The sequence below is a fragment of the Pseudomonas folii genome (genome assembly GCF_014357575.1).
In the GTDB taxonomy this organism is placed as follows: Bacteria; Pseudomonadota; Gammaproteobacteria; order Pseudomonadales; family Pseudomonadaceae; genus Aquipseudomonas; species Aquipseudomonas folii.
This window is the reverse complement of record NZ_JACONW010000001.1, coordinates 1-57,671: the sequence shown is the minus strand read 5'-3', so window position 1 is coordinate 57,671 and position 57,671 is coordinate 1. Positions and strand designations below refer to the sequence as shown.

At 57.2% G+C, this 57,671-nt stretch carries 48 protein-coding genes; 21 read left to right on the top strand and 27 right to left on the bottom strand.

Annotated features, from left to right (window positions below; genetic code table 11):
• Nucleotides 1–57: 57 nt before the first annotated feature.
• Entirely contained in the window at nt 58–741 is a 684-nt protein-coding gene (gene lolD, locus H8S59_RS00240) for a lipoprotein-releasing ABC transporter ATP-binding protein LolD (protein WP_176469878.1), read from the bottom strand.
• Nucleotides 742–748: 7 nt separating this feature from the next.
• Nucleotides 749–1,999 carry a lipoprotein-releasing ABC transporter permease subunit gene (locus H8S59_RS00235; RefSeq protein ID WP_187520029.1) on the bottom strand — a complete coding sequence of 417 codons (1,251 nt, stop codon included), beginning with the start codon at nt 1,997–1,999 and terminating at the stop codon, nt 749–751.
• Nucleotides 2,000–2,124: 125 nt separating this feature from the next.
• On the opposite strand from H8S59_RS00235, the gene H8S59_RS00230 reads away from it, so the two are divergent.
• Nucleotides 2,125–2,706 (top strand): PilZ domain-containing protein, encoded by a 582-nt coding sequence (locus H8S59_RS00230; protein ID WP_095095430.1) that lies wholly within the window; start codon nt 2,125–2,127, stop codon nt 2,704–2,706.
• A 168-nt stretch (nt 2,707–2,874) separates the two neighbouring features.
• The gene (locus H8S59_RS00225; RefSeq protein ID WP_095095427.1) at nt 2,875–3,597 is read left to right on the top strand and encodes a glycerophosphodiester phosphodiesterase; all 723 of its coding nucleotides are present in this window, start codon (nt 2,875–2,877) and stop codon (nt 3,595–3,597) included.
• A gap of 42 nt (nt 3,598–3,639) precedes the next feature.
• Here H8S59_RS00225 and sthA read toward each other — a convergent pair whose 3' ends face one another.
• Both sthA and H8S59_RS00215 read right to left on the bottom strand, forming a co-directional pair.
• The gene (sthA, locus tag H8S59_RS00220) at nt 3,640–5,034 is read right to left on the bottom strand and encodes a Si-specific NAD(P)(+) transhydrogenase (protein ID WP_187520028.1); all 1,395 of its coding nucleotides are present in this window, start codon (nt 5,032–5,034) and stop codon (nt 3,640–3,642) included.
• A 315-nt stretch (nt 5,035–5,349) separates the two neighbouring features.
• On the bottom strand, nt 5,350–9,885 hold the full coding sequence (locus tag H8S59_RS00215) for a dermonecrotic toxin domain-containing protein (RefSeq protein WP_187520027.1): 4,536 nt from the start codon (nt 9,883–9,885) through the stop codon (nt 5,350–5,352).
• A gap of 329 nt (nt 9,886–10,214) precedes the next feature.
• On the opposite strand from H8S59_RS00215, the gene tcuC reads away from it, so the two are divergent.
• Nucleotides 10,215–11,507 carry an MFS transporter gene (gene tcuC / locus H8S59_RS00210; protein ID WP_187520026.1) on the top strand — a complete coding sequence of 431 codons (1,293 nt, stop codon included), beginning with the start codon at nt 10,215–10,217 and terminating at the stop codon, nt 11,505–11,507.
• Nucleotides 11,508–11,775: 268 nt separating this feature from the next.
• On the opposite strand, the gene H8S59_RS00205 is transcribed toward tcuC, so the two are convergent.
• Complete coding sequence (locus H8S59_RS00205) at nt 11,776–13,239, bottom strand: glyceraldehyde-3-phosphate dehydrogenase (RefSeq protein WP_027898081.1); 1,464 nt, start codon at nt 13,237–13,239, stop codon at nt 11,776–11,778.
• A gap of 216 nt (nt 13,240–13,455) precedes the next feature.
• On the opposite strand from H8S59_RS00205, the gene mfd reads away from it, so the two are divergent.
• The 3 genes from mfd (at nt 13,456) to H8S59_RS00190 (ending at nt 20,257) form a co-directional block, all read left to right on the top strand.
• The gene (gene mfd / locus H8S59_RS00200) at nt 13,456–16,908 is read left to right on the top strand and encodes a transcription-repair coupling factor (protein WP_187520025.1); all 3,453 of its coding nucleotides are present in this window, start codon (nt 13,456–13,458) and stop codon (nt 16,906–16,908) included.
• Between the two features lie 11 nt (nt 16,909–16,919).
• Nucleotides 16,920–17,444: a CsiV family protein gene (locus H8S59_RS00195; RefSeq protein ID WP_187520024.1), complete on the top strand. Its 525-nt coding sequence runs from the start codon at nt 16,920–16,922 to the stop codon at nt 17,442–17,444.
• A gap of 71 nt (nt 17,445–17,515) precedes the next feature.
• Entirely contained in the window at nt 17,516–20,257 is a 2,742-nt protein-coding gene (locus H8S59_RS00190) for a DEAD/DEAH box helicase (protein ID WP_095095410.1), read from the top strand.
• Between the two features lie 147 nt (nt 20,258–20,404).
• On the opposite strand, the gene H8S59_RS00185 is transcribed toward H8S59_RS00190, so the two are convergent.
• The 3 genes from H8S59_RS00185 to H8S59_RS00175 all read right to left on the bottom strand — a co-directional run bounded on the left by H8S59_RS00185 (nt 20,405) and on the right by H8S59_RS00175 (nt 22,956).
• A complete protein-coding gene (locus tag H8S59_RS00185) occupies nt 20,405–21,145 on the bottom strand; it encodes an S-methyl-5'-thioinosine phosphorylase (protein WP_187520023.1) in 741 nt (246 codons plus the stop codon).
• Nucleotides 21,146–21,154: 9 nt separating this feature from the next.
• Nucleotides 21,155–22,153: a beta-N-acetylhexosaminidase gene (nagZ, locus tag H8S59_RS00180; protein ID WP_187520084.1), complete on the bottom strand. Its 999-nt coding sequence runs from the start codon at nt 22,151–22,153 to the stop codon at nt 21,155–21,157.
• 86 nt (nt 22,154–22,239) lie between these two features.
• Nucleotides 22,240–22,956: a TetR/AcrR family transcriptional regulator gene (locus H8S59_RS00175; RefSeq protein WP_095095401.1), complete on the bottom strand. Its 717-nt coding sequence runs from the start codon at nt 22,954–22,956 to the stop codon at nt 22,240–22,242.
• Nucleotides 22,957–23,203: 247 nt separating this feature from the next.
• Between H8S59_RS00175 and lexA the strand changes: the two genes are divergently transcribed.
• Together lexA and sulA are read left to right on the top strand one after the other, a co-directional pair.
• On the top strand, nt 23,204–23,812 hold the full coding sequence (lexA, locus tag H8S59_RS00170) for a transcriptional repressor LexA (protein ID WP_095095398.1): 609 nt from the start codon (nt 23,204–23,206) through the stop codon (nt 23,810–23,812).
• Between the two features lie 9 nt (nt 23,813–23,821).
• Nucleotides 23,822–24,292, top strand: coding sequence for an SOS-induced cell division inhibitor SulA (sulA, locus tag H8S59_RS00165; RefSeq protein WP_095095395.1), 471 nt, complete (start codon nt 23,822–23,824; stop codon nt 24,290–24,292).
• A 21-nt stretch (nt 24,293–24,313) separates the two neighbouring features.
• Here sulA and H8S59_RS00160 read toward each other — a convergent pair whose 3' ends face one another.
• From H8S59_RS00160 to H8S59_RS00130, 7 genes are all read right to left on the bottom strand, one after another.
• Entirely contained in the window at nt 24,314–24,547 is a 234-nt protein-coding gene (locus H8S59_RS00160) for a hypothetical protein (protein WP_027900631.1), read from the bottom strand.
• A 138-nt stretch (nt 24,548–24,685) separates the two neighbouring features.
• Entirely contained in the window at nt 24,686–25,207 is a 522-nt protein-coding gene (locus H8S59_RS00155) for a DUF6586 family protein (RefSeq protein WP_095095392.1), read from the bottom strand.
• A 222-nt stretch (nt 25,208–25,429) separates the two neighbouring features.
• Entirely contained in the window at nt 25,430–28,039 is a 2,610-nt protein-coding gene (gene topA / locus H8S59_RS00150; protein ID WP_095095389.1) for a type I DNA topoisomerase, read from the bottom strand.
• A gap of 114 nt (nt 28,040–28,153) precedes the next feature.
• The gene (locus H8S59_RS00145; protein WP_027900628.1) at nt 28,154–28,390 is read right to left on the bottom strand and encodes a DUF1653 domain-containing protein; all 237 of its coding nucleotides are present in this window, start codon (nt 28,388–28,390) and stop codon (nt 28,154–28,156) included.
• Nucleotides 28,391–28,492: 102 nt separating this feature from the next.
• Entirely contained in the window at nt 28,493–29,668 is a 1,176-nt protein-coding gene (gene fadA / locus H8S59_RS00140; protein ID WP_027900627.1) for an acetyl-CoA C-acyltransferase FadA, read from the bottom strand.
• A gap of 31 nt (nt 29,669–29,699) precedes the next feature.
• On the bottom strand, nt 29,700–31,847 hold the full coding sequence (gene fadB, locus H8S59_RS00135; protein WP_187520022.1) for a fatty acid oxidation complex subunit alpha FadB: 2,148 nt from the start codon (nt 31,845–31,847) through the stop codon (nt 29,700–29,702).
• A gap of 583 nt (nt 31,848–32,430) precedes the next feature.
• The gene (locus tag H8S59_RS00130) at nt 32,431–32,868 is read right to left on the bottom strand and encodes a hypothetical protein (RefSeq protein ID WP_187520021.1); all 438 of its coding nucleotides are present in this window, start codon (nt 32,866–32,868) and stop codon (nt 32,431–32,433) included.
• Between the two features lie 109 nt (nt 32,869–32,977).
• Between H8S59_RS00130 and H8S59_RS00125 the strand changes: the two genes are divergently transcribed.
• A complete protein-coding gene (locus tag H8S59_RS00125; protein ID WP_095095373.1) occupies nt 32,978–33,418 on the top strand; it encodes a universal stress protein in 441 nt (146 codons plus the stop codon).
• Nucleotides 33,419–33,609: 191 nt separating this feature from the next.
• Here the strand turns inward: H8S59_RS00125 and H8S59_RS00120 are convergent, their stop codons facing one another.
• The gene (locus tag H8S59_RS00120) at nt 33,610–35,526 is read right to left on the bottom strand and encodes an ATP-binding cassette domain-containing protein (protein ID WP_095095369.1); all 1,917 of its coding nucleotides are present in this window, start codon (nt 35,524–35,526) and stop codon (nt 33,610–33,612) included.
• 215 nt (nt 35,527–35,741) lie between these two features.
• On the opposite strand from H8S59_RS00120, the gene H8S59_RS00115 reads away from it, so the two are divergent.
• The gene (locus H8S59_RS00115; RefSeq protein ID WP_187520020.1) at nt 35,742–37,670 is read left to right on the top strand and encodes a transglycosylase SLT domain-containing protein; all 1,929 of its coding nucleotides are present in this window, start codon (nt 35,742–35,744) and stop codon (nt 37,668–37,670) included.
• Between the two features lie 452 nt (nt 37,671–38,122).
• Nucleotides 38,123–39,277 (top strand): glycerophosphodiester phosphodiesterase, encoded by a 1,155-nt coding sequence (locus H8S59_RS00110; protein ID WP_187520083.1) that lies wholly within the window; start codon nt 38,123–38,125, stop codon nt 39,275–39,277.
• Nucleotides 39,278–39,312: 35 nt separating this feature from the next.
• Here H8S59_RS00110 and gntR read toward each other — a convergent pair whose 3' ends face one another.
• Nucleotides 39,313–40,329, bottom strand: coding sequence for an HTH-type transcriptional regulator GntR (gene gntR, locus H8S59_RS00105; protein WP_187520019.1), 1,017 nt, complete (start codon nt 40,327–40,329; stop codon nt 39,313–39,315).
• 272 nt (nt 40,330–40,601) lie between these two features.
• On the opposite strand from gntR, the gene H8S59_RS00100 reads away from it, so the two are divergent.
• The 6 genes from H8S59_RS00100 (at nt 40,602) to H8S59_RS00075 (ending at nt 45,807) form a co-directional block, all read left to right on the top strand.
• On the top strand, nt 40,602–41,096 hold the full coding sequence (locus tag H8S59_RS00100; protein ID WP_027898328.1) for a gluconokinase: 495 nt from the start codon (nt 40,602–40,604) through the stop codon (nt 41,094–41,096).
• A gap of 111 nt (nt 41,097–41,207) precedes the next feature.
• The gene (locus H8S59_RS00095; protein ID WP_095095363.1) at nt 41,208–42,560 is read left to right on the top strand and encodes a GntP family permease; all 1,353 of its coding nucleotides are present in this window, start codon (nt 41,208–41,210) and stop codon (nt 42,558–42,560) included.
• Between the two features lie 790 nt (nt 42,561–43,350).
• Nucleotides 43,351–43,539: a carbon storage regulator CsrA gene (gene csrA, locus H8S59_RS00090; RefSeq protein WP_002554157.1), complete on the top strand. Its 189-nt coding sequence runs from the start codon at nt 43,351–43,353 to the stop codon at nt 43,537–43,539.
• Between the two features lie 293 nt (nt 43,540–43,832).
• The gene (locus H8S59_RS00085; protein WP_187520018.1) at nt 43,833–44,579 is read left to right on the top strand and encodes a hypothetical protein; all 747 of its coding nucleotides are present in this window, start codon (nt 43,833–43,835) and stop codon (nt 44,577–44,579) included.
• The gene (locus tag H8S59_RS00080) at nt 44,576–44,983 is read left to right on the top strand and encodes a phage holin family protein (RefSeq protein ID WP_187520017.1); all 408 of its coding nucleotides are present in this window, start codon (nt 44,576–44,578) and stop codon (nt 44,981–44,983) included. Before H8S59_RS00085 ends, H8S59_RS00080 begins: the two co-directional genes overlap by 4 nt.
• Nucleotides 44,980–45,807 carry a DUF3618 domain-containing protein gene (locus H8S59_RS00075; protein WP_187520016.1) on the top strand — a complete coding sequence of 276 codons (828 nt, stop codon included), beginning with the start codon at nt 44,980–44,982 and terminating at the stop codon, nt 45,805–45,807. The genes H8S59_RS00080 and H8S59_RS00075 overlap by 4 nt, the downstream gene beginning before the upstream one ends.
• Nucleotides 45,808–45,862: 55 nt before the next feature.
• Here H8S59_RS00075 and H8S59_RS00070 read toward each other — a convergent pair whose 3' ends face one another.
• The 3 genes from H8S59_RS00070 to H8S59_RS00060 form a co-directional block, all read right to left on the bottom strand.
• Nucleotides 45,863–46,105 carry a DUF465 domain-containing protein gene (locus H8S59_RS00070; RefSeq protein WP_095095355.1) on the bottom strand — a complete coding sequence of 81 codons (243 nt, stop codon included), beginning with the start codon at nt 46,103–46,105 and terminating at the stop codon, nt 45,863–45,865.
• 59 nt (nt 46,106–46,164) lie between these two features.
• A complete protein-coding gene (locus H8S59_RS00065; protein ID WP_187520015.1) occupies nt 46,165–47,100 on the bottom strand; it encodes a ketopantoate reductase family protein in 936 nt (311 codons plus the stop codon).
• Nucleotides 47,101–47,334: 234 nt separating this feature from the next.
• Nucleotides 47,335–48,756 carry a pyridine nucleotide-disulfide oxidoreductase gene (locus H8S59_RS00060; protein WP_187520014.1) on the bottom strand — a complete coding sequence of 474 codons (1,422 nt, stop codon included), beginning with the start codon at nt 48,754–48,756 and terminating at the stop codon, nt 47,335–47,337.
• Nucleotides 48,757–49,375: 619 nt separating this feature from the next.
• Between H8S59_RS00060 and H8S59_RS00055 the strand changes: the two genes are divergently transcribed.
• Nucleotides 49,376–49,690 carry a hypothetical protein gene (locus H8S59_RS00055; protein ID WP_187520013.1) on the top strand — a complete coding sequence of 105 codons (315 nt, stop codon included), beginning with the start codon at nt 49,376–49,378 and terminating at the stop codon, nt 49,688–49,690.
• Nucleotides 49,691–49,963: 273 nt separating this feature from the next.
• Here H8S59_RS00055 and H8S59_RS00050 read toward each other — a convergent pair whose 3' ends face one another.
• Together H8S59_RS00050 and H8S59_RS00045 are read right to left on the bottom strand one after the other, a co-directional pair.
• Nucleotides 49,964–50,230: a DUF1652 domain-containing protein gene (locus tag H8S59_RS00050; protein WP_095095345.1), complete on the bottom strand. Its 267-nt coding sequence runs from the start codon at nt 50,228–50,230 to the stop codon at nt 49,964–49,966.
• Between the two features lie 333 nt (nt 50,231–50,563).
• The gene (locus H8S59_RS00045; RefSeq protein WP_095095342.1) at nt 50,564–51,046 is read right to left on the bottom strand and encodes a GNAT family N-acetyltransferase; all 483 of its coding nucleotides are present in this window, start codon (nt 51,044–51,046) and stop codon (nt 50,564–50,566) included.
• A 547-nt stretch (nt 51,047–51,593) separates the two neighbouring features.
• Here H8S59_RS00045 and H8S59_RS00040 point away from each other — a divergent pair.
• On the top strand, nt 51,594–52,526 hold the full coding sequence (locus H8S59_RS00040) for a hypothetical protein (RefSeq protein WP_187520012.1): 933 nt from the start codon (nt 51,594–51,596) through the stop codon (nt 52,524–52,526).
• Between the two features lie 145 nt (nt 52,527–52,671).
• On the opposite strand, the gene H8S59_RS00035 is transcribed toward H8S59_RS00040, so the two are convergent.
• Nucleotides 52,672–53,571 (bottom strand): DMT family transporter, encoded by a 900-nt coding sequence (locus H8S59_RS00035; protein WP_187520011.1) that lies wholly within the window; start codon nt 53,569–53,571, stop codon nt 52,672–52,674.
• Nucleotides 53,572–53,710: 139 nt separating this feature from the next.
• On the opposite strand from H8S59_RS00035, the gene H8S59_RS00030 reads away from it, so the two are divergent.
• Both H8S59_RS00030 and H8S59_RS00025 read left to right on the top strand, forming a co-directional pair.
• Nucleotides 53,711–54,577, top strand: coding sequence for a LysR substrate-binding domain-containing protein (locus tag H8S59_RS00030; RefSeq protein WP_187520010.1), 867 nt, complete (start codon nt 53,711–53,713; stop codon nt 54,575–54,577).
• A 107-nt stretch (nt 54,578–54,684) separates the two neighbouring features.
• On the top strand, nt 54,685–55,674 hold the full coding sequence (locus tag H8S59_RS00025; RefSeq protein ID WP_176469877.1) for an alpha/beta hydrolase: 990 nt from the start codon (nt 54,685–54,687) through the stop codon (nt 55,672–55,674).
• Here H8S59_RS00025 and H8S59_RS00020 read toward each other — a convergent pair.
• The 4 genes from H8S59_RS00020 to H8S59_RS00005 all read right to left on the bottom strand — a co-directional run bounded on the left by H8S59_RS00020 (nt 55,638) and on the right by H8S59_RS00005 (nt 57,462).
• A complete protein-coding gene (locus H8S59_RS00020) occupies nt 55,638–56,348 on the bottom strand; it encodes a DUF72 domain-containing protein (RefSeq protein ID WP_187520081.1) in 711 nt (236 codons plus the stop codon). The two genes, H8S59_RS00025 and H8S59_RS00020, sit on opposite strands and share 37 nt — an antisense overlap.
• A complete protein-coding gene (locus H8S59_RS00015) occupies nt 56,348–56,782 on the bottom strand; it encodes an HhH-GDP family DNA glycosylase (protein WP_343073023.1) in 435 nt (144 codons plus the stop codon). Before H8S59_RS00015 ends, H8S59_RS00020 begins: the two co-directional genes overlap by 1 nt.
• Before the next feature lie 8 nt (nt 56,783–56,790).
• Entirely contained in the window at nt 56,791–56,967 is a 177-nt protein-coding gene (locus H8S59_RS00010) for a hypothetical protein (protein ID WP_176469876.1), read from the bottom strand.
• 99 nt (nt 56,968–57,066) lie between these two features.
• Nucleotides 57,067–57,462 (bottom strand): RidA family protein, encoded by a 396-nt coding sequence (locus H8S59_RS00005; protein ID WP_187520009.1) that lies wholly within the window; start codon nt 57,460–57,462, stop codon nt 57,067–57,069.
• Nucleotides 57,463–57,671: the final 209 nt, after the last annotated feature.

Below are 57,671 nucleotides of genomic sequence, written 5' to 3'. Positions count from 1 at the left end.
GAAAGATTGCCGCAAAAATGAAACCCCGGCGCGATCGATTGCGCCGGGTTGGACAGGTCAGGCTTCTACCAGACGACCGCCTTCCAGGCGCCATACTCGATCCATCTGTCTGGCCAGATTCATGTCATGGGTCACCACCAGAAACGCAGTACGCGACGAGGTGCTCAGCTCCAGCATCAGGTCCTGAATACCTTGCGCAGTGTGGTGATCGAGGTTACCCGTCGGCTCATCAAGCATTACCAGGCCCGGCTGGTTGACCAGAGCCCTGGCGATCGCTACCCGCTGACGCTCGCCGCCGGACAATTCAGAAGGTTTGTGAGCCAGACGATGTCCCAGCCCTACCCGCTCGAGCAACGCGGTGGCACGCTGACGAGCCTCCGGGATTGCAGTCTTGCCAATCAGCAGCGGCATGCAGACGTTTTCCAGCGCAGTGAATTCCGGCAACAAATGGTGGAACTGATAAACGAAGCCCAGCGCCCGATTACGCAGCAGGCCTCGGGCCTTTTCACCCAAGGCGGAAAGCTCTTCGCCAGCCAGCCAGACACTGCCTTCGGAAGGTGTATCCAGACCGCCCAACAGGTTGAGCAAGGTACTTTTGCCAGAGCCTGAACTGCCGACAATCGCCACGCGCTCGCCCGGAAACAACTCCAGTTGCAAACCCGACAGAACCACTACCGACTCAGGGCCTTCCTCATAGGATTTGCCCAGGTTACGGCAACTCAATACTGCTTTATCACTCATGCCCGACTCACTCATAACGTAACGCCTCCGCCGGTTGGGTACGCGCTGCGCGCCAGGCCGGATACAGGGTGGCGAGGAAACTCAGGACCAATGCCGCGCCGCAGACCATCAACACATCTTCGGCCATCAATTGCGACGGCAAGTAATCGATGAAGTACACATCGGCATTGAGAAACTTGTGGCCAATCAGGCCTTCCAGCAAGGAAATGGCAGCACTGACGTTGAGCGCTGCGATAATCCCCACGACAGCACCGATGAAGGTGCCGACCACACCAATCACTGTGCCCTGGACCATGAAAATCGCCATGATCTGCCCGGGCGTGGAGCCCAGGGTGCGCAGGATCGCGATATCGCCTTTCTTGTCGTTGACCACCATCACCAGCGTTGAAATGATGTTGAACGCCGCCACGGCCACAATCAGCAACAGCAGCAGCCCGATCATGGCTTTTTCCATGCGGATCGCCTGATACAGGTTGCCGTGGGTGCGGGTCCAGTCACGGGAATAGTAGTTGTGCTCGCCAAGGGTCTGGGCGATTTGATAAGAAGTGCGAGGTGCCTCGAACAGGTCCTCGAATTTCAGGCGCAGCCCCTGCACTTCGTTGGCTTTCCAGCGATGCAGGCGCCCCAGATCGTCGATATTGGTCAACCCAAGGTAGCCATCCAGCTCACCGGCCCCCACGTGAAAAATGCCCGTCACGGTAAAGCGCTTCATGCGCGGGAACATCCCCGCAGGCGTCACCGTCACTTCAGGGGCAACGAACGTAACCTTGTCACCAACGCCAACCCCGAGCTTGGTGGCAGCCTTGTCGCCGATCACGATGCCGAAGTCACCGGCAGCCAGATCATCCAGCTTCCCCTGCTTCATGAAGTTATCGATGATCGAAACTTTCCGCTCTTGCGCCGGGTCGATGCCATTGAGCAGGACCTTTTGCACGTTGCCGTTATTGGTCAGCAAGCCCTGCATCTGGGTAAACGGGGCAACGGCCAGCACCTGAGGGTTTTGCCTGACCTTGTCAGCCACACCCTGCCAGTTGCCGATCGGCTCACCGGCTTCGATGGTGGCGTGCGGGACCATGCCGAGTACGCGAGTACGCATTTCATGATCGAAACCATTCATGACCGATAACACGACTATCATCACCACTACGCCCAGGGCGAGACCGATCATGGAAGTCAGGGAAATAAAGGAGACGAAATGATTACGGCGTTTTGCACGGGTGTAACGCGTGCCTATGAATACAAAAAGAGGTCTGAACATTTAGGGACTTGTTCGGAGGAATGGGAACGTCCTTGTGGCGGGCCTGAGCAGGCAGCTTTACACTCGAAATCACTCTGAGCACTGCGAGCAACCACTATGACCATCGCCGCTACCATGGGTTCGCCATGTCGACATTAGATGAAGAAGAACGCCGCGAATACTACCGTATCGAGGACAGCGTCGCACTGGAAATTAACCTGTTATCCAGTACCGACGAGACGGGGCACCAGGCCATGCGCGAGACCTCGGCCCTCTTCGAGCTGCTCAGCGAGCTGCACATTGCCGAGTTCGAATCCCAACATCTTTTACGCCAGCTGGACGACCGCGACCGGGTGGTGAACAGCCTGATGCAATCGTTCGGCAAGCGCATTGAGCTGCTTGGCCGGGTGGTGGCGCAAACCACGCTGGGCAAGCTGGGCGCCCCGCAACCCGTGACGATTTCCGAAGGTGGCGTGCAGTTTCAAAGCGCCACAAGCTTTGCCGTCGATGCCCAGCTATCGATAAAAATGGTCTTGATGCCGCAGGCGTCAGCACTGATGCTGCACGCCAAAGTGACCCATTGCGACATCCTGCTAGATGGCCAATTCGAGATCGGCACCGAGTTCATCGACCTGCCGGACTCGCAACGACAGCTGCTGGCCCGATACATTTTGCAACGACAAGCTGCTATACGGCGTCAGGCGCTTGAGTCGAAAGAGGCGCAATAACCTGTCTTCGGTAGGAGCGAACTTGTTCGCGAGGCGATGTGTCAGGCAAGACGTCTCGCCAACAAGTTGGCTCCTACCGGACAGTGCTCGCTGCGCGACAAAACTCTCCGGACTCAGCATCATGCAACTACACCAAAACCAACGCCTTAAAGGCCACCAGGAGTAGACGTGACCCTTATTTATGGCCATCGCGGCGCCAAAGGCGAAGCACCGGAAAATACTCTGACCAGCTTTCAGGAATGTCTGAAGCACGGCGTACGTCGTTGCGAGCTGGATCTGCATTTGTCCCGTGACGGGGAATTGATGGTGATTCACGACCCGACCCTGAAACGCACCACGGACAGGCGCGGCAAGGTCATCGAGCACAGCGCCGCCGACCTGGTCACGTATGACGCACGCAAAGGCGGTCCTGGCTGGATCAATCCTTGCCCGATCCCACGCCTTGAAGAGCTGTTCGAAAAGTGCGCTTTCGAGCATTGGCAGTTGGAAGTCAAAAGCGCATCCCGCACCCGTGCCGCATCCACCGTGCTGGCCATCCGTGAAATGGCTCAGCGCCACGGCTTGCTGGACAAGATCACCATCACTTCAAGCTCTCGGGAAGTGCTCAAAGCAGCACTGGAACTGACACCGGACATCTCACGCGGCCTGGTAGCGGAGTACGCATGGCTCGACCCGCTGAAGGTCGCGCAAAGCTATGGCTGTGAGTACCTGGCATTGAACTGGACACTCTGCACCCCTGAGCGCCAGCAAAAAGCTCAGCGTCAGGGCTTGCATGTGTCGGTGTGGACGGTCAACGAACCTGCACTGATGCGCAGGCTCGCCGACTTCGGCGTGGACAGCCTGATTACAGACTTTCCCGGTTTGGCCAGCGCCACCCTCGAGAATCACTGAAATCGGTCTCCCCGGCCGGCTCAGGCCACCGGCCGGAGTCGCTTAAAAAAGCCGGTTCAGGCCGTCGTAAGCAGCTACCCGATAGGCTTCTGCCATGGTCGGGTAGTTGAACGTGGTGTTGACGAAATACTTCAGGGTATTGGCTTCACCTGGCTGGTTCATGATCGCCTGCCCGATGTGCACAATCTCCGAAGCCTGGTCGCCGAAGCAATGCACGCCCAGCACTTCCAGCGTTTCACGATGGAACAGAATCTTCAGCATGCCCACGCGTTCGCCGGAAATCTGCGCCCGCGCCATGCCTTTGAAGAACGCCTTGCCCACTTCGTAAGGCACTTTCGCCTGGGTCAGTTCGTGTTCGTTTTTGCCGATCGAGCTGATTTCCGGAATCGTATAGATGCCGGTCGGCACGTCATTGACGTAACGCCAGCTGCCGTTGTCGACCACCACGCCCGCGGCTGAACGGCCCTGATCGTATGCAGCACTGGCCAGACTTGGCCAGCCGATCACATCACCCGCGCCGTAAATATTCGGCACGTTAGTGCGATAGCTTTCATCGACTTCAATCTGGCCGCGACCGTTAGCCTTGATGCCAACATTCTCCAGACCCAGTTTGTCAGTGTTGCCGGTACGGCCGTTACACCAGAGCAAGGCATCTGCCTTGATCTTCTTGCCGGACTTGAGGTGCAGGATCACACCGTTATCCAGGCCTTCGACCTTTTCATACTCTTCGTTATGGCGAACCATCACGTTGTTGTTGCTGAAGTGATAACTCAACGCCTGAGAAATTTCCGAATCCAGAAAGCTCAGTAGCTGATCGCGGTTATCCACCAGTTCGACCATGACGCCCAGACCGCTGAAGATCGAGGCGTATTCACACCCGATCACGCCGGCGCCATAAATGATCAGCTTGCGCGGGGTGTGGCCGAGACTGAGGATCGTGTCGCTGTCGTAGATACGCTTGTGGGAGAAGTCGATATCTGCAGGGCGATAAGGGCGCGATCCCGTGGCGATAATGATCTGGTTGGCCACCAGCTTCTCCACAACACCGTTGCCGCATACCACGTCAATGCTGCGCTCGTCAGCAAAACTGCCGGTGCCGAAAAACACATCAACGCGGTTGCGGGCGTAGTAGCCGGTGCGCGAGGAAACCTGCTTGGAAATAACCATTTCGGCGTTTTTCAACACGTCCGGAAACGAGAACCAGCGTGGCTCGCCTATGGCCCTGAACATAGGGTTGGTGTTGAAGTGGATGATCTGCTTGACCGAATGACGCAATGCCTTGGACGGGATAGTGCCCAGGTGTGTGCAGTTACCGCCAACCTGCCGACGGCTGTCGACCATCGCTACCTTACGCCCTGCCTTGGCGGCGTTCATTGCCGCGCCTTCTCCGGCAGGGCCGGAACCCAGTACCACTACGTCGTAGTTGTAGACAGCCATGCGTACTCCTTAGAACAGGCCGAGGTGCCACTCTGGCATCTCTGGCTAAATCACGTCGCGGCCAGCGACATGAAGGATCAGAATCTGGTGCGCAGTTTAAACCGCCACCGAAGCGTGGAACATTAACCGTTGGTAGCGCCGCAAGCCACTTTTGTCTGCGACAAAATGACGCTGCTGTTTTTTACCTGGCATTCCACGTCATGCAGACGGCAAACAGTCGAGCCCCACAAGGCTGCGAATGATAAAGCGCTTGCCGTCGCAAATCACAAAAAAACACCAATGCAGCTTTTCAAGCCGCTATCCGACCGATTCCATTCAAGGGGTCAACACCAGAAACAGGCGCTGAGCGACCTCCTTGCCAATCGAACTGCGGTAAATACTGACCACGTCCTGATTGGCCTTTGCTGCCCTGACCAGTGCCTTGTAACCCAGAAGCCGCTGCGCCGGTAATTTCAGATGCGCCGCCGTGAACGCGTCAGGGCTGGCATTTTCAGTCGTGTAGTGAAAATGCGCCCACCAGAGTAGTTGATGGTCTTTGTCGCGAATGGCGAATTCCTGGAGGAAATCATCACGCCGGGCGCCAGACATATTTTTTCGGCTGCCGAAACTGGAAATATCGATTTCCCGCTGCTGATGGAGATAATTGATACGCGCGGCAGTTGGCGGCTGTGCCTTGATCATTGCGATGCGAATCAAGCGTCCCTGATCCTTGAGCCGGGCAGCTGCCGCAGTCAGTTCCTGGATATCCGTGGCGAAAGCTGAAGCAGATGCCTCATCACTTAAAGCCTTCATCTGCTCAATCAGCACGGTCAGCTTTTCAGCCCTTTGCACCAGAATATCTTCCATGTCCTCCGGTTCGCTCGCCCGTTTCGATTGCCTCCAGGCGCTGTTGATACTGCCCTCCACTCTTGCAAGGTGTTCTCTGGCCTGTCGCTGCAACTCTGTCGGCGAGGCGCGGGAGATGAGTGGCTTCGCGGCGGGCTCGGGCGTCACGATCTCAACCCATTCACCGCCAGCGTGCTGATGCCATGAGTTGATCACTTTACTGGTCAGCGCATCGGAGACATCCACCACTTCGCCCTCAGCCTGCGCGTCACCCTGGCGAACGCTGCCGATGAACGTCCGGTGGCCGCGGGTTTTGATCACCCGCTTGCCAGGCCTCGCCACCTTCGGCACCTGTTCAAGGAATGTATCTGCTGCTTCGGTATTTTGCTTGATCAACAAGGTAAGCCGTTGCAATGCAACATCGTGAAAGGCACTGAGTTGAGCAATGAACTGCTCAAGGTATTGCCCTCTCCTGCCCGAGAACTCCAAGGTATGAATGTAGGTGCTGATGTCACTCGCCCTGCCGTACTCTTTGAGCGCACTTTCCAGAACACTGATGCTTTCAGCCAGTGAATAGGTATTGGGCCTGTCCAGCTCCAGATGGGATGCAATCGCAGCATGCAGATTCTGGTCGTTACGCAGCATCCTCAACTGCTTCAGGTCTTCACCGAACATGGTTTCGGGACGACTGAACACCAACTCAAGCGTCGAAAACATATGGATCGCCTTCCACTCCAGATTCGAAGGCTGATTGTGGGCATATGCCTCTGTGACTTCACTGCGCCAATATTCCTGACCTACCTTTGGAACGTCACGCAGTTGCAACCATATCGCCTCTCGCTCCTGTGACCAGTGCAGCCCCTTTGTCTGGGAGATCGTCAGCTTGCGGAGCATCTCGAAGTAAGCGTCAGCATTCTCAGGTGTCAATGAGGCGCCAGAGGCCAGGGTTCGCAGGTTCACGAGCTCATTATTCGCAATCACTGCTTGATCCTTGAACAGCAGGCTCTCAAAGTAGCAAATTTGCCGGGCCAGACTTTGCAGATCACTGGCAACATCCTTTTCTGCTGGACGGTCGCCCGGCCGGTGTTCCTGCGCTAATTTGACATGCTCTCGCATCACACTGACCAGCTCAGTCAGATCGCTTTCATAACGCTCCATAAAAAGCTGACGCACTGTGCCTTGCGCAGTGTCCAGCTGCAGATCGTAGGCTTGAATGTTTTTCAGCAACACATCACGCCGTTTCACGAGCTCCGACAGGCCATCGTTGATACGCCGAACATTGGCTGCGTTGGCCTGCGCCAGTTTCCGGGCATTCTGTTTTGGGCCGCCACCGCGCAGATGCAGCCCCAGATTCAGCCGCCATTGCAGCCCGCTCCGGGTCAGCCATGGCCCCGTCACGCCAGGATCATCGTCCTGGACGATATACGCGCGGCCTTCATCAGCAATGACGCGAAACAGATTGCCCTCAACGCGTGCGTACCACTTTCCATGGTCTTCGTACAAACCGGCGTAAATGCCAGAGTTGACCATTGCGCCAAGGGGCGGCTCGGGAAAGACATTAAAGGTCAGGAGCCTGGAGCGCTGGGTTGCGGTAAGACGAGAAAGCGGGTTGGACCAGCTGAAATCGAGCCCGTCCCTCCCGGCCGCCATATCCAGCGTCTGCGTGGCCATCGGGCTTGCATTCATCTCTTGAGAGGTGAGCGGCGCATCAACCAAAGGCTCACCACTGCCAATCACCGGGCCTGTGGCTGATATGACGCCCTGATGCAGAACAATCATCGCAACGTTGAGCAGCAAATCCGCAAGGGCCGCCGAACGAGCCCCCTGATCGGCATCAGCAGGCAGAGTGAGTATCTGGTCGGCGCTACTGAGCAATTGCAAAAGCCATGCTGACTGACCCAGCGAGCCACCAATCAGGGGCAGCAACGTGTCGAGCAACAGCCAGCCTCCTTCCTTCAGGTTCGCCCAACGGTTTTCGACATTGGAGACCGATTCGCGATCTGCCAACTGCACCAGCGCCATGGCGACGGCCTTGAACAACGCCTCAAGCGGGTCTCCCGCCATGACATCGCGACTCAACACCGTTGGCTGCGGCCGCTCAAGCGGCTGGAACTCGGAGCCGAGCCCGAAACGGATGATATGCGGCTCATCAAATCCTCCGTTGGCATAAACAGGACGTGCCGTATCACTCAGCCAGATCAGTACCTGTTGTTGCAACGCACCAGGCTGAGCAATGGCATCACGCAGCGTCGTCCAGTTGCTGAATTCAGTCAGGGGCGTCGCCTGAAAGGGTTGATAAAGCAGGTAAGGGCCCGACTCGATGTTCGCCGGGCCAATCACAAACATATTGCCGACCCTGTCCACCTGCCCCGTTGGCCTGGCCTTGAACCCCAGCATGCGCAGAACAACAGACTGCGCGTCCTCTTCATGCATGGGCGACAGATCGTCCATCAAGGCAGAAATCAACCGGCAACCGGCGTCACTTATCGCACCTTCGCGTTTGAGCTTCTGCTCCAGAGCCTTCAGGGGAAGCTGGATACGCAATTGATTGCAGAAGAGTAATCGACGTCTGTCAGCCTCTTTGGCATTGGTAATCAGCAGCGTGCGCAGTAATTGCGGATAGGCCTGGCCGACATTGACTACCTGAATAAGGCGTTTGGCATAAGCTACCGTCAGCCAGTCCGGCAAAGGCTGATCAGTGGTCCTGCGTAACGTCACGGCACCAACCGGTAATCCAACAAGATTCTCCAGAGCACAATCACACAGCGTCATGCGAACCTGTTCCACTTCACCCTGAGCAAACATCTCTCCACCAGACGTGGCGGCCACAGCCGTCACTTTGTCGATAACCAGCTCTATCTCGTTCAAAGGCACCTGTACGGCGTCTGGATGATCCTCAAGCATCTGCCTGGCCATGACCTGAGAGGCAAACTCCGCAATGGGCGGCAAGTCCTCGTTAAACGTCCTGCCTTGCGTATTCGCCTGCAATACCGCCAATGCGGTCATGGATCGACTGTAGGAGATTCGCTCCGAATCGCTGGCCTTGCCGAGCCAGTCGGGAAGCGATTCGGCATAAGCCTCGGGTTGCTTGACAAACAAGGAGCCGACATCTGTCGACGCTTCCAGGTACCGCTCAAGCTTCGCAACTTCCAGGTCCGAGTAATAATTCAGGCAGTGCACGTCTCTGATCTGATTCTCCAGAATGGCACGGGCAAGGTCATCGAACACATCGTTATCCGGCTCGTAGAAGCCCCAGGCCAGCGATTGATGCCGGGGGTCCTGAATGAAATCATCCCGCAGTCGCATCACCCAGCTAGTCAGTGTGTAGCGTTCACACTGCCCGAAAAGACGGTAAACCAATACCTCCGGGTTGGCTGTCGACTGGTCGAGTGCCACCAACGCCGGTATCGCCCGTGTTTCGGAAACACCGCCTTGAATCAGCGTGACATACGCAACACCCGCCTGCCCCTCAGACGGTTCATCTTTACCGCACAGGGTATTGATCGTACTGAGCATGGCACGCTGATCTGAAAGAGACGTATCGGGCGCTGCCAGCCGGTCGCGCACGTCTCGCCGAATCAACGTCGAAAGCCAGGCCCAACGGGTCGTGAGCTGGCTGCCGATAACGCAGGGCTGGCTCCAGAAATCAGCGATAGCTTGTTTGAGGCCGGTGATCAGACCCAATGCCGACTGGTCGACGATGGTGCTGATTTCAGCCATATCCACTGCTAATGGCCGCGCAGGCGAGTCGCCAGGATTGGCGATGAGCGCGAAGCCAGCGTCTGTCCATTGCGGTGTTGCCCGGCGTAGAAAATGCTCCAGCAGGGTATCCACCAGGGAAAGCCGCAATGATTCGGCCGACATAGCCGGGACGCCAGAGGTCAGCGCCACTACCGAAACCCGCTCGGGGTCGATGACGAGGTCCGGATAACGCACGTTTAAAGCACTGCGCAGGCTGCTCGTCGCCAATTCACGCAGTGAAGGACGGGAGGCGAATTGCTCCGCCACGGCCAATTTGATTGTCATGGGTTGAACTCGTGATGAATGAAATATCTCACCGGAGTTAACACCTTCGACGGGCTGGCAATGACATACAAAAGTAATGCAATCCGGCCCCTGCCAGCGGTCTGCCAAACCCACTTGCAAAGTATCAAGAGTTGTCTTTAAGGCGTTTTACACATATCGTTACAATTGTGCAGCGCGTGCAGGCAGGAGCCTTGACCGGTGCAGCAGGACATAAAAATACAACGGATCCTTTGGGCCCTTGTCGCGTCAACATAACCGGGCCAGAGCCTCCTGGCTAATGTTGAACACGCATGAGGCCCTGACCAGATAGCCCAAGCGAGTAATTTTCAATGACCTCGAACACCGGCAAAGGCAAGGCGATATTTCGCGTTGTCAGCGGCAACTTCCTTGAAATGTTTGACTTCATGGTCTACGGCTTCTATGCCACTGCCATCGCCAAAACCTTCTTCCCTACCGACAGCGCATTCGCCTCACTGATGCTTTCACTGGCGACGTTCGGCGCCGGCTTCCTGATGCGTCCGCTGGGGGCGATTTTCCTTGGCGCTTACATTGACCGTCACGGCCGTAAAAAAGGTCTGGTGGTGACGCTGGCAATGATGGCGATGGGCACGGTGCTGATTGCCTGCGTGCCGGGTTATGCAACGCTCGGCGTCGCTGCGCCGTTGCTGGTATTGCTGGGTCGTTTGCTGCAAGGCTTTTCGGCTGGCGTGGAACTGGGCGGTGTCTCGGTTTATCTGGCAGAAATCTCTACCCCGGGCCGTAAAGGCTTCTTCGTCAGTTGGCAGTCCGCCAGTCAACAAGCCGCGGTGGTCTTCGCAGGTTTGCTGGGTGTTGCGCTGAACCACTGGCTGAGCCCGGAAGAAATGGGTGAATGGGGCTGGCGCGTGCCGTTCCTGATCGGCTGCCTGATCGTGCCGGTGATTTTCGTGATTCGCCGCTCGATGGAAGAAACCCCGGAATTCGAAGCCCGCACTCATCGTCCGACGCTTAAAGAAGTGGTGCGCTCGATTGGCCAGAACTTCGGCCTGGTCCTCGGCGGCATGGCACTGGTGATTATGACCACCGTGTCGTTCTACCTGATCACTGCGTATACGCCGACATTCGGTAAAAACGAGCTGCACCTGTCCGACCTCGACAGCTTGATCGTCACGGTTTTCGTCGGGATTTCGAACTTCATCTGGCTGCCGGTGATGGGCGCGCTGTCTGACCGTATTGGCCGCAAGCCTTTGCTGGTTGCCGCAACCGTTCTGGCCATTGCGACGGCCTACCCTGCCCTGTCCTGGCTGGTGGCCAATCCAAGTTTCGGTAATCTGCTGATGGTCGAACTCTGGCTGTCCTTCCTGTATGGCTCTTACAACGGTGCGATGGTGGTTGCCCTGACCGAGATCATGCCGGTGGAAGTGCGCACGACCGGCTTCTCCCTGGCCTACAGCCTGGCAACTGCAACCTTTGGCGGCTTTACCCCGGCAGCGTGCACATACCTGATTCATGCGCTGGACAACAAGGCTGCACCGGGCATCTGGCTGACGGGCGCAGCAGTGTTGGGTCTGGTGGCAACACTGGTGCTGTTCCGTAAGGGCGGGCAAAAGCTGCAAGCGCCTGAGGCCGTGACTGCCAGTTGAGTAACCCTGTAGGAGTGAGCTTGCTCGCGATGCAGCTTTTCTATCGATGGATCATCGTCTGACCCGACGCTATCGCGAGCAAGCTCACTCCTACAGAGGCGCATTTCAACCCAAGGACTCGGGATTGTTGCGCAGTCTTGTCAGGGCGGAATGAGGCGAACGGCAGCTCCTACAGACACCAGAACAACAAAAAACGCCCCGACCAGTTACCCGGTCGGGGCGTTTTCGTTTCTGCTTGTAGCTTGCCGCTTAAAGCTTGTAACTGCTCTTAACGCGGAAACGCTGGTGGGTTAACACCCGCCATGTCTTCCATCACGCGAACCACCTGGTGGCTGTAACCGAACTCGTTGTCGTACCAGACGTACAGAACAACGCGGTTATCGTTGGCGATGGTTGCTTCAGCATCTACTACACCGGCGTGGCGCGAGCCGACGAAGTCAGTGGAAACAACTTCCTGCGAGTTAACGAAATCGATCTGCTTGTGCAGGTCCGAGTGCAGCGCCATATAGCGCAGGTACTCGTTGATCTCTTCGCGGGTGGTCGCTTTCTCAAGGTTCAGGTTGAGAATCGCCATGGACACGTTCGGCGTGGGTACGCGAATCGCGTTACCGGTCAGTTTGCCAGCCAGCTCAGGCAGTGCCTTGGCAGCAGCAGTGGCAGCACCGGTTTCGGTGATCACCATGTTCAGCGCGGCGCTACGGCCACGGCGATCGCCCTTGTGGAAGTTGTCGATCAGGTTCTGGTCGTTGGTGTACGAGTGAACCGTTTCAACGTGACCGTTGACGATGCCGAACTTGTCGTTGACGGCCTTGAGCACCGGCACGATGGCGTTGGTGGTGCAGGACGCCGCCGAAACGATCTTGTCGTCAGCGGTGATTTCACCGTGGTTGATACCGTGCACGATGTTTTTCAGCTTGCCTTTGCCTGGAGCGGTGAGCACCACGCGGTCAATGCCCGGGCATCCAAGGTGCTGACCCAGACCGTCGGCATCACGCCATACACCGGTGTTGTCCACCAGCAGTGCGTCCTTGATGCCGTACTGGGTGTAATCCACCTCGGTCGGGTTCTTCGCGTAGATAACCTGAATCAGGTTGCCGTTCGCAGTGATGGTGCTGTTGGCTTCATCAACCGTGATGGTGCCATCGAAAGAACCATGCACAGAGTCGCGGCGCAGCAGGCTGGCGCGCTTGACCAGATCGTTCTCGGCGCCTTTGCGGACGACGATTGCACGCAGACGCAAGCCATCGCCGCCGCCGGTTTTTTCGATCAGGATGCGCGCCAGCAGGCGACCAATCCGGCCGAAACCGTACAGCACAACATCAGTGCCCTTACGTGGAGAAGCATTCTGCTGCCCCACCAGCTCGGCCAGTTCTTCACGAACGAACTGCTCGGCGGTGCGGCCGTTGCCTTCAGTCTTGAACTTGACGGCCAGTTTGCCGAGGTCCACCGAGGCTGAACCCAGCTTGAGCTCGCTCATGGCCTTAACGAGCGGGAAAGTCTCGTGTACGGACAACTCGCTTGCATCGGACTGGCGGTGACGCGCAAAGCGGTGGGCTTTGAGAATCGCGATAACCGATCGGTTGATCAGGCTGCGGCCATAGATCGAACTCACCACATTATTATTGCGGTAGAGCTGACCGATAAGCGGGATCATCGTCTCGGCGAGAGCTTCACGATCAATCCATTCACCAAGACACTGGTCGGGCTTCTGAGTCACGGGAACCTTCCACATGTAGGGGCTGAAAAAAGGGGCTACATTATGCCGCCGCCTTTGTTTAAGGGCAATGCGCGGTAGTCAGATCAGCGAGCACTACATTTTGTTCCGCTGCACTTCAGAAAATGCCCGGGCGTGCACTTCTGAATCACAGCGTAGTCTTAGACCTGACATTTGCACCCTTCCCCCGGTACAATCGCGGCCCTCGTCGCAACGCTTGGAGCTCAATCTTCCGTGCCTGTTCTGCGTCTACCGCTACTCCCTGCCGCGGCAGGCAAACAACACTGGGGCAACCTTCCCGGTGCCTCGCTGAGCCTGGCGATTGCCGAGGCTGCCAGCGCCGCCAAGCGCTTCACCCTGCTTTTGACCGCCGACAGCCAAAGTGCCGAGCGCCTCGAGCAAGAGTTGAAATTCTTTGCGCCCAGCCTGCCGGTGCTGCATTTCCCGGACTGGGAAACCCTGCCCTACGATTTGTTCTCACCGCACCAGGACATCATTTCCCAGCGGATTGCGAGCCTCTATCGCCTGCCAGAGCTGGTCCATGGCGTTCTGGTAGTGCCAATCACCACAGCCCTACATCGTTTGGCACCGACCAAATTCCTGTTGGGCAGCAGTCTGGTGCTGGATATTGGCCAGAAGCTCGACATCGAGGCCATGCGCACCCGCCTGGAGGCCAGCGGTTATCGTTATGTCGACACGGTTTATGAACACGGCGAATTCACAGTACGCGGCAACCTCATCGACCTGTTCCCGATGGGCAGCAAACTGCCGTACCGGATCGACCTGTTCGATGACGAAATCGAAACGCTGCGCACCTTTGATCCCGAAAGCCAGCGCTCCATCGATAAGGTCGACTCGGTCCGCCTGTTGCCTGCACGTGAATTCCCCCTGCAAAAGGAAGAAGTGACACGCTTCAAGGCCCGTTTTCGCGAACGCTTCGATGTGGATTTCCGCCGCAGCCCGATCTTTCAGGACCTGAGCAGCGGCATCACACCGGCCGGTATCGAGTATTACCTGCCGCTGTTTTTCGAAGAAACATCGACCCTGTTCGACTATCTGCCTCAGGACACTCAGGTGTTTTCCCTGCCGGGCATTGAACAGGCCGCGGAAAATTTCTGGAATGACGTTCGCAACCGTTATGAAGAACGCCGCGTAGACCCCGAGCGACCTCTGCTGCCTCCCGCTGAATTGTTCTTGCCGGTAGAAGACTGCTTCGCTCGCCTGAAAAGCTGGCCGAGAGTGGTTGCCAGTCAACAGGACGTTAAAACCGGCGTGGGCCGCGAGCGCTTCCCGGCGCAGCTGTTGCCGGAGCTGGCCATTGAAGCCAAGGCCAATCAGCCGCTGGCTGCCTTGTCGAAGTTCATTGAAGAATTCGACGGCCGTATCCTGTTTACCGCTGAATCAGCGGGTCGCCGCGAGGTGCTGCTGGAGCTGCTCGAACGTCTGAAGCTGCGACCTAAAACCGTCGACAGCTGGAATGACTTCGTTGATGGCAAGGATCGCCTGTCGATCACCATCGCTCCGCTGGATGACGGCCTGCTGCTCGAACAACCCGCCATTGCCCTGATCGCTGAAAGTCCGCTGTTCGGGCAGCGCGTGATGCAGCGTCGGCGTCGCGAGAAACGCACCGACGGCGGCAATAACGATGCCGTCATCAAAAACCTGACCGAGTTGCGTGAAGGCGCGCCGGTGGTGCATATCGACCACGGCGTCGGGCGCTACCTGGGTCTCGCGACACTGGAAGTGGAAAACCAGGTCGCCGAATTCCTGATGCTGGCCTACGCCGAGGACGCCAAGCTGTACGTCCCTGTAGCCAACCTGCACCTGATCGCCCGCTACACCGGCAGCGATGACGCTCTGGCGCCGCTGCATCGACTGGGTTCGGAAACCTGGCAGAAAGCCAAACGCAAAGCCGCCGAACAAGTGCGTGACGTTGCAGCCGAGCTGCTGGACATTTATGCCCGCCGTGCAGCCCGGGAAGGCTACGCATTCGCTGACCCCAAGGCCGATTACGCCACGTTCAGCGCGGGCTTCCCGTTCGAAGAAACGCCGGACCAGCAGACCACAATCGATGCCGTACGCGCCGACATGCTCGCGCCAAAACCCATGGACCGGCTGGTCTGTGGCGACGTGGGCTTCGGCAAGACCGAAGTGGCCATGCGCGCGGCGTTCATCGCTGTACATGGCGGCCGTCAGGTGGCGATTCTGGTGCCCACCACCCTGCTCGCCCAACAACACTACAACAGCTTCCGCGACCGCTTCGCCGATTGGCCCGTGAGCGTTGAAGTGATGAGTCGCTTCAAGTCCGCCAAGGAAGTCAACGCCGCCGTCGCTGATCTGGCCGAGGGCAAGATCGACATCGTCATCGGCACGCACAAGCTGCTGCAGGACGACGTGAAGATCAAGAATCTGGGCCTGGTCATCATCGATGAAGAACACCGCTTCGGTGTGCGCCAGAAAGAACAGCTGAAAGCGCTGCGCAGCGAAGTCGACATTCTGACCCTGACCGCGACGCCAATCCCGCGCACGCTGAACATGGCGGTGTCGGGCATGCGCGATCTGTCGATCATCGCCACGCCACCGGCTCGACGCCTGTCCGTGCGCACTTTCGTCATGGAGCAGAACAAGCCAACGGTCAAAGAAGCCTTGCTGCGTGAACTGCTGCGCGGCGGTCAGGTGTATTACCTGCACAACGACGTGAAAACCATCGAGAAATGCGCTGCTGATCTTGCCGAACTGGTGCCCGAAGCACGGATCGGGATCGGTCATGGGCAGATGCGCGAGCGCGATCTTGAACAAGTGATGAGCGACTTCTATCACAAGCGTTTCAACGTGCTTATCGCCTCGACCATCATCGAGACCGGCATCGACGTGCCTAGCGCCAACACCATTATCATTGAGCGCGCCGATAAATTCGGTCTGGCGCAATTGCACCAGTTGCGCGGCCGGGTTGGGCGCAGTCACCACCAGGCATACGCTTACCTGCTGACACCGCCACGCAAGCAAATCACGCCGGACGCAGAAAAGCGTCTGGAGGCTATCGCAAACACTCAGGATCTGGGTGCCGGTTTCGTTCTGGCCACCAACGACCTGGAAATCCGTGGCGCTGGCGAACTGCTGGGCGACGGCCAGAGCGGGCAGATTCAGGCAGTAGGCTTCACGCTGTACATGGAAATGCTTGAGCGCGCGGTGAAGTCGATCCGCAAGGGCGAACAACCGAACCTTGATCAGCCGCTGGGCGGCGGACCGGAAATCAACTTGCGCGTGCCGGCCTTGATCCCGGAAGCCTACCTGCCGGATGTACACACACGGTTGATTCTCTACAAGCGCATCGCCAATGCCGCGGACGAAGACAGCCTCAAGGATCTTCAGGTAGAAATGATCGATCGCTTCGGCCTGCTGCCGGAGCCGACCAAGAATCTGGTGCGTATCACCCTGCTCAAATTGCAGGCCGAGCAACTGGGTATCAAGAAGGTCGACGCAGGCCCGCAAGGTGGCCGCATCGAATTTGCTGCGGACACGCCGGTTGACCCACTGACCCTGATCAAATTGATTCAGGGCCAACCCAACCGCTATAAATTCGAAGGTGCCACGCTGTTCAAATTCATGGTGCCCATGGAGCGTCCGGAAGAACGCTTCAACACCATTGAAGCGCTGTTCGAGCGCCTGACCCCGAAAACTCCTTGAAGGATCCATTCATGCGTGTGCTCCACTCACTCATCCTGCTGCTGACGCTGATCGCGCCCGCAGCATTTGCCGATGGCAATTTTCAGGTGGAAATGATCCTGTTTCGCCAACAGGGCGAACCGGCTGCAACCCGTCAGGTCGCACCTGAGAACTGGGCAGCCAATGCACAGAAGATTGACGCGCAGAGTGAGCGCGGCGTTGCCTTGAAGGATCTGGCGGACAAACTGAATGCCAGCGGCACTTATCAGGTGTTGCTGCACCGCGCCTGGCAACAGAACCTCAGTGCAGAACCAGGCAAAGTGGCCGTCACCGGCGGTGAAGAACAGTGGGCCCACTTCCCGATTGAAGGCACTTTGAGCATAGGCATTGCACGCTTTACTGATATCGCGGCAGACTTCTGGGTCAATCAGCTTGATGCCCACGGCGTGCTGACCAGCAGTGAACGCCTGAAACAGACCACCCGGGTCAAGAACGGCGAATTGATCTATATGGACCACGGAAGTCTGGCCATGCTGGTGAAAGTATCGCCTCTTTAACCATTCAAGTAGCGCAACACGTGCTTCTTTTCCCATTCGAGCATCGCTACGGCGTAGGGCTGTCCTGAACTGTGTCGTCCAATCTTGAAAAAGTCCTCGCTTCGTCCTGGACGTATATCTTTACCAGCAAAACCGTTGAGCGGGGGTTTGACTACGCCCATGAAGACCGCATCCAGCTTGAGGATCTCAATCCAGACTCGGCTCGCACCTTGTGTAAAGGCTCGGGTTCCGAGGTATACGTCCAGACCCTGAAATTCAGGGATCCCGAACGCTTCAAGAATGCTCTGGTTTGTAAATGCACGTGCCCCGTCAGGGAAAACTGCAAGCATTGTGCGGCCGCCCTGTTTTATCTGCAGGCCCCGCAGAATCGAAATGCGTTGCAGGCTGCACTGGACCAGACGCCGTCCGTGCAGGCACCGCGCATCGAGAAAGCGCCCGCCCTGCCTGAGCGACTGGTCGACGACATCAAGCCGCAGCCACGCCTGATGCTGGCCAGCGTCGAGTTCAGCGCTTATGAACCGCGTAACGGCCGCATGCAAAGGCACATCCAGCATCGCGCGGCACTCGCCTTTCGTTATGACAAGCACTACGCCATTGGCACTGCCAACGTCAGTATCCTGGTCAGTTCTCTGGGCAGCGACCTGGTTAACCAGAAAAGCGACATCATCGAGCACAGGGAAACCGAGACCCTGCGCATCCGGCGCCAGGGCGAGCTGGAACGACAGCAGCGTCAGGTCCTGCAGGACATGGGGTTCAGGGTCGCCACCCGCCAGAGCAAGGCACTGCCTGACACCGCCGGTGACATGTTTGACCTGCCCAACGACAAAGCCTGGCTGCACTTCGTGCTCAACGACTTGCCGCGCCTTGAAGAACAAGGCTGGGAAATCGTCATCACCGAGGATTTCGCTTTCGACGTGACGCCCGTGGACGACTGGTACGCGGTCATCGACGAAGAGGCCGAGCGCGACTGGTTCGATCTGGAACTGGGCATTATCGTCAATGGCGAACGCCTGAGCCTGCTGCCGATTCTGATCAACCTGCTGCGCAGTCACCCGGAATTGATGAGCGCGGCCGGGATCGCCAAACGTGGCGACGATGAACAACTGCTCGTGCAGCTCAATCACTTCACACAAAATGGCGGCGGCCCGGTGCAGATTGCCCTGCCCTACGGCCGTCTGAAACCGGTATTGGCCACCCTTGGCGACTTCTACTGGCGCGAAGAAGGCAGCAACTCACTGCGTCTGAATACTGCCGACGCCACGCGCCTGGGTGAGCTCGATGATTTACCCCTGAGCTGGCAAGGCGGCGACCGCCTGCGCCAGTTCGCGGACCGGCTGGCCAATATCAAGGACGCTCCGGTCGACGTGCCCGAAGGTCTCAACGCCACGTTGCGGCCCTACCAGCACGAAGGCCTGAGCTGGATGCAGTCGCTGCGTGAACTGGAAGTCGGTGGCGTGCTGGCCGATGACATGGGTCTGGGTAAAACCCTGCAGACCCTGGCCCACCTGCTCATGGAAAAACAGGCCGGTCGTCTGGATCGTCCGGCGCTGGCCGTGATGCCGACCAGCCTGATCCCCAACTGGCTGGACGAGGCCGAAAACTTCACCCCGCAATTGCGGGTGCTCGCTTTGTATGGCGCCAATCGCCACGCTGATTTCGACAACCTGGGTCAGTACGACCTGATTCTTACCACCTACGCCCTGCTGCCGCGGGACGAAGAAGTGCTGGCGAAGCTGTCGTTTCACACCCTGATCCTCGATGAAGCGCAATACATCAAGAACCCCAACAGCAAAGCCGCCCAGGCCGCGCGCAGTCTCAATGCCCGACAACGCCTGTGCCTGAGTGGTACGCCGCTGGAAAACCATCTGGGCGAGCTATGGTCGCTGTTCCACTTCCTGATGCCGGGCTGGCTGGGCAGCAGCAAGGAATTCAACAGCAACTACCGCAACCCTATCGAGAAGCACGGCAACATGGAGCGCCTGCAGCATCTGAACGCGCGAATCAAACCGTTCCTGCTGCGCCGCACCAAGGAACAGGTCGCCACCGAGCTGCCGCCCAAGACCGAGATCATCCATTGGGTCGAACTTAACGAAGCCCAGCGCGATGTGTACGAAACTGTGCGCCTGGCCATGGACAAGAAAGTCCGCGACGAGATCACCCGCAAAGGTGTGGCCCGCAGCCAGATCATCATCCTTGAAGCGCTGCTCAAGCTGCGTCAGGTGTGTTGCGACTTGCGTCTGGTCAACAGCGCTCCGGCCAACCCGCGCCAGGGTCACTCCGCCAAATTGCAAAGCCTGATGGAGATGTTCGAAGAGCTGCTGGCCGAGGGCAGGAAGATTCTGCTGTTCTCGCAGTTCACTTCGATGCTCACCCTGATCGAAGCCGAACTCAAGCAACGCGGTATCGAATATGCCCTGCTGACCGGTTCGACCCGAGACCGACGCACGCCAGTCCAGGCCTTCCAGGCAGGCAAGCTGCCGATCTTCCTGATCAGCCTGAAAGCAGGCGGTACCGGCCTGAACCTGACCGCTGCCGATACCGTGATCCATTACGATCCATGGTGGAATCCGGCAGCCGAAAACCAGGCCACCGACCGTGCTTACCGCATTGGTCAGGACAAGCCGGTATTCGTCTACAAGATGATTGCCCGAGGTACCGTGGAAGAGAAAATCCAGCGCCTGCAGCAGGAAAAATCAGCACTCGCAGCCGGGGTGCTGGATGGACGGGTAACGGGTGACTGGAAACTGCAAAGCGAAGACATTGCCGCACTGTTTGCGCCCTTGCCAGCGCAGACCAAGAAGGGCAAGAAGTAAGGGCATACCGCAGCCTTCGGCAACGATTTACTGTTGGAGCGAGGCTTGCCCGCGAACCAGACGACGCGATATGTCAGACTCACCGCGTAATCGTTCTTCGCGGGCAAGCCTCGCTCCAACAGGTCCCGACAGCACGGCGCCATGGAGTCAAACCGCGCTTAGCACCCGCGCCAGTGTAGCCTTCACTTTGCCCATCCCGTCATGCAAGGCCTGTTCGATTTCGGCCATGGTGATGACTGCCGAAGACTTGCCCGCTGCCGGATTGACCACCAGCGCCAGGCAGGCATATTCCAGTTCCAGCTCGCGAGCCAGCGCTGCTTCCGGCATGCCGGTCATGCCCACGATGTCGCAGCCATCACGCTCAAGGCGGATGATTTCGGCGACAGTTTCAAGACGCGGCCCTTGAGTGCAGGCGTAAACACCCTGCTCGCTGAATTCACAGCCTTCGGCAGCCAATGCTGCAATCAGACGCCCCCGCAGCGCTTCACTGTAGGGATAGCTGAAGTCGATGTGGGTCACTTGCTCAAGGTCGTCGGCGAAAAAGGTGTGCTGACGACCACTGGTGTAATCAATCAGGTCGTGGGGCACGCAGAAATGCCCTGTGCCCATGGCAGGATGAATCCCGCCCACCGCATTGACTGCCAGAATCGCCTCCGCACCCGCGTGCTTCAGAGCCCAGATGTTGGCTCGGTAATTCACCTGATGCGGCGGGAAACGATGCGGGTGGCCGTGGCGCGCCAGAAACATCACCTCGCGACCGGCGTAATCGCCGATCTGGATCTCCCCCGAGGGTACGCCATAGGGCGTATTCACCGGCAGAGACTGACGAATGCTCAAGCCCTCAAGCTGAGTCAGCCCGGTACCACCGATAATCGCGTAAACAGTCATGGAAAATCCTTAGTCGATCAATTGCGCAGCGCGCAAGGCTTCAAGCGCGGCAAGCCAGCGCGGATGTTGACGATACTCGGTGCTGGCAAAAGCCTGACCGCGCATCCTGGCAATACGTGGCGAAGGCTTGACCTTGAGCCGTTGTGCAGCCGTCAACGCCAGTTCTGCAGCAGCACGATCGTTACAGACCAGCCCCATGTCACAACCGGCACTCAACGCCGCTTCAATGCGACTGGCCGCATCGCCGACCACATGGGCACCGGCCATGGACAGGTCGTCGCTGAAAATCACGCCGTCGAACTTCAGCTCACCGCGCAAGATATCCTGCAACCAGCGCCGGGAGAAACCGGCAGGTTGAGGATCGATCTGCGGATAAATCACATGCGCGGGCATCACGGCCGCCAGTTGCTGGCTCAGTCGGGCAAATGGGACCAGATCGTTGGCGCGGATCTGCTCCAGGCTGCGCTCGTCATTGGGTATCGCCACATGGGAGTCAGCCTCGGCCCAGCCGTGCCCTGGAAAATGTTTGCCGGTCGCGGCCATGCCAGCGGCATTCATCCCACGAATGAAAGCGCCCGCCAACAACGCCGCCCGCTCGGGATCACCCTCGAAAGCGCGCGTACCCACAACAGCGCTACGTTGGTAATCCAGATCAAGCACAGGCGCAAAACTCAGGTCCAGGCCCACTGCCAGAACTTCCGTCGCCATCAGCCAGCCGCAATGCTCAGCCAGCATCTCGGCATTGGGCTGGTGAGCAATCGAACGCATGGCTGGCAGTCGCACAAAGCCCTGACGCAAGCGCTGCACGCGACCGCCCTCCTGGTCCACTGCCAACAGTAGATCAGGCCGCACCGCGCGAATCGCCGCGCTCAGTTCGCGAACCTGACGGGGATGCTCGATGTTGCGGGCAAAAATGATCAGCCCGCCCACTTCGGGCTGACGCAGAAACTGGCGATCTTCGGCGGTCAACCAGGTGCCCGCGACATCCACCATTAAAGAGCCTTGCAGGCCAGAACTCATAAAAAAACACCATTGCCGATATCCAATCCGGGCAATGGTGCTTGATCATCGAGTCTGGCGCAATGCGCGAACAGTCAGGCCTTCGCAGTACTGGGGACAGGAGAGCTGCTTTTGCTGCGCGGCTTGAGTTGCGCGGCAATCATCGCGGCGTCGGTGACACCTGTTTCGGCACGCATGCCTGCGGCCAGGAACGGCACCATCAGGCGCATCACCTGCTCGATCGAGGTGTTGACGCCAAAATCGGTTTCGGCAATCGCCCTTAGCGCCTTGATGCCGGACATGCTGAATGCCGCAGCGCCAAGCATGAAGTGCACACGCCAGAACAGTTCAATGGGAGGGATGCGAGGCGCGGCCTCATTGACCAGCACCATATAGCGGCGAAAAACCTTGCCGTACATGTCTTCCAGATAACGGCGCAAATGGCCCTGACTCTGGCTGAACGCCAGACCCAGCAAGCGCATAAAGATCGACAGATCATTGTTGCTGCGTGGCTGTACCACGAGGGCTTGCTCGACCAGCATCTCCAGCAACTCTTCCAGGGTCGGCTTCTGATCAGGTCTGGCCTGACGGCGCTCCAGTTCACGGTCAAGACTGATACAGAAGGGTCCCAGGAAGCGCGAGAACACGGCCTGAATCAGCGCCTTTTTGGAACCGAAGTGGTAATTGACCGCCGCCAGGTTGACCGACGCCTTGCTGGTAATCAGCCGTAGCGACGTCTCTGCGAAGCCTTTCTCCGCGAACAACTGCTCGGCAGCATCAAGAATGCGTTCAACTGTTTCCGACTGGGCCATGGTTCTCTGCCTGACAAACACTTGTTTGAAACATACGTTTCAGATTATGTACCTGTCAAGTCCGCGATGCTCCATGGTCCGACAGGGGCGTATTTAACCATATAAACCGTGGCCTGTAGCCACCCGCGTAACCCGGCCCGCCATCCCGCCGGGCGCGATCGAAAACCGGCCTGATAAAAGGAAGATTGCCAACTCGCTCGTACTGTATATAATCCCAGTCACTGTATAAAAAGACAGAGCGATCAACATGATTAAACTGACGCCACGCCAAGCTGAAATTCTGGGATTCATCAAGCGCTGTCTTGAAGACAACGGCTACCCGCCTACTCGTGCGGAGATCGCTCAGGAACTGGGTTTCAAGTCGCCCAACGCTGCAGAAGAACATTTGAAAGCCCTGGCTCGCAAAGGCGCTATCGAGATGACGCCGGGCGCTTCCCGGGGCATCCGCATTCCAGGCTTTGAAGCAAAGACCGAAGAAAGCGGATTGCCCATCATCGGGCGCGTCGCTGCAGGTGCACCGATTCTGGCTCAGCAACACATCGAAGAATCTTGCAACATCAACCCTGCATTTTTTCACCCGAGTGCCGATTACCTGCTAAGGGTGCAAGGCATGAGCATGAAAGATGTCGGCATTTTTGATGGCGACCTACTCGCCGTGCACACCACCCGTGAGGCCCGCAACGGCCAGATCGTGGTAGCACGTATCGGCGACGAAGTGACGGTCAAGCGATTCAAGCGTGAAGGCAGCAAAGTCTGGCTGATTGCCGAAAACCCGGACTTCGCGCCCATCGAAGTGAATCTCAAGGATCAGGAACTGGTTATCGAAGGTTTGAGCGTCGGCGTTATCCGTCGCTAAGGAGACATCATGCAGTTTGTCCAGGCCCCGCAATCACAACTTCCACTGTTTGAAGCATTCCTGGCGCAACCCATTGCGCCCATGCTCAAGGAAGCAGCAGTACCGTCATGGAATAATGGACCTGAGGTGTTCAGTGAGCTGTCATTGCGTGGTGCAGCCGGGAACTGCTTGAGTCTACTGGCGCCGATCCTGCGCGAGCTGAGCGAAGAGTCCAACGCTCGATGGCTGACCCTGATCGCACCACCCTCCAGCCTTACACAAAGCTGGCTGCGTGATGCAGGACTCAACCGCGAGCGGATCTTGTTGCTGCAACCGCGCGGGACGCAAAGCGCATTTGAACTGACGCGTGAGGCGCTGCGCCTCGGCCGCAGCCACACTGTGGTCAGCTGGATCAATCCGCTCAGTACAGGATTGCGTCAACAGCTGATCAGCGCGGCAAAAATGGGTGACGCACAGAGCCTGAATATTCGTCTGGGCTAAGTCTTCCGGGCGAGTTCAGCCTCAGTGAAGAACTCGCGGGCCGGTATCCTTCTCCAGCTCGCCTTCAGCCAGACGACCCGCCATCTGTACACCGACGCTCAACATTGCCTTGGCGATCTCGACGTGTTGCCCTTGCAGGAACTCTTTGGCATCGGCCGAGAAATCCAGAGTCACCAACGAGCCTTCGTCGTCAGCACGACGCAGCTCAATCCGACCGTCAGGCAGTTCCACAATTTCAAGAAACGATGTTGGCATCAGGGCAGTACTCCACGAAAGGCCGACATTGTAGCAGCCTGTCGACCCAGTCCCTAGGGTCTGTTCCCGTTTTATGACAAGCCGCATTGCCGCAGCCGTCTTCAATCAGAAGGCTTTGAGCCATCTATCACTGCACAATCAGCACTCGCTCAGGCCTTCGCGGAAGCGAATTGCCAGTCCCTTGAGCTGCTGACGCCAGCTTTCCAGTTCCTCGCGGGACAGTTCAGGTTCAGATTCTTCATCCAGATTGACCGCCACAATGAGCGGCTGTGTTACATCGCCTTTCACTTTTTTCGGCGCACGAGGCGGCTCGAACAGGCTGTTGTACTCGGCAAGCAACTGCGCGAGCCAGGTTTCCCGGTGTTGAGCCAACTCGACCAGCTCGGCCATTTCCGGGATCGCCAGGGCATCCAGCACATCCTGGGTGAGGAGCATCTCCGCACGTGGCGCATTGGCTTGCGGCAGACGGTAGTAGCCGGCGATCTCGTGACACAGCCCCAGCAGGGCGCCATACAGATGGAATAACGCCGACTCACGCTCCGCCTGCAACAGCGCCTGAGCGTTCATGGCCCGGCCTTCCTGCGCCTTGCCCATGGACTCCAGAGCCAGGCCGGCGAAATAAATCTTTTGATTGGTGCGGGTATAGAGTTCGTGGGCCATGGCGGTCGCCTCCGTAGCGATGAGCAAGACCTGAAGCCAAGCCTTGTCAAAATTACCTCAATTAAATGCTTTCCGGTAGGAGCGAACTTGTTCGCGAGGCGGCGTATCAGCCACGATGGCTCGCGAACAAGTTCGCTCCTACCGGGGTTCAACCCAACCAAAGCAACAAAGCCCTCGGCACATACAGCATACCGAGGGCTTTGCGTTCAGTCAGGCGTTAGATCAACGCTTGTCTTCAACCTTCCAGGCCTTGCCGTCGTAGAACGCTTTCCAGCCGGTTGGCTTGCCTTCCACTTCGGTCTGAACGTACTGCTCTTTGGTCTTGCGGCTGTAACGGATCACTGTTGGGCGTCCGTCCGGATCTTTCTTCGGCGCGTCACACAGGAAGTGGTACTTCGGATCGATCTCGTCCTTGTGCGGTGCAATCTCCATGACCAGCGGCGCACGGGTTTCACGGTTTTTCGGGAATTGACTGGCCGCCAGGAACAGACCGGATGCGCCGTCACGCAGGATATACGTGTCGTCGACCTTGTCGCACTTGAGCTCAGGCATCTTCACCGGATCCATCTTCGGTGGAGCAGCGTCGCCGCTCTTGAGTAGCTTGCGAGTGTTCTTGCAATCAGGATTGGTGCAACCAAAAAACTTGCCGAAACGGCCTGTCTTGAGCTGCATCTCGCTGCCGCACTTATCGCACTCCAGGCTCGGGCCTTCGTAACCCTTGATCCGGTAGTTACCCTCTTCCACTTCAAAGCCAACGCAATCCGGGTTGTTACCGCAGATGTGCAGCTTGCGCTTCTCATCCAGCAGGTAAGCGTCCATTGCCGTGCTGCAGATGTGGCAACGATGCTTGCCGCGCAGAACGCGAGACTCGGACTCGCCCTCATCATCTTCGGCGATTTCATCGCCCGGCGTCAGGTTGACGGTAGCCTTGCAACGCTCTTTCGGTGGCAGGCTGTAACCCGAGCAACCAAGGAACACGCCGGTAGATGCAGTACGAATCTGCATCGGACGGCCGCACACCTTGCACGGGATATCAGTCATCACCGGCTCGTTGGAGCGCATCCCGCTGTCCGGCGCCTCAGCCACTTCCAGCTTCTTGCGGAAATCGCCATAGAACTCGTCCAGCACGTTTTTCCAGTCACGCTCGCCCTGGGCCACGTCATCGAGGTTTTCTTCCATGCCGGCCGTAAAGCCGTAGTCCATCAGGTTGGAAAAGCTCTCGGACAGGCGTTCAGTAACGATATCGCCCATTTTCTCAGAGTAGAAACGGCGATTGTGCAACGCGACGTAGCCGCGATCCTGAATGGTCGAGATGATCGCCGCATAAGTCGACGGACGACCGATGCCACGTTTTTCCATTTCCTTGACCAGGCTCGCTTCCGAGTAACGCGCAGGCGGCTTGGTGAAGTGCTGGCTCGGATCGAGCTTGATCAGCTTCAGGGTTTCGCCCTGAGCCATGTCCGGCAATACGTCGTCATCGCCCGGCTTGGTCATCTGCGGCAAGGCGCGGGTGTAACCGTCAAACTTCAGGATGCGACCCTTGGCACGCAGCTCGAAGGTCCCGGCCGCGACACTGACAGTCGTCGACAGGTATTGCGCTGGAGGCATCTGGCACGCCACGAATTGACGCCAGATCAGCTCGTACAGGCGCTCAGCATCGCGCTCCATGCCGCTCAGCTTGCTCGGATGCGTGTTGACGTCGGAAGGACGAATCGCTTCGTGAGCCTCTTGTGCGCCTTCCTTGCTGCTGTAGACGTTTGGCGATTCCGGCAGATACTTCTTGCCGAATTCGGCTTCGATGTAAGCGCGCGCCATGCTCACCGCATCAGCGGACAAGTTGGTCGAGTCAGTACGCATGTAAGTGATGTAACCCGCTTCGTAGAGACGCTGGGCCATCATCATGGTTTTCTTCACGCCGAAGCCCAGGCGGTTACTGGCAGCCTGCTGCAGAGTCGAAGTGATGAAAGGTGCCGAAGGCTTGCTGCTGGTCGGTTTGTCTTCACGCTTGGCGATGCTGTAGCTGGAAGCCTTGAGCTTTTCCAGTGCCGCCATGGCTTGAGCTTCGTTCAGAGGCTTGAACGCTTCGCCGTTTTCCCGGGCGACTTCGAAACGCACGTTCGCGCCCTTGGCGGTACCCAGATCAGCGTGTACTTCCCAATACTCTTCAGGGTTGAACGCACGGATTTCCCGCTCACGCTCCACCACCAGCTTTACGGCAACGGACTGCACACGACCGGCGGACAGGCCACGAGCAATCTTTTGCCACAGCAGCGGCGAAACCATGTAACCCACGACCCGGTCGAGGAAACGACGGGCCTGCTGAGCGTTGACGCGGGCGATATCCAGCTCGCCAGGCTTGGAGAAGGCTTCCTGAATGGCTTTCTTGGTGATCTCGTTGAACACCACGCGCTTGTAGCGGCTGTCATCCCCACCAATGGCTTCGCGCAGGTGCCAGGCAATGGCTTCCCCCTCGCGGTCCAAGTCCGTCGCGAGATAGATGGTGTCAGCATCCTTGGCGAGCCGGCGCAGCTCTTCGATCACCTTCTCTTTACCGGGAAGGATTTCGTATTTGGCTTTCCAGCCATGATCCGGATCGACGCCCATGCGGGCCACCAGTTGCTTCTTCGCCTTCTCTTTCGGCGTGAGCACCGGGCCTTCGCCAACTGCGGCCTTGCCACGTTTGACGGGTTCTTTACTGGCGCTAGCCGAACCGCTGGTGGGCAGGTCTCGGATATGGCCGATACTCGACTTCACCACGTACTGGTTGCCCAAATACTTGTTGATGGTCTTGGCCTTAGCCGGGGATTCCACGATGACCAGCGATTTGCCCATGGATCAGAAAATTCCTGAATACTGAAAATGAAAGACGGTTGGAACCTGTCAAGGCCCCGCTATATATAGTGGCTACAAGATGAGGTCAAGCACGGGATAGTGATCGAACTCGCCTCACGGCCTGGAAAAGAGGCTCGGTTCGACTTGAACCAAAGCAAAGCGCGGGACCTGCTCGCCGTCAACCTCGACGGACTCCAGAAACATGCTCAGCGGCCGCACCCACATCCCGAAATCGCCGTACAGCGCTTGGTAAAACACCACTTCTTCTTCGGTTTCGGAGTGCCTGGCAACACTGAATACGCGGTACTCGGGGCCTTTGTAATGGCGATAGAGACCTGGCTGTAAATTCATGTGGCTGTCCTCGCGAAAAAAACTGAAAAACTTTTCTGGAATGGCTTGTACAAAAATACAAAAGCCGGGGCACCTGGCCCCGGCTCGCATCAGACAAACGCGTCAGACGCGTTCGAAGACGGTAGCGATACCCTGCCCCAAACCGATGCACATTGTTGCAACACCGAGATTGGCGCCATTTTGCTTCATGACGTTGAGCAAAGTGCCGGAGATACGAGCGCCGGAGCAACCAAACGGGTGGCCCAGGGCGATGGCACCGCCGTGCAGGTTAACCTTCTCATCCATCTTGTCGAGCACTTTCAAATCTTTCAGCACTGGCAAGGCCTGTGCAGCGAAAGCTTCGTTGAGCTCGAAGACGTTGATATCAGCAATGCTCAGACCCGCGCGTTTCAAGGCTTTCTGAGTCGCGGGAACCGGACCATAACCCATAATCGCCGGATCCACACCTGCCACGGCCATGGAACGGATCACTGCCAATGGCTGAATACCAAGGTCCTGAGCGCGCTGGGCGGACATCACGATCATGCACGAAGCACCGTCAGTGATTTGCGAAGATGTGCCCGCTGTCACCGTACCGCCTTTCGGGTTGAAAGCTGGCTTCAAGGCCGCGAGGCTTTCCAGCGTGGTCTCGGGACGGATGGTTTCGTCGTAGTCGAAGACCTTGAGGAAACCGTTCTCGTCATACCCCTGCATCGGGATGATCTCGTCCTTGAACTTGCCTTCCAGCGTGGCCTTGTGGGCCAGGCGATGGGAACGCACGCCAAAGGCATCCTGCTGCTCACGGGTGATGCCATGCATTTTGCCGAGCATTTCTGCGGTCAGGCCCATCATGCCGGATGCCTTGGCGGCATACAGGGACATGTGCGGGTTTGGATCAACGCCATGCATCATGCCGACGTGACCCATGTGCTCGACGCCGCCGACCACAAATACATCGCCGTTACCGGTCATGATTGCCTGGGCGGCAGTGTGCAAGGCACTCATCGACGAGCCACACAGGCGGCTGACCGTCTGCGCCGCCGACGTATGTGGAATCTGCGTCAGCAACGAAGCCATACGCGCGATGTTCCAGCCCTGCTCCAGGGTCTGGTTGACGCAGCCCCAGATCACGTCTTCAACTTCGGCGGGATCAACCTTGTTGTTGCGTTCCAGCAGCTTGCTGATCAAGTGCGCGGACATATCTTCTGCGCGGGTATTGCGGTGCATGCCACCCTTGGAGCGGCCCATGGGTGTGCGACCGAAGTCGACAATCACCACATCTCTTGGATTCAAACTCATACATTCACTCCTGAAAGGTGCTTGACCGCTCTCAACCGAAGAAGCTCTGGCCGTTTTTGGCCATCTCACGCAGCTTCGCGGTCGGGTGGTACAAAGCGCCCAAATCAGCATATTGATCGGCCAGGGCAACGAAATCAGCGACACCAATGGAGTCGATGTAGCGCAACGCACCGCCACGGAACGGAGGGAAGCCGATGCCGTAGATCAAGCCCATATCAGCCTCGGCTGCGGTTTCGACAATACCGTCTTCAAGGCAGCGTACGGTTTCCAGGCACAACGGGATCATCATCCAGTTGATGATGTCTTCGTCGGACACTTCACGCTGTTCGTAGATGATCGGCTTGAGGACTTCGAGCACCGCAGAGTCGGTAACCTTCTTCGGCTTGCCCTTCTTGTCGGTCTCGTAAGCGTAGAAACCTTTACCGTTCTTCTGGCCCAGGCGTTTCGCCTCATAAAGAGCATCGATAGCCGAACGGCGATCATCTTTCATGCGATCCGGGAAGCCTTCGGCCATGACGTCGCGACCGTGGTGGCCGGTGTCGATACCAACAACGTCCATCAGATACGCAGGGCCCATTGGCCAGCCGAATTTCTCCATCACTTTGTCGATGCGCACAAAATCCACACCGGCACTGATCAGTCGGGCGAAACCGCCGAAGTACGGGAACAGCACACGGTTGACCAGGAAGCCCGGGCAATCGTTGACCACGATCGGGTTCTTGCCCATTTTCTTGGCATAGGCCACGGTGGTGGCTACTGCCAACTCACTGGACTTCTCGCCACGGATCACTTCCACCAGCGGCATCATGTGCACGGGGTTGAAGAAGTGCATGCCGACGAAGTTTTCCGGACGCTTGAGAGCTTTCGCCAGCAAGCTGATGGAAATGGTCGAGGTGTTGGAGGCCAGAATCGTGTCTTCGCCCACCTGGGCTTCGACTTCCGCCAATACCGCCTGTTTAACCTTCGGATTCTCGACGACAGCTTCGACCACGAGGTCAACGTTGCCAAAATCTCCGTAGGACAGCGTCGGACGAATCGCATTCAGCGCTTCGGCCATCTTGGCAGCAGTCAGACGGCCTTTTTCCACACGGTTGCCGAGCAATTTCGAGGCTTCGTTGAGACCCAACTGGATGGCGTCTTCACGAATGTCCTTCATCAGGATCGGCGTACCTTTGGAAGCCGACTGATAGGCAATGCCACCGCCCATGATGCCAGCGCCCAGTACCGCAGCCTGTTTCACGTCCTTGGCGGCCTCATCGTAAACCTTGGCTTTGCGTTTCAGCTCCTGATCGTTCAGGAACAAGCCAATCAGGCTCTGCGCAGCAGAGGTCTTGGCCATTTTGACAAAACCGGCAGCTTCGATTTCTAGCGCCTTGTCACGACCGAAGTTGGCAGCCTTCTGGATTGTCTTGATCGCTTCGACCGGGGCTGGATAGTTCGGACCCGCCTGACCGGCGACGAAACCCTTGGCGGTTTCGAATGCCATCATTTGCTCGATCGCGTTGAGCTTGAGCTTTTCCAGCTTTGGCTGGCGCTTGGCCTTGTAATCGAACTCACCGGAAATGGCGCGTTTGATCAGATCCAGCGCAGCTTCCTTTAGCTTTTCAGGAGCGACCACTGCATCGACTGCACCCACTTTCAGGGCGTCTTCGGCGCGGTTTTCCTTGCCGGAAGCAATCCACTCGATAGCGTTGTCGGCACCGACGATGCGCGGCAGACGTACCGTACCGCCAAAACCAGGATAGAGACCCAGTTTCACTTCAGGCAGACCGATTTTGGCGCTGCTGGACATCACCCGATAGTCTGCGGCGAGACACATCTCCAGACCGCCACCCAGGGCGATACCGTTGATGGCCACCACGGTCGGTACGCCAAGGTCTTCGAAATCGCTGAAAATCCGGTTGGCTTCCAGATTGCCCGCCAGCAGTTCTGCATCCGGCAACTTGAAGTTGTCGACGAACTCAGTGATATCGGCGCCGACGATGAAAACGTCCTTGCCGCTGGTGACAACCACGCCCTTGATGGAGCCATCAGCCTTGATGGTATCCACAGCCTGACGAAGGTCGTTGAGGGTGAGACGGTTGAACTTGTTGACGGACTCACCCTTGAGGTCGAAATTCAATTCGACGATGCCGCTCTCAAGAGCCTTAACCGTGATGGCTTTACCTTCGTAAATCATCAACTGATCTCCACGATATGGAAGCTGAACAATACACACCGGACGCTGAAATCTGGCGCGGCTACGACGTTATCGTCGGTGAAACGCCAAATCTTCAGGCACACCCGTCGATGCGGTAGCCGGGATCTGTAAGAACTGTCTTACTACCAAACGCTCAATTCATACGCCCGTTTGATTTGGGTGCGCCTACCTTCATGCAAATCCTGCGGTTTGTCAATTCGATGAATCACCGACAAACGCGGGTCATCCCCTAAAGCATCGCACGTCTGGAACCCCTCAAGCCCAGCGTGATCAGCCTCTATTCACTGTGTTTATCGGCAAAACCGAACCTATGTCCAGGCAGTTTTTGCACCACATAGGGTCACTCGTAAAAATAATTAAGAGAAAGCGCGACAAATGAGAGCAAAGCGTCTACATTCAGCGCACGACAGCACGAGGTGAATTTTTCGGATTCGTCGAAGCTTTAGTCACTCGCTTTGGGCATTGCACCGCAAAGCGCTACAGAATTACCGGCCTGCCTGGCCAACCCGAGCCCGATGTTGTTATCGGGCTTTTTAATGCCTGAAATTTGATCCGGCGAACGTTACGCCAGCGCTTTCAGCACCGCAGCAATACGCTGCAACACCTCCGCCTCGCCCTTCTCGCCCCAATACAAAGTGATCATCTGCGGGTCAGCCTCGACCTTGTAGACGTCTGCCGGCAGGGTATTGAAATGCGTCAGCAACACAGCATCCTCACAGGGCTCACGCCACTGATTGAGCCAGACGCCGGCCTCAGCCTGCCAATACACCCACACGGACGGTTTGCTGCCGCGTCGGGGCCGATGATATTGCGCGCAGGGGCTTGGCGGCTCTTTTGCCAGCCAGTGCGGCCAGTCCTGCGCCGACAGCTGCATGGCAAGCCCCATGCGCCGGGCCTCCATACGCAGGGCCATTCTGCCGCCCTGCTGACGGGACGGCCGCAGCCACACTAATGGGCTGAGCATTACGCCAACGATTGACAGAATTATCCAGAACGTCATATTGCTTGCTGCCTTTTATCTGCTAACCCATTGATGAAGATAATGGCCTGCCCAGATCGGGCTGAAAGAGCCATACTGAATACATCGCAACCTTAAGGAGGACTTCCTCATGAAGTATGAACACGTTCTGGTCGCCGTTGACCTGACTGACGAGTGCAACCCTGTCCTTTCCCGCGGTCGCGAAATTGCCGAGCGCAACGGGGCCAAACTGTCGCTGGTTCATATCGTCGAGCCGATGGCCATGGCCTTTGGCGGCGACGTGCCGATGGATCTTTCGCAACTTCAGCAACAGCAGTTTGATCAAGCCAAGGAGAAGCTTGCCGCATTGAAGGCTCAGTACCCGGATACCCACATTGGTGAAGCTCATCTGGTTTATGGCCAGCCTCGCCAGGAAATCCACGAGCTGGCGATCAAGGAAAAATGCGACCTGATCGTCGTGGGCAGTCATGGCCGTCATGGCCTGGCATTGTTGCTTGGTTCAACAGCTAACGACGTACTGCATGGCGCACCTTGTGATGTACTCGCAGTTCGCCTGAAAAAGGCGGAGTGATTCAACAACAGGATTGATGCATTTGCTGTGGGAGCGGTGCTTGCCCGCGATAATCTGTAAACCCAATCGCGGACAAGCACCGCTCCCACATGAAAATCGTATCTACTCAGTGATTTATATTTTGTTTGCCAGTTGCGCCACCCAATAAAAAGCCCGGATCAGTGATCCGGGCTTTTTATTTGCCTTGAGTATCAGGCGTCAAGCTCGGCCCAGCGCTCCAGCAAACCGTCCAGTTCCGCCTGACGGTTTTCCAGTTGCGCCAGTACCGCAGCTGTTTGCTCGGCAGGACGCTGATAGAAACCAGGTTCGGCCATTTCGGCTGTCAGGGCAGCAATCTGCGCTTCGGTCTCGTCAATCTGCTCAGGCAGGGCTTCCAGCTCGCGCTGTAGCTTGTAGCTGAGTTTCTTCTTGGCGCTCGCCACGGGTATTTCCTTGGCCTCAACCGGCACAGCTTCAACCACTGCAGTGGCCAGTTCGGCCTTGCCCGACTTGGAGTCAGTCACACCCAGCAGTTTGGGTGAGCCGCCCTGACGCAGCCAGTCCTGATAACCACCGACGTACTCGCGGACCTTGCCTTCGCCTTCGAACACCAGGGTGCTGGTCACGACGTTGTCGAGGAATGCCCGGTCGTGACTCACCATCAGTACGGTGCCTTTGAAGGTCAACAGCACCTCTTCAAGCAGCTCCAGGGTTTCCACATCCAGATCGTTGGTCGGTTCGTCGAGGACCAGCAGGTTGGCGGGCTTGCTGAACAGCTTGGCAAGCAACAGACGCGCACGTTCACCGCCGGACAACGCCTTGACCGGCGTACGGGCACGTTGCGGGCTGAACAGGAAATCGCCCAGATAGCTCAATACGTGCCGACTCTGGCCATCGATGTCGATAAAGTCGCGACCTTCGGCGACGTTGTCGATAACGGTTTTCTCCAGGTCCAGCTGATGACGCAACTGGTCGAAGTACGCCACATCAAGACGCGTCCCCACCTCCACCGAGCCATTGGTTGGCTGCAGATTGTCGAGCATCAGCTTGAGCAACGTGGTCTTGCCGGTACCATTGGCACCCAGAAGACCAATGCGGTCTTCGCGCTGCAGGACCATGGAGAAATCCTTGATCAACATCGGGCCGCCCGGGTGAGCGAAGCTGACGTTGTCCAGAACCATAACCTGCTTGCCGGATTTGTCAGCCGTATCCAGCTGGATATTGGCCTTGCCGGTGCGTTCACGACGCTCGCCACGCTCAACGCGTAATGCCTTGAGGGCACGCACACGGCCTTCGTTACGGGTACGACGGGCCTTGATGCCCTGACGGATCCAGACTTCTTCCTGAGCCAGACGCTTGTCGAACAGCGCGTTGGCGGTTTCTTCTGCCGCCAGACTGGCTTCCTTGTGAACGAGGAAGCTGGCGTAATCGCCGTTCCAGTCGATCAGACCACCACGGTCCAGCTCGAGGATGCGGGTTGCAAGATTCTGCAGGAAGGAACGGTCGTGCGTAATAAACAGTACGGCGCCCTGAAATTCCTTGAGCGCGTCTTCCAGCCAGGCAATCGCGCCGATGTCCAGGTGGTTGGTTGGTTCGTCGAGCAGCAGCAGATCCGGCTCGGACACCAGCGCCTGGGCCAGCAACACACGACGACGCCAGCCACCGGACAACTCGGCGAGGGTCTTGTCGGCAGGCAATTGCAGGCGGCTCAGTGTGCTGTCGACCAGTTGCTGCAAGCGCCAGCCATCACGGGCTTCGAGGTCTTGTTGAACATGCATCAGCTTGTTCAGGTCGTCCTCGGTGACGCAGTTCTGCGCAAGGTGGTGATACTCGGCCAGCAAGGCGCCCACACCGTCCAGACCTTCAGCAACCACGTCGAACACTGTCCGGTCGTCGGCTACTGGCAATTCCTGAGGCAATTCGCCGATTTTCAGGCCTGGCGCGCGCCAGACTGCGCCGTCATCGGGCTTTTGCACGCCTTTGACCAGCTTCAACATGCTGGACTTGCCAGTGCCGTTACGACCGATGATGCACACCCGCTCACCACGGGCGATCTGCCAGGATACCTTGTCCAACAACGGCATAGCGCCGAACGCAAGGGACACATCGCTGAATTTGAGCAGGGTCATGAGCTTCTCCAAAAACCGGGGGCGCATTCTACCTGAGATAGAAGCCATATGTCGGGTTTCAATGACAAGCGCGCTGCCGGGAATGCGCAACGACGCGCCTTGAGTCGTCCTCATTTGTTTCCAGTTGCGAACCCTCGGTCCGCAACGCTTTCAACCAGAGCTGGCAAAAGGCTAAGCTAGGGTTACTTTTCACGATTCATCTGCTCGGAAGTCTCATGCGCAGTCGCTTGTTCAGCCTTTTTTCCTGCATGCTCCTCTCTGCTACTGCGGCTCAAACTGTTTTCGCCGCAGATCTCAATCAACAGCGCCAGTATTACGATGTGGCCAAAAGCGCGTTGGCCAAGGGCGATACCGGCCCCTATAGGGCCTATGCTGCGGCACTCGCGGATTATCCTCTCGAGCCTTATCTGGCTTACGACGAGCTCACTGCCCGCCTGAAGACTGCAAGCAATCCGGAAATCGAGAAGTTTCTCGCCGAGCACGGCGACCTGCCGCAAGCCAACTGGATGAAGTTGCGCTGGCTGCGCTGGCTTGCCGAACGAGGCGACTGGGCAACCTTTGTCAAGTATTACGACCCGAAGATGAATTTCGTGGAACTCGACTGCCTGTATGGCCAGTACTTGCTGGGACATGGCAAGAAAGCCGAGGGCTACGCCAGCGCCGAGAAGCTCTGGATGACCGGCAAAAGCTTGCCAGCCGCGTGTGACGGTTTCTTTGCCCAATGGGCCGCTGACGGTCAGCTTCCGGAGCAGAAACGCTGGCAGCGGGCCAAGCTCGCCGCTCAGGCAGGCAACTATCCGTTGGCAACCACACTTGTCAACAGCCTTAACAGCCTTGCGCCCCAGGGCAAGCTGCTGCTGGAAATTGCCAAAAAGCCGGAAATGCTCAACAACCCGGCACAGTTCGCTCCGGTCGATGAGGCGATGTCCGACGTGGTCGGCCTGGGCCTTCGCCGCCTGGCCAAGCAAGATCCGCAGAAAGCCATGGAGATGCTCGATGGCTATTCGGCCAGGATGCATTTCTCCCATGAGGAACAAGTGCAGATCGCCAAGGAAATCGGCCTTACCCTGGCACGCCGTTACGATGGTCGTGCTCTGGAGGTCATGACCAAATACGACCCGGACCTGCGCGATAACACAGTCACCGAATGGCGTCTGCGCCTGTTGCTGCGTCTCGGTCGTTGGGAAGATGCCTACGAACTCAGCCGTCGTCTGCCCAAAGACCTGGCCGACACCAATCGCTGGCGTTATTGGGAAGCCCGCTCGCTGGAGCTGGCCCAACCACACAGCCCGCTGATCCCGGCACTCTATAAAGATGTGGCCAAGGAGCGTGATTTCTATGGCTTCCTGGCGGCCGACCGGACCCAAAGCGCTTATCAGATCAATAACAAGCCGCTGGTGCTCAGCCAGGCATTGATCAACAAGGTTCGCAACACACCGGGCGTTCGTCGCGCACTGGAATTCCATGCCCGCGGGCAGATCGTGGACGGCCGTCGTGAGTGGTATCACGTCAGCCGCCACTTCAACCGTGATGAAATGGTTGCCCAGGCCAAACTGGCCTACGACCTGAAATGGTACTTCCCTGCCATTCGCACCATCAGCCAGGCGCAGTACTGGGACGATCTGGATATCCGCTTCCCGATGGCCCACCGCGATACCCTGGTCCGTGAAGCCAATGTGCGTGGCCTGCATTCCAGCTGGGTGTTTGCGATCACACGACAGGAAAGCGCCTTCATGGACGATGCCCGCTCCGGCGTTGGCGCCAGCGGCCTGATGCAACTGATGCCTGCCACCGCCAAGGAAACTGCGCGCAAATTCAGCATCCCGCTGGCTTCGCCACAGCAGGTACTGGACCCGGATAAAAATATCCAGCTGGGCGCAGCCTATCTGAGCCAGGTCCACGCCCAGTTCAATGGCAATCGGGTACTGGCTTCCGCTGCTTATAACGCAGGCCCCGGACGCGTAAGGCAGTGGCTCAAGGGTGCCAATCACTTGGCCTTTGATGTGTGGGTAGAAAGCATTCCATTCGACGAAACCCGCCAGTATGTGCAGAACGTACTGTCCTACTCGGTGATCTACGGCCAGAAGCTCAACTCGCCACAACCGCTGGTGGACTGGCATGAGCGGTTCTTTGATGATTTGTAAGTAACCTGTGCAATACCCGATGCCAGTCAGCCACCCTGACTGGCATTTTTGTTTGTGATGCCGACTTCATTGCGCTGCAACAAAAGGCTGATCAACTGGTGGTTGTTATTTGAAGCATCCCTCCCTTTAGCTGAAAGTCTGGGTGTCTGTTGGAGCGAGGCTTGCCCGCGAAGAACCATAACGCCGTTAATGTGATTTATCGAGTTGACTGGTTCGCGGGCAAGCCTCGCTCCAACAGAAAAAATCTAAGGCCGCGATGGCGGGTTTGTCTGGAAGAATGCCTCGCAGCCTTCGGCAGCTCCTACAGGGTATGCGTAACGACATCAACATTCAAAGAACGACGCAACACTTGCCGGGCCAACCAGAGGCTGTTAAAGCTCTGCATCAGGTTTTGCAGGCTATGATCGACCTCATCGTCAATGATCACAAAAAGAAGGATTATCGAGACCATGCTGAAAGGAATTTCAAAAACGCTGCTTCTCAAGACGCCCTTGAGCAGCCTTCTGACCGGCAGCGTGCTGGCAGGCTTGATGATGGCCTCAGCGCCAGCTGTCTCGGCCGAACCGCCTGGCAAGGCCCTGAGCGCCAAAATCGGCTTGCCGTGGCCCGCGGTGATTGCCCACCGCGGCGCGTCCTATGACGCCCCCGAAGAAACCATTCCCGCCTACACAGTGGCGCGTGATCAAGGCGCTGACTATCTGGAAATGGATATTCAGCGCACCAAGGATGGTGTGTTGATCGCCCTGCACGATGACACGCTAGAACGCACGACCAACATCGCACAGGTCTTCCCCAAGCGAGTCAAAGATCCGCTGAACACCTTTACTCTGGATGAGATCAAGCAACTGGATGCGGGCAGTTGGTTCAACAAGGCTCACCCTGATCGCGCGCGCGAGGCTTATGCCGGTCTGCAGATCCTGACGCTGGAGGAAGTAATTGATATCGCCGAAGGCGGCAAGAACAAGCCCGGTCTGTACATCGAAACCAAAGCGCCAAGCCAGTTTCCCGGCATCGAAGCAGACCTCAAGAAAGTACTCGCCAAACGCGGCTGGCTCAGCAGCCGCCCTGCTGCCGCCGCCGGTTATGTGAACGTTGCGCACATGCCCGGCCGTGTTGTGCTGCAAACGTTCGAGAAGCCAAGCCTGGTGCTGTTGCAGAAAGAGATGCCGCAAGTGCCGAAGGTGCTATTGCTGTGGATCGGTAAAGGCTCCATCGAACCTGAATCCGATGTGGCCTTCGCAGACTCAGGTGCGAAAGACAAAGCCACGTATTACGGTGCCCAGAAGCCGAAAACCCAGGAAGAATTTGTCGCCTGGGTCGACTGGGCCAAGGCCCACGGCGCAATCGGTACAGGTCCGTCAGCGAAGCTCACCAACGGTGGCGACCAGAGCTACATGGACCTGGTCAAACCATGGATGAACAACGTGGCGCACGAAAGAGGCATGGTGGTACACCCGTACACCGTGGATGAGGAAGTTGACTTCAAACAAATCAGTCATGACGGCGTTGATGGCTTCTTCACCAACCGTACTTCGGAACTGCTGAAGTTCTATGGTCGTCCGGCCAAAGAAAGCCTGGATACCATCCTCAAGCGCAACGGTTACTGATCCGTCCTGAGGCTCTTGCTCAAGAGCGCTCTTGCTCAAGAGCTCTCTCGCACTACCAGCTCAAACCCCAGGTCCACCTGGGGTTTCTGCGCGACACCATCGATCAGCCCCAACAGCAATTGAGCGGCACGCTGCCCGACTTCTTCACGGGGTGTGCGAATCGAGGTCAGCCGCGGGACCATATGCGCCGAACCGGGCAGATCATTGAAGCCCACCAGAGACACCTGCTGCGGAATCTCGATACCACGACGCAACGCTTCAAGCGCTGCGCCTTGTGCAAGGTCATCGTTGCAGAAAAATACACCATCCACGTCCGGATGCTGCGTCATCAACTGCATGAACAACTCACCTCCGAGACCGATGGAAGACGGTTGCGGCGTCATCACTTGCAGGGTTGGATCGTAAAGCCCCTGCTCTTCCAGCACCTGACGAAAGCCTTCGCCTCGCTGCATGACGCGCGGGTCGAGTTGCGCGGCGATGTACGCCAGCCGTTTACGTCCGCGGCCCAGTAAATGACGCGCCGCCTCGGCACCGGCCTGAATCTGCGAGAACCCTACGCAATACGCGCCGCGCACAGTGTCCAGCTCCATCATGTGCACGCAAGGCACGCCGCTCGCGACCAACAGTTGACGCAGTGCAGGAGTGTGATCGAAACCGGTGAGCAGCAACCCGCGGGGTCGATTCACCAGGTGGTTGCGCAGCAGGTTCTCTTCTTCTTCGGGGGAGTAATGGTAGTTACCGATCACCACGTCCAGGCCACGGGTGCGCAGTACGTTCTGAATCGCTTCCAGTGTCTCGATAAACAGCTGGTTCGATAATGACGGCACCAGCACCACGACGGTCTGGCTCTGGGACGACGCCAGCGCCCGCGCCGCCGGGTTGGCGACATAGCCCAGGGCAAGTGCCGCAGCGCGGACCCTTTCCACTGACTCCGGGGTTACGGTACTGACACCCCGCAGCGCGCGGGAGGCGGTGATGGGTGAAACACCCGCCTGACGAGCCACTTCGTTCAGGGTAGGACGACCAGTAGAGCGGGAACCATTGCGTGTCATGCGTTGCCAACTACACAGGGATAAACATCGGGGGTTGCCAAAGGCGGTGGATGGGCTCTAAGGTAGCGCTGTCTCGTGGACCCTGCCAATGCTTTCAGTCATTTTGTTGACTTCGAGTACAGTCCGATGAAGACCGATTCATTCAAAACAATGACAAGAACTGGAACCAGCTCTTGCTGTACTTATGTCCAAGCTGACAAAGACAGCGCTGTCTCCAGCTAAGGTGGCCTACTGTGACAACTGCGAACTCTGCTATTTCCGCTCTGGTGATCATGGGCGTTTCGGGCTGCGGCAAGAGCGCCGTCGGTGCCGAGATTGCCGCCAAGAGCGGAGGCCGCCTGATCGAAGGCGACGCCTTTCATCCCCCCGCCAACATCAAGAAGATGAGCGACGGCCACCCACTCAACGACGAAGACCGAGCAGGCTGGCTCGAAACGCTGGGTAAAGAAATGGCCGCAGCGTTGAGTAATGGCGAACAACCCGTCCTCACTTGCTCATCTCTGAAACTGATTTATCGCGAACGCCTGCGCAACGCTGTGCCTGGTCTAGGCTTTGTATTTCTGGAACTGACCAAGGAGGTGGCGGTTGATCGCTGCTCCCATCGCCCCGGTCACTTCATGCCAGCCAGCCTGGTTGACAGCCAGTTCGCAACGCTGGAACCACCTTACGGTGAAGATCGTACTTTGGTCGTGGATGCTGGTAATGCGTCTATAGACGAGATCAGCACTCAAGCAGCGAACTGGTGGAAAGCGTCGAAAGCCAGCTAAAGGCGTGGGCGCGAAAGACAGCGCTGTCTTGCACATAAATGTGCTGAAAATGTGGAACGACAGCGTTTAGCCGTAGCTCCATAAACAATAAAGATAACCGGAGAGACATCTATGTTCGGTATGACACACGAGACGTACCTGTTGGTCGACGCGGTGGTTACCATCATCGGCTTGATCCTGCTGATCACCAAATTCAAGGTCCACCCTTTCGTCGCACTGACGATTGCCGCAGGCTTCCTTGGCCTGACGTCCGGCATGCCGGTGGAAAAAGTCATGAAAGCCTTCCAGGACGGCTTCGGCGGCGTGCTGGGTTTCGTCGGTATCATCCTCGGCCTGGGTACCATGCTCGGCAAACTGATGGCCGATTCCGGTGGTGCTGATCAGATCGCGCAGACGCTGATCCGCTCGTTCGGCAAGCAGCGCGTGCATTGGGCAATGATGTTTGCTGCCTTTCTGGTAGGCATCCCGCTGTTCTTCGAGATCGGCTTCGTTCTGTTGATTCCGCTGGTGTACATCGTTGCTCGTCGTACCGGCGTGTCCATCGTCAAGATCGGCATCCCGTTGCTGGCCGGTCTGTCTGCCGTTCACGGTCTGGTACCGCCACACCCGGGGCCGCTGTTGGCCATCGGGATCTTCGGCGCTGATATTGGCAAGACTATTTTCTACGGCCTGTTGGTGGCGTTGCCTACTGCAATCATTGCCGGTCCTATCTATGGCAAGTGGATTTCCAAATACGTACCGGGCACCCCGTCGCAGGAGTTGATGGAGCAGATCGGTAAAGAGTCGAGCGCGACCAACTTACCAAGTTTTGGCATCACGCTGGTCACCATCCTGCTGCCCGTGTTCCTGATGTTGCTGAAGACCTTCGCTGATGTGGTGCTGCCTGAAGGCAATAGCTTCCGCATCTGGATGGACTTCATCGGCCACCCGATCACCGCCCTGCTCGCGGCCTTGCTGCTAGCCTTTTACACCTTCGGTTCAGCGCGTGGTTTTGATCGCACTAAAATCATGAAATTGCTGGATCAAAGCCTTACGCCGGTAGCCGCTATCGTACTGATCGTAGGTGCGGGCGGTGGTTTCAAGCAGATGCTGGTAGCCAGCGGCGTGGGCGACCTGATCGGTAACATGGCAGTGCAGGCGCAGATCAACCCGATCATGCTGGCCTGGCTGGTCGCTGCAGTGATTCGTATTGCGACGGGTTCGGCGACGGTGGCAACGATTACCGGTGCGGGCATCGTGGCGCCGGTGATTGGTCTGATCCCGGGCGTTAACCGTGAGTTGCTGGTGTTGGCGACGGGTGCAGGTTCGTTGATTCTGTCCCATGTAAACGACGCAGGTTTCTGGCTGGTGAAGCAGTACTTCAATATGACAGTGGCAGAGACGTTCAAAACCTGGACCGTCATGGAAACCATTCTGTCGGTGGTCGGTTTGATCTTCATCCTGCTGTTGTCGATGGTGATTTGATCCTGGCCGATTGGATTTCACATCCCGTGGCAACAACAAAATAACGGACCAGTCTTCTCTGGTTTCGCCCTAATGGTTGCCCCCTTTGTTTCGGCAAAGGGGGGCAAACCATTTATCGCTGACGTACGGCCCCTGCTCCGCAGGGGTTCCTTCATTCCGGTGCCATGATGTAGACACGCCGACGGCCACCCATGGCCCAATGGCGCTCGCCTCGCATCGTCTGCACTATCGCGACTAACAACCCAGTCCAATCTTTGAACACTGCTCACGCGGAGCAGCGACGATGCCGGGCACTTCAAACCCGCTCTGCCCACGTTTACTTTTCGTGGAGCCCATTCACGTTATCCGACGCAAATCCCTTCTCAAGATCAGACCCATCCGACCTGCCTGTCCCTGTAGTCCTACGAGCCTTGTGGCGATTTCGATCAATATTTTCAGAAGAGTCCAGCGTATCTCTTGAGTTACGCCTACGCTGATAAGCGATCAGGGATGTATCGTGGCACAGCGTGATGTATTACATGAAAATGCTGCCGGATAAGTACGTGTTTCACGCTCTGTAAAGAAAGGTGTCCGGCAGAGCAGCTAAATACGGGCTTTTGCTATCAAAAACAGGCAGAATTGGCGCGCTCATCGGGCCGGGAACCGGTTTTGATGACAGAAAAATGTACCGAGGGAATTAAATTCGCACCTGTAACGTCATATTGATGGACGCATTTGGATGTACTCGGCAACTATTACCACGCAAAGGCACACGCCAGCCTCCTGCTGAGAGGCCATCAAGGAAACGATTATGTTGATACTCACCCGCAAAGTAGGCGAAAGCATAAACATTGGTGACGAGATTACCGTCACGATTCTGGGCGTTCAGGGCCTTCAGGTACGCCTGGGCATCAACGCACCGAAAAATGTTTCTGTGCATCGCGAAGAAATCTACAAACGCATTCAGGCAGAACTTGCCCCGAACCAAGACCCACAATGATCTGATCGTTACCTCCCCCGCATTCAAACCGACCCGCCTGAAATCGGGCGAGTTGGCCACGGCGTCTCCGGACGCCGTTTTTTATGTCTGGTTTATTTGCAGCCTTCCCCTTCGACGCCACACCACCGCCTGGCGTATGGCTATTTGCCGCTGACGACCACTTGTCCGCCAACCAGAACTCCTGCTGAAAAACCTCACTCAACCTCATGCACACAGGATCGTTGCAAAGCCCGTAGTCAGTAGTGAGCCAAGCACGCTCTTCATTTTCATGAATAGCAATGACGGTGACTAACATGGACACAACGTCGCAAAATCCGGCCGGCTCCACTGACCAGAACAACGACCCGCCGCAGGATCATCTGCACAACCTGCAAGAAGATGCATTGGCAGCCGTTGCCAGCGCCAAAGAGCATGGCTCGGCTCAGTTCGAGCAGTATCGCGACACCGCCGTAGACCAGATTGAAAACCTCGCCCACAGCGCACAATCGGCTGCCGAACAAATGGAGGGCGGTGACACGCTGGGGCTGTCTCATTACGTCACCGACCTCGCTCAGAACATGACCACGCTGGCCGGTAATCTGCGCGGCAAAAGCATTGATGAACTTCTGCAACAGGCGGGCAAACTGGCTCGGGATAATCCGGCCCTGTTTGTCACCGGCAGCGTGGCGCTGGGCTTTGGTCTGTCACGATTCCTCAAGGCATCGAATCCAGATCAGCGTCCAGCTGAAGCCAAGACACCCAATCCGGTTCAGCCGTCCACCGAGTCACCTGGTATACGCCCCGTAAGGCCAGATGATGAATTGGGTAGCAATTACCAGTCAGCGTCGAGCCCGATTGTTGAGGCAGACCATGTCCCTCCCGTCACCCATGCGCACATGGGCGATGTTTATCACAGCGGCAGGCCCGGCATCGTCGACCGCAGTACGACGCCTGATGCGACAGGCTCATCGGTACCGGGCGGGCCGGGAACTCTGTTCGATAGCGACTTGCCTGCTGATGCGCAACATAAAGAAGGCCTGTCACGAGGAGATGTGTCATGAGCATGTCTCCCAATACACCGCCGGAAGGCGATACTTCAGCGTTGGGCCTGATTCGCCAGTTGGCGCATGAAGTTCCGGCCTTGCTCAGCAAGGAACTGGCACTGGCCAAAGCGGAAGCCAGAGAGTCCATCGCAGCCGCAAAAGCCGGCGTCGCAGCCGTAAGTGGCGGCGCAGTGGTCATGCTGGCTGGATTGGTCATTGTGCTGCTGGCGGCGGTTTATGCGTTGGCCAATATCATGCAGCCATGGCTTGCCGCCTTGATCGTCGGGGGGATCGCCATGGTCATCGGCTTCATCATGATCCAGTCCGGCAAAAAACAATTCGATGCGTCAAATCTGACACCAGAGCGCACCGTCAGCTCCCTGCAAAAAGACAAGGACGCTATCCAGAGGAAAGTCTCATGAGCATCGACAGCACTTTCGACACACCGGAAAGCTTCGACAACGATTCGTACAAAAGCCCGGAAACCCTGGAGCGGGAAATCGACGCACAGCGTTCCAGCATCGGCAACATCGTAGATGCACTGGAGGGCAAATTCTCTCCCGGCCAATTGCTGGACCAGGCGTTGAGCTATGGCAAAGGAACCGGCGGTGAGTTTTTCAGTAATCTGGGTAATACGGTGAAGACCAATCCACTGCCAACGGTACTGACCTCGGTCGGGCTGTTGTGGTTGATGATGGGGCAAAATCGCAGCCCATCGCCGTCTACCGCTTCCTCAAGCCCAAACCCTCTGGGCGAGCGAATCAGCGACATGGCTCACAGCTTGACGGACACGTTTGGCAGCGCCAAATCCAGAATCGAGGAAACCGCGCAACGCATGAAAGAAAAATCCGGGCAGGTATCTGACGACGTCAGTGAAAAACTCTCCGCCACCGGGGAGCGCTTGAACAAAGGCAGCCACGACGCTACTGACTCCCTGCATCAACAAACCCGCAAAGTGCAATCAAGCCTCACTTATATGCTGCGAGAACAGCCGTTGGCGCTGGCCGCTATCGGTATAGCGCTAGGCGCGGCCCTGGGTGCGGCACTCCCTTCGACCGAGCGGGAAAACCAGATGATGGGCCAGGCCAGCGACACCCTGACGGAGAAGGTCAAACAGACCGCCACCGAAGGCTACGAAAAGGTCGCGCAGGAAGCGAAAGGCGTGGTCGATGAGGTGAAATCAGCGGCGCCTGGCAGCACGGCTCAGCAGGGTACGACGGTGGATATGTCTTCCGGGCTGGGTTAGTCAACACTTGCATCGCCTGTATCGCGGGCAAGCCCGCGGTACAAGCTTCTTGGTCTCACTCTGGAGACTCAACCCGCTGAACAATCCTGTCCTTGATCAGCAGCCTTTTTTCCTTGAGTTTTTTCAACTCGTCATCACCAATCCCCCCTGCAGGGCCAGACTCCGCAGCCAAGACCTCGCTATCAATCCGGGCATAATCATCCAGCAAGTGATTGAGCTTGCTATCCGCCTTCCGGCGCTCGGCCACTTGCTCACAAGTAAGCTTCAGATCCGCGTATAAATCGTGCTTGACCGGCATGGAACACCTCTCTGACTGCAATGACTCATTGGCGAACGTTCGCCCTTTCTACTTCAACGCTATGCCTGCTCACGCAAGCGGCGTACTTCGTAAGCCTTCAAATGGGTATACGCAAAACCCAGAACAGATGACGTCGACGTCGGCCCCTGAGCATCCCGGCGCAGCAGTAGATCACCCAATACATGCTCTGCCTCTATCGATGCGCCCCGCTCCATATCGCGTAACATCGACGCGCTCAGCTTCGATCCAGGGGCGGTCAACATCCTCAAGTAACGCTGACGAACCGCCTCATCCAACGGGTGGCCCTGCTCCGCAGCGATGCTGCAACACTCTGCAAACAGCTTCACCACCAGCGGCAACCCCTGCGCCTCAAGAACATCCCCCAGGCTGGCGCGCATTGCGCACGTGATTCCGGCGAGGGTTGCGATGAAACACCATTTGTCCCACATGTCCTGAACAATGTGCTGGCTGAAATTCGCTTCGAAACCCGCATCAGCCAAGGCTTCGGCAACTCGTAAAATACGAGGCGTCGATGCGCCATTGAGCTCACCGAACGACAACTGATGCCGGTCATTGAGATGCAGAATGGTGCCCAGGGTGCTGCGATCCACGGAAATCAGACACTGACCGCCCAACACATTGGTGCTGTCGAACCGCTCCGTAAGACGGGTCAGATGCGCCATGCCATTCAGCAATGGCAGGATCGCAGTGTCAGGCCCAACCGCCGCCGCAAACGCGTCCATGGCAGAGTCCAGATCATAGGCTTTACAGCTCAGAACAATCAGATCATAAGGACCGTCGAGCATGTTACTCAGCACGCACGGCGGTGACGGGTACAGAATATTGCCTTGGGGGCTACGGATAATCAGGCCATCGCGTTGCAACTCATCGGCCCGGCCCGGACGCACGAGGAATGAAACGTCACGCCCCGCTTCCAGGAGTCGCCCACCAAAATAACCACCAATGGCTCCCGCCCCAACGATCAAAATGCGCATTGATATCGACCTCCCGTGACGCTATCGCACGCCGACAACCAGACTCACCCCGGCGGACTCACAGCGCGGTTAAACGTTGAGCGTAGAAGATGTTCTTGCCTGCCTCAATGCGTTGTTCAGCTCGGTGAGTTACAAATGGCAGGTTTTTAGTTGCAGGAGAACCCCGAAACTCGAGGCACCGCGCTGTCTCGCGGCAAACACGGACCTGTTGGAGCGACTAGGCGGCAGTCAACTCTACAACCCGACCAGCCCCGGAAACAAAAATGGCAGGCCCTCCTCCAACCGTTCCGTCAGGCTGCGGTTAGGATTTACCGCTTCCGGGGTGGAGTGGTGCAGACGGGTCATAAGCGCATCGATTACTGCGTTGGACGCGTCGTTATGAAACTGCCAGACCCCATATATCCGCCCATCGAACGAAGGCTCACTGCCCAGGCGCTCATCTGCGGCAAGTCCAGCGCCGATGCCGAACAGATGCAGACCCTGCAGGCGCTGGCCCGAAACATCCAGCGGACAGCCCGATAGATCCGAGTCAACGCCGCCCTTTACCTGGCGCAAGGTAATCGGCGCGCCGTCCGAATGGCTGAGAACCGGCAGGCGTGGTTGATACCCCGTACATTGCACCACCACACTGGACTCCAGCAGCGCTTGGGCGGCCTGCTCATATTCCCCCGCACCTCCGCCCTGAATCTGAAAGGTGTGGGCCTGCACTCCGGTTTTCCCGACCCTGCCGCGGGCCAGCACCTCACGCCCGACGTCCAGCGCCCGATAACGTAACCCGCTGGAACGATTGACCCGTCCTGATACCGGACAGACATCGCGCACGGGATGGAAAGCGTAACCGGCGGCCAACGCCAGTTCAGGGCTCTCATAAAACAGGCGGATGGCGGACCGATGTACCAGCGTGAGCTCTTTGAGACCGGCGAACTCCAGCGCATCGGCGAGGTTTTCAAGCATGGAAAAAGCACTGTGGGAACCGCCCACCACAGTAATCCTGCCCGAGTCCGCCAAAGCCGGGGCGAATGCTTCACGCAACTGCACGGCGTTCATGCGCAGTAGACGGTCAGAACTCATGATGGTGGTCGACTCACGCAGCAGCAAACCTTCAGCAGCCAGTCCTTCACGCAGGTACTCAGGATCCTGCCGACCGCCGAAGTTAAGCACCAGCGTTCGGCTGCGAATGCGGCGGGTACGTCCCTCGTTCTCGACCCAGACCACATACTCGTCACCGTCCTTGATCACTTCGGTAACAGTCGTACTGTGCCAAAGCGTGACGCCATAACGCTGGACGATAAAGTCCAGCATCAGCTTCGAGGCTTCGGCCAGCAACTCACCGATGTCGGACAGCTGCGGTGCGCTATGGGCCTGACGACGGATACGCCAATAGATCGGCGAGTGCTCCAGCGGACCGAATACGTCAATCAGCGCAGGGTCGCGCAGACAGTCAAGGAAGACGTCCCCCACCGAATTGGCCGTGATTCGATAATCACCGAGACTCCCCGGCCCAGGGGCGGCACTGGAATCGACGATGATCAATCCCTCACGAGCAAGGTCCGGCAACGTTCCGTTTTTCAACGCATTAAACAGCAGCCCCATACCCGCAGGCCCTGCCCCCGCTATAACGCAACCGCAGATAGTTTCCAGATAGTCTCCAAGCATGGTGAGGCTCCTTCAAGTGATAGAGACGTAAACGCGATGCAACCAGGACTGAGTCCAGCAATCGAGCAGGCGAGAGCCCGTTATTGGCAGAGGAATATCTCAGGCACACAACTGCAGACCCCGAGCTGAATAGCCGGGGCTGGGATTTCTTATCGGGTGCAGAAATCTGGCGGAAGGCGTGATCGATATCGAAGGGCCACGCTACCGCAGAGGATTTACACGGGGTGGAGAAAGAGAGGCTATTGGCAAGGAATGGACGCAGGGATACACGTCCTGAAGGTGGAGGAGATAATTTCAAACATCCGGCAAAGTGTCAATTTCACGGCAAACCTTTACACCCAGCTATTTTTTATATAACTGACTGATTAATAAACTAATTATTTTTTGACGACATTAAACAGCTCTTTCACAAGCCACCTATGAATTTTTACACTCGTTTGACCCGGTCGATTCATGGAAATCCGGCCTGCCGAAGCCTGATCTCCAGCCCCGGCGCGCTGACCGGTAAACGTCCGATCAGCGGCGTGCTCCGCCTGTCTTCAAGGGAGAACTATCTGAAAGCGCGGGAATCAATGTCACAGGACGTAAAAAAAGCTTAATGGGTGCAGAGGCCGCAGACATGAACGTTGCAAAAAACAATCGCTCGAGTATCGCTGAAATCGACTATTCCCGTGAAACCCTGTTCGGCCCGATCCCCATGCAGGCTACCTGCAGGGTAAGGCTGACCACAGTTGAACAGAATGGCCAGAGCTTGCGGGAGCTGACAATTCTGGGCGAAGTTCCAGACTATCTGCTCAAATCTGCAGCCATCCGGGTAGCTCTGGAAGGAAGAATTGAGGCGGGCCCGATACGGGATTGCTGCGAAGTGAACAGTAATAGTGAAGAACCGTTCAAGTTACTGTTCGAAAATGAACATCGTCGGGCGATACATTAAGTTATCGTACAACTTGGATATTCATGCATTGAAGTTGGCATAAGGATATATGCCAATAAGCGCCAGGCTATTAACACGTTGCAAAACATTACATCGTGTAACGCCACGAGACTCAACGTTCATGCCTACCAATGAACAGCCGACTCCCGCGCCGATCGGGTTGATGGGTATGTCCATCGTTTAACCGATACAACCCCACACATGCGAAAGCCGCCTATCGAGTCCCCTGAGGGTCTACCATGGCGGCTTTATCAGACGTTTTTTTCAGTTCAATCAAACAGCAATGCGGGCCTTGCCGTGGTGGTGCCGGGTATGTGCAAGGTCGTAGCGCAGCTCTGCTACCAGTTCGGATATATCACGGGTGGTGTTGAGGCGATCCAGGGAAATCCCGGTCACCAGCAATTCAACCTTTTCCGAATTAGGATCAATGATCTGCACGGTCATGGAATCCGGGGATACGCTACACGTGCAGCGCAGGGGTAAAAACGCACTCTCGATGATGCTTCTCAACTCGAGTGTGGAAAGTCTGTAGGCGATCATGTCCTTCTCCTTGTTAAATCGCGCGTGGCTGAATTCCTGCCACGATGGACACAGTGATACATCAATGTTTATTTTTGATTGCCGCCAAACAAACGTCGCCATTTAATTGAAGGCATGTTTACTTATACGCTTTGCACCACGTTGAAGCAACGGGCATTTCTGCGCCCTTTTTCAATCCTGTTCATGGACGCTTATATAAACAACCAGAAGAAACGGTTCACTTAACAATATTCATCACTTTGTTTACATGATTGGTATCAATAAAGTGCCAAAACAGTCCCTCGATACCCTCCCGCCAGCCGCTTTTTGGCGACTGACGGTCAGTGTCAGGCTTCAGTCGTCATGACGGGGCAGTCGCAGATGAATCAATGCCACTCGTCCACCCTGCTTGTCCCGGCGCTCATCGATGGCGTAGGGCCGGAACCCCAGCTTCGGATAGAACAACAGACCCGGCACATTATGGTTGTAGCACGATGCTGTCATTTCGCTAGCCTCATGCTTGTCGAATGCCAATTCCATCATGCAGCCGATCAGGTAACGCCCTACCCCGCGCGAACGCGCTTTAGGAGCAATAATCACATTGCCCAGCGAACAGCGTCCGCGAAAATCGCTACGAGCGAAATTGGCGTATCCCACGACCTCGCCATCCATTTCGATGACCGTCGAATCGGAATGATTGTGCAACGCATCCAGCAACTGCGGAGGCGTCAGCGGCCAGATAGCGCGGGGGAACATGTAAAACAGCTCGTCGACATTCTGCGGCAGTGCACAGATGGCAGGGATGTCTTTTTCTTCCAGTGGGCGGTTCAAGAACATTGGGCAGAGACCTCTTGAAGATGGAAATAACAAGCGTGTGAACACTATATGCGAACTATCGCTCCGTGCACGTCTGCCCATGACAAAAATCCGGCACTGCTCGATCCGTTTTGGTCATTTATCCCGTTGTTATGCTTTTAAAGGATGTGCGATTTGAAATGTCCTGTAGGAGCTGCCGAACGCTGCGAAGCGTTTACCCTGACACACCGACATCGCAGCCTTCGGCAGCTTCTACAGATCATTGATTGGGTGCGGGATAACGTTCTATAAGAACCAGAAAGATCGCTTATATAGAAAGCATTAGCCAGTCGATGCCGTTAATAGCCGTGTTCAAGAAAGTAGCGCAACGCTTTGATGCACCACTAAATCCCCACTCATGCAGAACGCCTGTAACAAATAGCGCATCCTTGCAGAATGCATGATTCAAAAATCTTTAAATAACTTAAACCATTGAATTATATGAAATTTAATTAAATGCCTTTCTGGCATAACCACTGCAACGCTTTAAGGGACGCTGTAACAAAATCCTTCACGGAGCAGAAAAATAATGATTTCATCCCCCGACACTTTCAACTCTGCCGCGCAAGAATCGACAAACCACTCAGGTGTTTCCTGGGGGGCGATCTTTGCGGGTGCCGCTGGCGCCGCTGCGCTTTCCTTAATTCTCATACTACTGGGCTTCGGCTTGGGTTTCTCGGCAGTATCGCCATGGGCCAACGAAGGCATCAGCGCCAAGGGCGTTGGTATTTCGACGGTCATCTGGCTGGCGTTTACCCAAATCATTGCTTCCGGTCTGGGCGGCTATATCGCTGGCCGTCTCCGCGTGAAGTGGGCAAATCTGCACGGCGATGAAGTGTATTTCCGCGACACAGCCCATGGTTTCCTGTCCTGGGCCGTGGCAACGCTGGTCGCTGCAACACTCATCGCCAGTTCGGTCAGCAGCATTATTGGCGGCGGCGTTCAAGCCGGTGCCAGTGTGGCGTCCGGTGCTGCGGGTGCAGTGACTCAAGTAGCAGGCAGCGCGGCGAGCAATAGCAACGCCGGCAGCCAGGATTACGGCTACTACATCGACAGCCTGTTCCGTGATGATCGCCCTGCTGCTGTGAGTGATGACGCTGCCCATGGCGTAGTCCTGCGCATCTTCAGCCGCACGCTGAGCAATGACGGTCAGATCAGCCCTGAAGACCGTACCTATCTGGCCCAGATGATTGCCCAACGCACCAACCTTAGCCAGGCAGATGCCGAACGTCGCGTTGATCAGGTTTATGGTCAGGCTCGCAAGGCCGTAGAAGACGCCAAAGTAGCTGCTAAAGAAGCGGCCGACACCGCTGCGAAAGTCGCCGCGATGACTGCACTGTGGACCTTCGTCTCGCTGCTGTGCGGTGCCTTCTTCGCCAGCTTCGCTGCCATTTATGGCGGTCGTCGTCGCGACGCAGTGACTTACCTCGACGAACGTCCCGCTACAACAACGGCTCTTTAAGCCAAGGAGAACGACTATGCCTTCCATCCTTCTATGGTTACTCGGTGTCCCAATCCCGGTCATCATCCTGATTGCGATCCTGATGTAACGGATCGGGTCCAGGCCGCCTCCCCTTACGGGCAGGCGGCTTTTTTATGGGCGTCGTTCAGCGCCTGCGCAGGAATGGCAACCCGACCAGTGTCAGCGCCACACCCACTATTGCACCGGTACTCAAAGGATTGCCGAATTGCAGCCAGGCCCAGACCATCGTCGCGGGAGGGGTCAGAAACAACGCGCCACTGACGCTTTGCATGTTGAATCGCTTCAGGCACAGCCAGTAGAAGCCATAGCCACCGAGGGTTGAGCAGACCACCAGCCATAGCACGGCGCCGCCGAATCCAGTGGACAGCACCGGAGTAATCCCACCCTCAAGGATCGACAATATAGCGAAGACCGGCAACGCCGCGCAGATCTGTATGAACAATGAAGTCATGGCAGGCACCGTGACGGGCGATGTCTTCTTTTGATCTGTCTTTTTTTGATAGATGGTTGCCGCCGTCAACGACAGGACGGCCAGCGCCGGCAAACCGTAGGCCCACAGTGGCGCGTCGGACAGCTCGACACTCGCCGCACTGGCAATCAGCATGCCGGCGATGCACAACGCCACCCCAAGCCATTGCCAGCCACGAGTACGCTGTCCGGGGACGAGCCCCGCCGACAGTACAATGCTCAGTGGCAGCAAATTGGCGATCAGCGAACTGGTGCCCGGCGCCACGCCTAATTCAATAGACAAGGCAATCGCCGCGATGAAACCGGCGATAGCCAACAGCCCTACCAGCATCTGTTGGCGCACGATGGCCCAAGTCAGTTCACGCAACGAGCCCAATACCCACGGAAACAGCAACAGCGCCGCCAGTACGAATCGCCAGAACGTCACCAACATCACCCCGCTGTGCTCCGAGGCATAGCGATAGCCGATGAATCCCGAACTCCAGCTCAGCACCATGGCGGCCAACAGCACACCGCTTATCCATCTGGATCCGGAGACCGATGGGGTCCTTGACATGCTGGCCTCATCAACGATTTCAACCGTCTGCCCATTCATTGAACATCCCCTATTGCGCTGAATGAGTGTGATGTTAAGAATGGGGGCGTACTTCAATCAAACGAAATGATCAGCATCACTGATGCAGGATTTATAAATCATGCAAAGCACGTTGGATATTGATCTTCTGCGTACCTTTCAAGCCGTCGTGCGTTTCGAGCAGTTCCTCGCCGCGGCGACTTTTCTCAATCGCAGTCCTTCGGCGGTAAGCCTGCATATTCGCCGCCTGGAAGAGATCGCCGGTGGCCGCTTGCTGGAAAGGGATAACCAGACCGTCAACCTGACCTCGCTGGGCCGTCGGTTTGCCTTGCAAAGCGCCGAGCTACTCCATGTCCATGATCGACTGCTGGCCGGTTTCGCGAGCCCGACGATCAGCGGTCGAGTGCGACTGGGCATTTCCGAAGAATATGCAGCGGCCCTGTTACACAGCACGCTGAGCCCGTTGACCAGTGGCTACCCGCAGATAGAACTGGAAGTTGAAACCGCGTCCAGCGGTCGGCTCAACGAACAACTGCAGCGTGGCCAACTGGATCTGGCGCTGGTGGTGGTACCGGTGCATGCCGTGAGCGCTGATCGGCCATTGCACACCTTTGGCACCACCGAGCCCGTCTGGGTGGCCGCTCCGGGCTATCAACTGGCCCCTGACAAGCCAGCCCCGCTGGCCCTGCACGGCGAGGGCTGCCCTTACCGGAACGTCGCGGTCAATGCCCTGAATGAAATTGGCAGAGCCTGGCGTACGGTGGTGATGTCGGCGAGCTCCAGTGCTCTGGAGACGGCTATTTGCGCTGGAATGGCAATCGGCATCATTGACCGCGGGCGGGTCAGTGCGCAGATGCGCATTCTCGGTCGGGATGAAGGCTTGCCCCCCCTTCCGCTGCACGAACGGCAACTGGTCAAAGCTCCAGGAGTTTCAAGCGCCGTCTGCGACATCATGGTCGGCCTGATCGACGATCACTTCCGTCCATGAAACCCGACCGGCTGCGCCCGCAATATTCTGTAACCGATCTATCAATCGGTATCATGACAACGTCGTTACAGTCAGCCTTTCGCTTGAAAAGTCGGGGGAAGTAATCCATGGCCATGTTTTCTCTGGCTCGCATTCGGGCGCGCTGGCTTACCTGGACCTGCATGCTGATGTTCATCATCGGTTTGCCGGTGGGTTGCTCCGTCCTGCAACACACCGAGCGCGAACTGGTTTTCCGCATCGAACCCGGCACCGCCAGCTGGTACAGCGGGTTACCGGCCAATGTGCAGGAGCTGGAACTCAAAGCTCCGCAATTCGGCCTGTCGCAAAGCATTCACGGCTGGTGGTGGCCTGCCAATCGCAAAGATGCGCCGGCCGTTCTTTACTTGCACGGATCACGCTGGAACCTGACCGGCCAACTGTTTCGTATTGAAGAATTGCACGCTCTGGGTTTCTCGGTGCTGGCAATCGACTACCGGGGTTTCGGCGAAAGCCGTGGCCCGCTGCCGTCAGAAAGCACCGTCTACGAAGATGCCCGCATCGCCTGGGAGCGCCTCAAGCTGCTGCAACCGGATGCCAGTCGTCGCCTGATTTACGGCCATTCGCTGGGCGGTGCAGTCGCCGTGGATCTGGCTGCCGAACTCGGTCGCGATACTCAGGATGGCACGCAACCCGCGCAGGCTCGCGGGCTGATCATTGAGTCGACCTTCACCACCCTGGCCGACGTCGCCACCGCGGTGGCGACTAACTACACCTCACTGCCAGTGCGCTGGTTGCTGTCGCAGAAATTCGACTCCGTCGACAAGATCGCCGACATTCATATGCCCGTGTTGATCGTGCATGGCATGGACGACCGCTATGTGCCGCCGCGCTTTAGCGAGGAATTGTTTGCCGCTGCGCAGGAACCGAAGAAACTATTGCTGGTGCCGGGCGGTACTCATAACAACAGCATGCGAGTGGGCCGACAGGCATACAGCCAGGCTATTCAGGCATTGCTCAAGTCCAGTGTTGCCCCTGCGAACGCAGCGACGTCGGAAAATAGAACGCAGCAAGAGCAGCCTGCTCAAGCCAGCAATTTGCGCAGCAGTAACGCATCGTGAACGGCGTGCCCGCTGGCGGTGTTGTCGAAGATGCACCAGGTTTCCAGGCCAGCGTCGGCGGCGGTCTTTAATTTCACCGCCAGCTCCTGCAAACAGGCCGGTTCATAGGCGCTGTGATAGATGCGCGGCGAACCGTGGAGTCGCCAATACTGAACACCCGGCCAGCCGCCCGGCGCATTCGCACCGACAATGGGTGATGGGTCCGCCGCCACCTGGCCGACATGAAAATCCCTGAGCAGCAACCTGGCATCCTGCCAACTGGCATGGCGGGGCTCTATCACCAGGCTGCCTTCATAGCCTTTGCGCAGGGCCTCAAAGAAGGCCGTTGCGGTTGTCGGGTCATAAGTCAGCGAGGGCGGCAATTGCACGAGAATACAACCCAGCTTGTCCTTCAAATGCAGGCACTGAGTCAGGAACTGCTCAAGCAGATGCTCACAGCCCTGAAGACGATGCTCGTGGGTGATGGATTTGGGCATTTTCACTGAAAACCGAAAACCGGCAGGCACGCTTTCAGCCCAGCGCTGCCAGGTTTGCGGGCGGTGCGGACGGTAAAAGGAGCTGTTGATCTCGACGGCAGATAGCGACGTGGCGTAGCGCTGCAAGTGCGTGCCCTCTGCGCCGAATTCGGACCAGTGCTCGCGGGGCAAACTCCAGCCCGCGCAACCGACCTGAATCAATACAACACCTCGCCCGCTTCGCGCATGAATATTTCGACGGTCTTTGGCCCTACTCCGTCGAACTCACCAAGACGCTTTTCGAATCCGGCGCGACTGTCACTGCAGCCATGGATTTCGCCCATCTTTCCGGCATATTCCTCAATGAGTTTTTTGCTCAGCGCCGTCAAACGTGTCGCGGTAGTTTCGTCATAACGAACGTAGTGCGCCTCACCGAGCATCGCGACCAACTGCCGATGTGACTGACTGGCCAGTTTGCGCGGCGAGTCGCAACCATGCTGATCGACGATGACCCGATAAGCCTGCGCCGCGACATCAGCCTGAATGCGCTTGCCCATCAGGAAGCTGGCGATAAACCATTTGAACAGGGCGACTTCACCACCGCTCTTCAAGTCGATCGCCAGGTCATGGGCCGTGATGACTTTACTCGCCACGGTACGTATCAGCTTGGCGTATCAGAAGCATCAACCCCAGCTACATCGGGATCATCGGGCTCGACTTCGTTGATATCGGCCTTACGCACATCATTGTCAGAAGTGGACCTTCCATCCGACTCGCTCGGGCTGGGATTCGGTCCCGGAGTCTGGGCGGCCTGGCTGTCTACAGGGTTTGTACTCATGATATTCCTCGCAAGGTCTTTTAATGAATGACCCGATTTGGAAACGAGACCCGCTCACGAGTTCGGTTTATTGGATGATTGGTCCTGGCCTGATGAACCTTAGCCACGCTGAACCGCGATGCACTTGATCTCAAGCAGCAGCCCCGGAACAGCAAGCTCAGATACACCGATGGCGGTCCAGGCGCACAAACCACGGGGAAACAGACGCTCTTTGACGTCACGAAATACGGCCATGTGCTCGCTCATCGACACGTGATAAGTGGTCATCTCCACGACGTCCTCAAAGCTGCAATCGCCTTCGGCAAGCACAGTGCGCAGGTTTTCCCAGCAGGCAATGAACTGCTGCTCAGGATCGGAAATAACCTCGAGATCCGGCGTGCGCCCGATCTGCCCGGCACAGTACAGCGTGCCTTGAACCTTCACTGCCGGAACGTAACCTGCGCGCTCGACGATATTGCCCATGGAAGGTGGAACAATGATTTCGCGGTCTGGCATGGGGTTACCTGTGGAGAGTTTTGCTGAGAAAGAGGGATTATACGGGTCAGGGTAATCACCAGGCAGCGCGCAGTACAAACAGAACGTTGTGGGAGCAGAGCTTGCTCGCGATGAACGATTAGCCAATTGCCTGATACACCGAGGTGCCTGAATCACGGGCACGCACGGCTCCCACTTCAATCACTGATGACGTGGGACCGGCTTCAGCC

What these genes read in the sequence shown, in the direction of transcription:
- lolD (WP_176469878.1), bottom strand. Translation starts at nt 741, where the DNA reads ATGAGTGATAAAGCAGTATTGAGTTGCCGTAACCTGGGCAAATCCTAT.
- H8S59_RS00235 (WP_187520029.1), bottom strand. Translation starts at nt 1,999, where the DNA reads ATGTTCAGACCTCTTTTTGTATTCATAGGCACGCGTTACACCCGTGCA.
- H8S59_RS00230 (WP_095095430.1), top strand. Translation starts at nt 2,125, where the DNA reads ATGTCGACATTAGATGAAGAAGAACGCCGCGAATACTACCGTATCGAG.
- sthA (WP_187520028.1), bottom strand. Translation starts at nt 5,034, where the DNA reads ATGGCTGTCTACAACTACGACGTAGTGGTACTGGGTTCCGGCCCTGCC.
- H8S59_RS00215 (WP_187520027.1), bottom strand. Translation starts at nt 9,885, where the DNA reads ATGACAATCAAATTGGCCGTGGCGGAGCAATTCGCCTCCCGTCCTTCA.
- tcuC (WP_187520026.1), top strand. Translation starts at nt 10,215, where the DNA reads ATGACCTCGAACACCGGCAAAGGCAAGGCGATATTTCGCGTTGTCAGC.
- H8S59_RS00205 (WP_027898081.1), bottom strand. Translation starts at nt 13,239, where the DNA reads ATGTGGAAGGTTCCCGTGACTCAGAAGCCCGACCAGTGTCTTGGTGAA.
- H8S59_RS00195 (WP_187520024.1), top strand. Translation starts at nt 16,920, where the DNA reads ATGCGTGTGCTCCACTCACTCATCCTGCTGCTGACGCTGATCGCGCCC.
- H8S59_RS00185 (WP_187520023.1), bottom strand. Translation starts at nt 21,145, where the DNA reads ATGACTGTTTACGCGATTATCGGTGGTACCGGGCTGACTCAGCTTGAG.
- H8S59_RS00175 (WP_095095401.1), bottom strand. Translation starts at nt 22,956, where the DNA reads ATGGCCCAGTCGGAAACAGTTGAACGCATTCTTGATGCTGCCGAGCAG.
- lexA (WP_095095398.1), top strand. Translation starts at nt 23,204, where the DNA reads ATGATTAAACTGACGCCACGCCAAGCTGAAATTCTGGGATTCATCAAG.
- sulA (WP_095095395.1), top strand. Translation starts at nt 23,822, where the DNA reads ATGCAGTTTGTCCAGGCCCCGCAATCACAACTTCCACTGTTTGAAGCA.
- H8S59_RS00160 (WP_027900631.1), bottom strand. Translation starts at nt 24,547, where the DNA reads ATGCCAACATCGTTTCTTGAAATTGTGGAACTGCCTGACGGTCGGATT.
- H8S59_RS00155 (WP_095095392.1), bottom strand. Translation starts at nt 25,207, where the DNA reads ATGGCCCACGAACTCTATACCCGCACCAATCAAAAGATTTATTTCGCC.
- topA (WP_095095389.1), bottom strand. Translation starts at nt 28,039, where the DNA reads ATGGGCAAATCGCTGGTCATCGTGGAATCCCCGGCTAAGGCCAAGACC.
- H8S59_RS00145 (WP_027900628.1), bottom strand. Translation starts at nt 28,390, where the DNA reads ATGAATTTACAGCCAGGTCTCTATCGCCATTACAAAGGCCCCGAGTAC.
- fadA (WP_027900627.1), bottom strand. Translation starts at nt 29,668, where the DNA reads ATGAGTTTGAATCCAAGAGATGTGGTGATTGTCGACTTCGGTCGCACA.
- fadB (WP_187520022.1), bottom strand. Translation starts at nt 31,847, where the DNA reads ATGATTTACGAAGGTAAAGCCATCACGGTTAAGGCTCTTGAGAGCGGC.
- H8S59_RS00130 (WP_187520021.1), bottom strand. Translation starts at nt 32,868, where the DNA reads ATGACGTTCTGGATAATTCTGTCAATCGTTGGCGTAATGCTCAGCCCA.
- H8S59_RS00125 (WP_095095373.1), top strand. Translation starts at nt 32,978, where the DNA reads ATGAAGTATGAACACGTTCTGGTCGCCGTTGACCTGACTGACGAGTGC.
- H8S59_RS00120 (WP_095095369.1), bottom strand. Translation starts at nt 35,526, where the DNA reads ATGACCCTGCTCAAATTCAGCGATGTGTCCCTTGCGTTCGGCGCTATG.
- H8S59_RS00115 (WP_187520020.1), top strand. Translation starts at nt 35,742, where the DNA reads ATGCGCAGTCGCTTGTTCAGCCTTTTTTCCTGCATGCTCCTCTCTGCT.
- gntR (WP_187520019.1), bottom strand. Translation starts at nt 40,329, where the DNA reads ATGACACGCAATGGTTCCCGCTCTACTGGTCGTCCTACCCTGAACGAA.
- H8S59_RS00100 (WP_027898328.1), top strand. Translation starts at nt 40,602, where the DNA reads ATGGGCGTTTCGGGCTGCGGCAAGAGCGCCGTCGGTGCCGAGATTGCC.
- H8S59_RS00095 (WP_095095363.1), top strand. Translation starts at nt 41,208, where the DNA reads ATGTTCGGTATGACACACGAGACGTACCTGTTGGTCGACGCGGTGGTT.
- csrA (WP_002554157.1), top strand. Translation starts at nt 43,351, where the DNA reads ATGTTGATACTCACCCGCAAAGTAGGCGAAAGCATAAACATTGGTGAC.
- H8S59_RS00085 (WP_187520018.1), top strand. Translation starts at nt 43,833, where the DNA reads ATGGACACAACGTCGCAAAATCCGGCCGGCTCCACTGACCAGAACAAC.
- H8S59_RS00080 (WP_187520017.1), top strand. Translation starts at nt 44,576, where the DNA reads ATGAGCATGTCTCCCAATACACCGCCGGAAGGCGATACTTCAGCGTTG.
- H8S59_RS00075 (WP_187520016.1), top strand. Translation starts at nt 44,980, where the DNA reads ATGAGCATCGACAGCACTTTCGACACACCGGAAAGCTTCGACAACGAT.
- H8S59_RS00070 (WP_095095355.1), bottom strand. Translation starts at nt 46,105, where the DNA reads ATGCCGGTCAAGCACGATTTATACGCGGATCTGAAGCTTACTTGTGAG.
- H8S59_RS00065 (WP_187520015.1), bottom strand. Translation starts at nt 47,100, where the DNA reads ATGCGCATTTTGATCGTTGGGGCGGGAGCCATTGGTGGTTATTTTGGT.
- H8S59_RS00060 (WP_187520014.1), bottom strand. Translation starts at nt 48,756, where the DNA reads ATGCTTGGAGACTATCTGGAAACTATCTGCGGTTGCGTTATAGCGGGG.
- H8S59_RS00055 (WP_187520013.1), top strand. Translation starts at nt 49,376, where the DNA reads ATGAACGTTGCAAAAAACAATCGCTCGAGTATCGCTGAAATCGACTAT.
- H8S59_RS00050 (WP_095095345.1), bottom strand. Translation starts at nt 50,230, where the DNA reads ATGATCGCCTACAGACTTTCCACACTCGAGTTGAGAAGCATCATCGAG.
- H8S59_RS00045 (WP_095095342.1), bottom strand. Translation starts at nt 51,046, where the DNA reads ATGTTCTTGAACCGCCCACTGGAAGAAAAAGACATCCCTGCCATCTGT.
- H8S59_RS00040 (WP_187520012.1), top strand. Translation starts at nt 51,594, where the DNA reads ATGATTTCATCCCCCGACACTTTCAACTCTGCCGCGCAAGAATCGACA.
- H8S59_RS00035 (WP_187520011.1), bottom strand. Translation starts at nt 53,571, where the DNA reads ATGTCAAGGACCCCATCGGTCTCCGGATCCAGATGGATAAGCGGTGTG.
- H8S59_RS00030 (WP_187520010.1), top strand. Translation starts at nt 53,711, where the DNA reads ATGCAAAGCACGTTGGATATTGATCTTCTGCGTACCTTTCAAGCCGTC.
- H8S59_RS00025 (WP_176469877.1), top strand. Translation starts at nt 54,685, where the DNA reads ATGGCCATGTTTTCTCTGGCTCGCATTCGGGCGCGCTGGCTTACCTGG.
- H8S59_RS00010 (WP_176469876.1), bottom strand. Translation starts at nt 56,967, where the DNA reads ATGAGTACAAACCCTGTAGACAGCCAGGCCGCCCAGACTCCGGGACCG.
- H8S59_RS00005 (WP_187520009.1), bottom strand. Translation starts at nt 57,462, where the DNA reads ATGCCAGACCGCGAAATCATTGTTCCACCTTCCATGGGCAATATCGTC.